Raw genomic sequence first — 54,165 nt, 5'->3', positions numbered from 1 at the left:
AAGACCGGGCACCTGTATCACGCGATCGACGGCGACCCCACGCTGATCGAGGTCCTCGACCTCCCGGCCGGCCACTCGGCCACCCGCGACTATCCCGGCGGCCCTTGGCGGCGCCACTCCCACTGATCAGGAGCGGGGGAGCAGGCCGACCAGCGACGTGATGATGGTGAGCCGGAGGGCCGACCGCAGGTCGATCTGGTGGACCGCGAGCGCCGGCTCCGACTCGTAGACCGCCAGCAGGCTCGGTGGCGGTGAGGTGTACGCGGACAGCGCGCCACCCATCAGCAGGGCGTTCAGGCAGAAGATCTCGGCGTGGTCGCCGAGCTCGGGCAGGTGCTTCCGGACGTGGCCGGCCATGACCGCGAGGTTGGCCAGCGAGGCCCGCTTGTGCCGGCGGACCACCTCGACCGAGACGTTGTGCTCGAGCACCCCGCCCTGTGCGCCGTAGAGATCACACAGAACCGTCCGGGCGGCGAGCGACCGGCTGAGCACGTCGGCCACCTGCTCCGCGCGTTCCTCTCCGGACCGGTCCGGGTCGACGACGGCCAGCTCCTGCTCCAGCTCGGTGAGCCAGGTTGCCGTCCGGTCGTCCATGAGGTCGAGCAGCACCGCCTCGCGGGACTCGAAGTAGCGCAGCATCGCCGTCTTGGCCAGGCCGACCCGGCGGCTCAGCTCGTTCAGGGTCACCGCGGCCACGGGCATCTCGTCGAGCATGGCCGAGGCCGTGTCCAGGATCGCCTGGCGCCGGGCCGCACGCTGCTCCTCGCTGCGTGCGCGCTGGAAGGTCATGGTGCCGATCCTAGCTTAGGTACCGGCGGTCACTTGACAGTGTACCGGCGGTACATTACCGTCGAGATACAACTTACCGGCGGTACATTAGGAGCCCGACATGAAGTGGACCGAGCAGCAGATTCCGCGCCAGGACGGCCGGGTGGCCGTGGTCACCGGGGCCAACACCGGACTGGGCTTCGAGACCGCCCGGCAGCTCGCCGAGCACGGCGCGTCGGTCGTGCTGGCCGTTCGTGACACCGCGAAGGGCCAGCAGGCCGCGGCCCGGATCAACGGCGACGTCTCCGTACGGGAGCTGGATCTGAGCTCGCTGGAGTCGGTGCGCGCCGCAGCGGCCGGTCTGCGGGCCGACCACCCGAAGATCGACCTGCTGATCAACAACGCCGGCGTGATGTACACCCCGAGGCAGACCACCCGTGAGGGCTTCGAGCTGCAGTTCGGCACCAACCACCTGGGCCACTTCGCGTTTACCGGCCTGCTGCTCGACCTGCTGCTGCCCGTGCCCGGCTCCCGGGTGGTCACGGTGAGCAGCACCGGCCACCGCATCCGGGCCGCCATCCACTTCGACGACCTGCAGTGGGAGCGTTCCTACAGCCGCATCGGTGCTTACGGGCAGTCGAAGCTGGCCAACCTGATGTTCACCTACGAGTTGCAGCGCCGGCTCGCCGCGCACGGCACCACCGTCGCAGTGGCGGCGCACCCGGGTATCTCCAATACCGAGCTGGTCCGCAACACTCCGGCGCTCGTTCGCCGGCCGGTCGCCTGGCTCGCCCCGATGCTCACCCAGTCCGCGGCGGCGGGCGCTCTGCCGACTTTGCGGGCCGCCGCCGACCCGTCCGTTCTCGGCGGGCAGTACTACGGCCCCGACGGCCTGAACGAGGCACGCGGCCACCCGAAGCCGGCCACGTCCAGCGCCGACTCCTACGACCTGACCTTGCAGCAACGTCTCTGGGCTGTCTCGGAAGACCTCACCGGCGTGCGGTTCCCGGTGGGCCGGGTGGCCGCCGCAGCGTGATCGGCACAGAGGAAGGCCCGGACCGGTGGTGGATCCGGTCCGGGCCTCCTCGGGTGTGACGGTCAGTCGAGCGACCCCGACAGTGCCGGGAGATACCCGTTCTTGTAGCCGCTGGAGTTCGGGTGGAACGAGTTCTGTGGCGGTACGACGGTCAGGTTGTTGAGCCACGGGCTGGAGGCGCAGATGCCGTGGCCGGCGAACTCGTCCTCGACGTCCGACCAGATGAGCCCGGCGGCCTGCGACCGGGCCGCGAGGAGGTCGTTGAGTTCGGCGTTGCCCGCGTTGATGGCCTTGCGCTTGGGGATGCTCATGCCGCCGACACCGCAGTACGCGTTCTTCTCGTCGAACAGGATCGGGTATCCGAGCACCACGACCTTGGCGTTCGGTGCCTTCCTCTTGATGTCGGCGTAGGTGGCATCAAGTTTGGCCGGCAACTCGTTCTCGAGGATGTCGCGAGCCTCCTCGACCTTGGCGGCGCAGGCGCTGTCGCTGACCAGGGTGCAAGTGATCACCGTGGAGGCGAAGCCGACGTCGTTGCCGCCGATCGTCAGGGTGACGAGGTCGGTGCCGGTGCCGAGAGCCGACAGCTGGCTGGACCGCAGGCTGCTGGTGGTGGCACCGCTGCAGGCGACCGACCGGAACGTCTTCGGGTCGTTGGCCTTGTCCCAGAGTCCCGGGTAGCCGTTGGCACTGCGCAGGCACAGCCCGGTCTGTCCGGAGGTGCCGACACCGCTGGAGTACGAGTCGCCGAGCGCGACGTAGTCCCACTCGGATCGGGGTGCCGCCGCCGCGGCAGGTGTGGCGGCGACGAGGGTGAGAAGGGTCGAGGTGACGAGGCAGGCGAGGACGGTGGTGCGTCTGCTCATCGGGTGGCCTCCGGATCCGCGGGGGACGTGGGGGCCGGAGCGCTCCGGTTACCGAACAGTAAGTCAAGAGGTCGGCGAAAGAAACACAGTGACTTTCCTGTTACCTCGTAGTAACATCCGTCGATGTGACCTGCATCTATGTCAGGCGGTCATGTTGCGTGCGCGCAGAGCTACGGGTTTTCACCGAGGGCTCAGCCGGTCTTCAGCGTGCGCACAGCTCGGCGGATTAGCGTCGCCCGCATGGATGAGCAACGGGCCCGGAGAGTCGTCGAGACGCTGCGCGAACGTAACGTCTTCGCTCACATCAAGCTGCCGCACGCCGGGATCACGCAGTACGGGATCCGGGTCGTGCTGCCCGACGGCCGCGAGGCGATCTGGGACAACGACGGCACCGCCGGCCTCGAGGCGCAGGTGATGCGGAACGGCATCCTGGTCGGCTTCGTCTCGTCGATCCCCGGCTCGGAGAACTTCGGCGACGAGCAGATCATCGACGCGATCGCCGCCGCGGACTACGACCAGCCGATCGGCCGGTCGCGGCCCACAACGCCGACAAGCGCCACCCGCGTCGCGACGGCACCCCGGCCGATGGGCCTCGCCGACCGTCTGCGCCGCACCTTCCGCGACTGAAGGTTCTAAGCCTCCGGCATCGGGATGCGCAGGCTGGAGGCGCCGCGGAGGTCGAGCCAGGCCTCCTCGGGGCCGCGGACCAGGCGCACCACCACGTCGTCGCACGACGGGCAGCGGGCGACCAGGCCCGGCGCCGGACCCCAGATGCGCAGGGTGGCGATCACGCTGGGCTCCTTGCAGCCCGCGCAGGTCGCCACGGCCGAGGTCAGGTCGATCGCGAAGATCTCGCGCAGGTCCCCGGCCATCGCGTTGCCGTCCAGCTGATCGGTCATGACGTCCCTCCGAAGCGTTCCGTACGGATCTTCTTGGGGTCGTGGCCCAGCGCGACGAGGATGTCCGCCGCGGTCTCGACAAAGCTGGTCGGGCCGCAGACGAACACGTCCGGCGCGAAGTCCGGCGGCCAGCCGTGGGTGTTGAGGGTTGCGACGGTGAGGCGTCCCGCGGGCGCCGGCCAGCCGTCCGGGGTCTTGCGGGTGTAGACGTAGTGCACGTCCAGGCCGGGATCGTCACGCACGCGGCGGGCAAGCTCGCCGGCAAAACAGACGTCCTCCGGGGTACGCACGGAGTAGACGAGCCGGAACGGCTGGCGTCCCCGGACGTCACCCCGGGCCCGGATCATCGCCATCAGTGGCACCACACCGGAACCGCCGGCCACGAGCAGCACCGGGGCGGGCTCGTTGCGCCAGACGAACCAGCCGCCGACCGGGCCGCGCAGCTCCAGCTGCTGACCGACCTCGAGGCCGTCGTCCAGGTACGTCGAGACCTCGCCGTCCTCGACACGCTGGACGGTCAGCTCGACGCCGTCGCCGTCACCGGTCCACGACGAGGCGATCGAATAGCTGCGCTGAGCCGAATAGCCGTCGGGTGCGGTCAGCCGGACGTCGACGTGCTGCCCCGGCAGGTGCCCGGGCCAGTCCGGCACGTCCAGCACCAGCGTGCGGGCCGAGGCGGTCTCCCAGCGGGCCTCCCGCACCGTGGCGGCCCGCCAGGTCAGTCGCCTTGATACCGCTGCTCGCGCCATGGGTCCCCGTAGATGTGGTAGCCGGCCTCTTCCCAGAAGCCCGGCTCGTCCTGCTGCAGCATCTCGATGCCGTTGACCCATTTGGCCGATTTCCAGAAGTACAGGTGGGGCACGACCAGCCGGGCCGGGCCACCGTGCTCGGGCGCCAGGTCCTCGCCGTCGAACTTGTACGCCACCCACGCCTTGCCGTCGAGCAGGTCCTCCAGCGGCACGTTGGTGGTGTAGCCGCCGTACCCGTGGACCATCGTGTAGTCGGCGGTCGTCTCGATGTTCTCGAAGAGGGTGTCGAGGGCGACGCCGCGCCAGGTGGTGCCGAGTTTCGACCACTTGGTGACGCAGTGGATGTCGACCGTGACGTCCTCGGCGGGCAGTTCCTGGAACTCCTTCCAGGACCAGCTGTGCTTCTTGCCGACCTCGTCGGTGATGGTGAACTGCCAGCGGTCCAGCGGGATCCGCGGCGTCGGCCCGGCGGACAGCACCGGGAAATCGCGGGTGAGGTACTGCCCGGGCGGCAGGTCGGGCCGCGAGGAGCGGCGCCGCCCGCCGAACCCGGGAGAGATGATGCTCATGTCAGCATTCAACCCGAGGATCATCAAGCGCGACAGGTTTACCCGACGCCGAAGCCCGCGTTTCCGGCCGGAAGCTTCCGGCCGTCCTTGTCGTACGCGGTCGCCTTGCTCAGATCGCTGCCGGACTTGACCTGTTTCAAGGGGAACCAGAACAGCTTGACCGCCGGGTCCTCGCTCCAGGAGGCCTGCCGGGCCGTGATCTCCTTGCCATCCGCCGTCACCGTGATCTTCGCCGCATCACCGACGTAGTAGCCGAACGCCGGTACCGGCCCGCTGCCGATGGACATCGGTGCCTCCAGAGCGTGGAAGCCCGGCGACTGGTCCGAACCGTCGGTCTCGTTGGTCACGATGTCGGTGACGAGCTTGCCGTCGGCTTCCCGCCGCCCGGCCGTCATCCCGATGGTGATGTCCGGCGAGAGCGGCTCGTCGAGCTTGTGGATCCACAGCAGGCGGGGCAGGTCGCCGGACTTGATGCCGGTGTCGACGATGTCGCCGTAGGTGTCGTCCTGGTCCACGGGCTGCTCGTGGACGCCGGTCGGCGGGGCACTGGCCGGCGCGGCCCCGGTCTGTGCCGGCTGCGTACCGTCCGGGCGGGCCAGCTGGGCGCCACCGATGAGCAGGGCCAGCACCGCGACGCCGGACGTCGCTCCGACGGCGAGGCGGCGACGGCGGCGCAACCGGCCACCGGCGGCCATGACCGCACCGAGGTCGAGGGGCTGCGGCTGGAAGTCCGGCGTGGTGTTCATGGCGTCTCTCAGGTCTTCCAAGTTGTTCACGGGCGTACTCCGCTTTCCGCGCGCCGGGGTGACGGGACCGAGACCCGGAGCTTGGCCAGCGCCCGGGAGTTGAGGCTCTTCACCGTGCCGAGGGACAGGTTGAGCTCCCGGGCCACGTCCACCTCGGTCGCGTCGAAGAAGTGCCGCAGCACGACCACTGTCCGCTCACGCGGCGACAGGGTCTTCAGAGCGCCGATCAGCCAGCGGCGCCGGGTGACGTCGTCGGCGAGGTCACGGGGGAGCGGCTGCTCGGGCAGCTGCTCGGTCGCGTACTCGCGCATCGGGCGGCGCCACTGGTCGGTGATCAGATTGGCCAGCACCGTCCGGGCGTACGCGTAAGGATCCTTGCGTCGCACCCGGCCCCAGGCCGCATAGACCTTGACCAGGGCGGCCTGGGCCGCGTCCTCGGCCTGGTGCCGGTTGCCGGTCAGCAGGTACGCGGCACGTTGCAGTCGCGCCGAGTTCGCTCGCGCGAACTCGACGAACTCGTCGTCACCTCTTCTGGTCAGTCCCACGACGGCCATGACGGGTCAGTGGCCAAAAAGGTTGCAGCAACCTTTTTGAGCTCGGGTCCGTCTCGATCATCGTCATGCACCACCCGCTCATCCTGATGGAGTCACGCAATGGGACTGTCCCGCAACCGCTGGATCCTCGCCGCCGGCGTCACCGGCACCGCTGCCGCCGTGGTGGTGGCCGGTGCAGTGGCCGCCAACGCCGCCCAGGAGCAGCCGAAGCCGCGGCCGAGTGCCTCCGCACCCGCGGCGCCGTCCACTGAGGATGCGCCGCCGGTCCACGCAAAGCTGGGCAAAGTTGTAGAGACCGGCTTCGCCGCGAAGAAGGGCACATGGGTGATCTATGCCGTGCCGGTGGACATGAAGGAGGTGCCCGGAACGCACTTCGGTGTGATGGTCGGCCTCAAGAAGGGCACCGCGATCGAAGACGTGATCGTCGCGAACGAGACCGTGGGCTCCGACAAGGCGCCGGGCTTCCACGGCGTTTCGGGCAGCATGGACATCAACGGCGAGAAGAACCCGGCGTTCGGCTACTACGTCGGCGACGCCACGAAGATCACGGCGAAGGCCGGCAAGCGGACCGTCGTGGCGAGCCAGGCCGCGTGGAGTGAGGACGCCGCCGTCAAGTTCTTCTGGTTCGACCCGAAGACCGCGGACGTCAGCGACCTCGAGGCGTACGACAGCGCCGGCCGCAAGCTGCCCGGCGGCAACAACACCGTCAGCGTCGGCTAACCCCAGACCGCGCGCACCCGCTCGATCACCTCGGCTGCCTGGGCTCGCCCCGCTTCCCCCGCGGGAGCCCGGCGTGAGGGATCGAGCGGGTTGCGGCCGATCGCGGTCAGCGCCGCGTCCGTCGGGCTGATCACGGCCGTGCGGACGCCCGCCCCGAGCGCCGCCGCCTGTGCCCCCGGGCGGTCGGCGCGCCGGGCCGCGGCCACCAGCGGGGCGATCACGACGACCCGCTCGTACCCCGCGGCGAGGTCGACGTTGGCGACCGACCGCACCCCGCCGTCGATGTACCGCTTGCCGTTGACGGTCATCGGCGGCCAGACCAGCGGAACCGCGCAGCTCGCGGCCACGGCGTCGATCAATGACGCGCCGCTGTCGCTGTCGAAGACCGTGACGGCTCCGGTCTGCGCCTCGACCGCCGGGACGAGCAGGCGCGCGGCCGGCCAGTCGTCACGCTGCACCCGCGAGGCGATCGCCGTCCGGCGTTCCGATTCGGGCACCGTCCGGGCCTTCAGCGCGGCCCGCCCGAGCCGGGCCCGGCCGCGTTCCCGGCCGCCGGGCCAGAGCGCGGCGAGCACAAAACCCAGCAGCACCTTGGTACCCACGGTGGCGTTGCGGTCCCCGGTCGTGTCGGCGAGCTCGCGGGCGTACAGCTCGGGGATGCTGACACCGCTGGTCAGCTGCGCGGCCACGACCGAACCCGCCGACGTGCCGATGAACAGGTCCGCGGCCGTGAGATCCACACCTCGCTCGGCGAGCCCGTGCAACAGACCGATCTCCCAGGCGACACCCGTGACGCCACCACCACCGAGCACCAGTGCGCGCTTTTCCATGGATGCCTGTCTACCACTCCAGCCGATCCGCGTACCACGACCGGATCTTGGCGGCGGCAGTCCTGCGGGCTTGCTGGTTTTGGCACCTTTTGTCCGTCTGGGTGGGACCATGTGGGTTCGGGGTTTGCGCCCGCGAGAGTGCGGTGCCGACCCAGTCGAGACCCGCAAAGGATTTGAGCATGCGCAACGAAGTGCCCGATGCCGGCGAGAACGTCTACAACTCGGTGGTCGCGCGCCGCAACCGTCGCCGCAAGCAGGTGATCATCGGCGTGGTCGGCCTGGCCGTTCTCGGTGCCGGTTCAGCGCTGGTGACATCCCAGGTAGCCGACAATTCCGGAACCAAGACGCGTGATGCGGCAGCATCGTTGCCTCTGCAGACCACAGATTCGCAGTCCTCGGGTTCAGTTGCGCCTTCTTCGGCCGCCGAACGATCCGATGCTGAATCGGCGGCGCCGTCTCAGCAGCCATCGGAGACGGTTTCCGTTGCGTCGAAGACTCGCCAAGAAGAGATCGACGCGTTGCGCAAACTCGCTGCCAATAAAGACTCCGACGTCACCCGCCCTCTGCCCCCGGCAGCCGGCGGGTATCAGGTACCGGAGGGCGAAGTTAAGTTGCGGACTTACGGATCGGTGCGGACTACTGGAGAAACACTCAAGGTCTATTCGGCTAAGGACGACCTGACCGGGCAAAAAGAGTTGGCTTGGGTTGCAGACGGCGGAGAATCAGTTGGAGATGCTAGATGCACTCAGAAGATTCGGGTGAGTCCGGATGCTCCGGCGAAGGAACGGCCGACATTGCTCCTGTGCTGGCGAACGTCGGAAACGAAAAGTGTCTACACCGTCTCCGTCTCTGTACATGGAGTGCCATCGAAGAAGAAGAGCGTCGCCGCCATCACAAAAGAATGGCGACTCATGGGCTGATCACCTTTGTGTACGAACGAAACGGCCCGGAGCATTCGCTCCGGGCCGTTCGGCTTTGCTCCGTCGGGTCGTGGTGTGCTTCGGTCTAATAGACCGCTTAGTAAGGCGCGACCGTGAAGGTCGAAGTGCTGGTGAGATCTGTCTTGACAAACGGGTTGGTTAGGTCTTCGTTAGCGCCCGAAGGCTGAACGTCGATGTCGCCGTTGTTGACGACGGTGACGGTGTAAGCGCCCAAGGGCACCTCGTCGTTGGGGCCAGTCATGGGAGTGGTCTGGTCTGCCGGATCGAGTTTAGTCGCGAGATTGATGGTGCAGATGATTTCAGTGTCACTGATAACCAGGACGCTGCGACACTCGACGACTGGCCCATTCGCTTTGAGGTTGCTCGCATCGGTCGGGTCGTATTCGCCCCGGACCAGGTAGACATGGGCGGTGTCCGCGTTGGCCAGGGTGGCGCCCGTGTTGTCGAAGTCCATGCCGAGGAAACCGACGCCCATGATGTCGAGATCAACGTTGCGGTCGGTGGGCGAGGTGGTCGGCGTGACGTCGATGCCATTCGAGTACGTGAAGTAGATCGGGTCGTCGGGGTCGCCCGGGGTGGGCGTCAAAGGCGCCAGACCATTATTGTCTGGGTCGGAGCTGACGACTCGGCCGCCGGTTGAGGTAATCGAGACCGTGGTCTGTCCGCCGGCGTGGGCGGGCGCGGTACCCGTGAGACTCCGACCGTCTGAAGCGACGGTTACCCCGGTCATGTTCACGCCGCCGATGGTGACCGTTGCGCTAGTGGCGCCCGTGAGTCCGGTGCCAACCACGGTCACCGGGGTGCCGCCGAGGGCAGGACCGCTGCCGGGGCTGATGGACGTAATCGTGGGCTTACCAGCGATGGTGTAGGCGGCGTTGGCGATGAGCGGGCTACCGCCCACGCCGGGGGTGGTGCCGGAGTACACGCAGATGTTGTACCTGACGCTCGAAGGCGTCGCAGGAGGCGTCGCACTGTTCGCGGTCAGGACAACAGCGGCCGGAACGGTGATGGCGAGCTTTGTCGTAGTCAGCTTCTTCACGTTCGCGCCGGGAACCACGATGACACCCGCGGTCTGTACAGGCGGTGTCGCAGTACTGACCGCAATGGCCGCGGCAGCTGCGTAGGTCGCGCTGCAGCCCGAAGCCGTCGATGTAATGGTCTGGAACTCAACGTAAGGCGTAACGGCAGCGCCGAACGGAGCGGTGGCCGTGGTTGCCGTTGCCGCGGTCGCAGTGATGGTGTTCAGGCCGCCGCTGGGCCCTGCTGCCTGGCTGAGCGTGAGCGGCAGGCTTGCCGCGTAGGCCGATGAAGCAGTCGCAGCGACGACAAGCGCCGTGACAGCACCAGTTGCAACCCCGGCGCGGACGAGCCGCGAGCGGAATTGGGACTTGGTCTTACTCATACGAGGTCCTCCTACGGTCACGAGGGACCGCGTCGGTTGGGTAGGTGGGCCCGCGCGTGAGAACCATCGTCGGGCCGTCTCGTGAGGGAGCGTAACGTGGCGTATGCGGGCAATTGCGCAGAGTGACGAAGTTCAGTGGATTTGCACTCTAAGAGCCGAACAAAGCCCGGTACTGGGCGGCCGACTTGGGGTTCTTGAGGCAGGCGGCGTCCGTGCGGTAGAGGCTCGACTGCACACCGCCCTCGCCGCAGTCGGAGAAGTAGGCCTCGTAGGCCAGCGTCGAGGCGTGGGCGGCGAACCAGTCGTGCATCCACTGGACGAAGTACTGGTTCTCCTGGCCGGCGTCGCCCGTCGGGACCACACCCCACTCGCCCACGGAGAAGAGTTTGTCGTGGTCGCGGGCGAAGTCGTGCAGCCACGTCAGGCCCTCCGGGTCCGTGGCGGCCTTGTCGAAGACGGCTTTCGAGGACGACCAGGGGTAGTGGTCGTAGTTGTCGATGCCGATGATGTCGACGTAGTCGTCACCCGGGTAGCAGTTGGTGCTCACGCCGCCGCAGGTGCCGGCCGGGGTGCCGTGGGCGTTGATCGTCCAGTCGAGGAGGACCTCGGGGTTCGTGGCGCGGATGTTGGTGGCGGCACGGCGGTAGCAGGCGATCCAGACCGCGGGGTCGTCCGCGCGCCACGGGGAGGTCGTCTCGTTGAACTCCCAGCCCAGGCGGACCACCGAGTCACCGCGGCCGTACCGGGTCATCAGGCTGCCGAAGTTCTTCCAGTCCTGGTCGTGGTCGCCGGCCGCGCAGGCCGCCAGGTCGGCGGTCGCGCCGATCGGGACGAGGCCCTGGGAGACGACCAGCATCCCCTCGAAGTCGGAGAACAGGTCGAAGGTCCAGCTGGAGCCCGCGGTCATCGACTGCCACGAGGTGCGGTCGGTGTAGGTCTGCGCGACACGGCACGCGCGACCGCGGGCGGTGCAGAACGCCTTGACGTGCGCCGTGTCGAAGAGGGGGTCGCCGTTGACACCGGACATGCCGTTCGGGCCGGGCCAGGTGCCGTTCGCGCGGGAGAGGCCGATCAGCTTGCGCGCCGACCGCGACTGCACCGAGGACGTGACCACGGGGGAGGCGGCGGCGGACGAAGGGGCCGAGGAGGGCACCGCGACGGGCTTGTCGGGGTCCGTGGTCGCCAGGCCCACTCCGACACCGGCGGCCACCACGACGACGGCGATGCCGGCCACCAGCCAGTGCCGCCGGCCGCTGGGTCGTTCGTCGGCCATGCGGCGGATCCTCCGATGGGACGGTTCGAGCGGTTTGCCCCAGTGTGCCAGTTTCACCGGACCGGCGCGGGCAGTCGCCGATAAATGAGGCATGCCTTACCTAAAGAATGGCGAACCTCATTCTTTTAATTGCCGAAATCGCTGTGCCGGTGGTCGCGCAAAGGCCACGGTAATGGTTTATGGTCGGTGCGGAGAAAGGGAGGCCTCACCATGACCCAGATGATGGCCATGCCGCGCGTGCAGACCTGCACGGTCAGCGGATGCGGATACAACCACGACGGCTGCACGGCCTTCGCGATCACCATCGGACGCGCCAGCTCGGAGTGCGACACGTTTGTCGACACCGCCGACAAGGGGGGGATGGGCCAGGCTGAGGCCCAGGTCGGTGCGTGCAAGCGGTCCGAGTGCGTGCACAACACCGAGCTCGAGTGCCACGCGCCGTCGATCAATGTCGGCGCCGGCGCCGACCGCGCCGATTGCCTGACCTTCGAAGCGCGATAAGCAATTCAACAAAGCCTTACCTAAGAAGGTCGTCGCCCGGATTTCCGGCGGCGGCCTTTTTCCATGACCCGACGACAATGTCGTGCGTGGTTGCCTGGATCCGACCGCCGCTCCCGCCGACACCGGGCGCGGGTGACCAATCGCCTGGCGGCTCATGAACGGCCACCCGCACCCTGCCGGGTCCGTGCTTCCCGAAACCCAGCGGTTGACCTCAGGGTGAGAAGACGCTAGGTTGTTCTCAGATCAAGTTCTACTCACTACGAGAACAACGCGGAGCAACGATGACTGACGAGCGGGAGTTCCTCGAGAGCTACGACCCGGCGGAGTTCGCGCCGGTGTCGGTCACCGTTGACGTTGTCGCTCTGACCATCCGCGACGGGCAGCTGCACGTGCTGCTCGTGGAGCGGGGCGGGCATCCGTTCGCCGGGTGGCGGGCCCTGCCGGGTGGTTTTGTGCAGGACGAGGCGCTGGATGCCGCCGCTCTGCGGGAGCTGGCCGAGGAGACCGGGTTGCGGCCGGGCGAGGGTGACCTCGACCGGGTGCACCTCGAGCAGCTCCGGTCGTACGGTGACCCGGGCCGCGACCCCCGCATGCGGGTCATCTCGGTGGCCTACCTGGCGTTCGCACCCAGCCTGCCCGATCCTCGCGCCGGCGGCGACGCGTCCGGTGCCTTCTGGGTGCCGGTCGACGAGGTCGGTGAGCTGGCGTTCGACCACACGACGATCCTGGCGGACGGGCTCGACCGGGCCCGCTCGAAACTCGAGTACACACCGCTGGCCACCGCGTTTGTCGGCGACGAGTTCACGATCAGCGAGCTGCGGGCCGTTTATGCGGCGGTCTGGGACGAGGAGCTGCACGCCGGCAACTTCCACCGCAAGGTGCTGTCGGTGCCCGGTTTTGTCGAGAGCACCGGCGAGACGTCCACGCGGGGCGGTGAGCGTGGTGGCCCGAAGGCCCGTCTCTACCGGGCCGGTGACGCCCGCCTGCTGCACCCGGCTCTGCTGCGGCCCGCCCGCGAGGACGGCATCCGATGATCTCATTTGCGGAGGCGACCGCTCGGATCGAGCGGGCAGGCAGCTTCGGGGACCTGATCGACTCCGGCCCCGGTGCTGCGGTTGTTGATGCCGGTCACGCGTACCGGATGCTGGTCAAGGTTGTGCACCCGGATGTTGCACCGGCGGGTCTCGGGGTGACCGCGACGGCGGCTTTCGCCAAGCTTTCGGCGCTGTGGGCCGGGCGTGACGGCCGGGTGCTGACGACCAGGCGGGCGACTTACCGGGTCGGTGGTGTGGTTGCGAGCGGTGACATCGCCGAGCTGCACACGATCGACGGTGACGCCGCGCTGCTGAAACTCCCGCGCCGGCCCGGTGACAACGACCTGATGCAGGCCGAGGCCACCGCGTTGAAGAAGCTCGCGTCCGACGGGGATCCGAAGTTCCGGGCCTACGCGCCGCGGCTGATCGAGACGTTCACGCACGAGGACGCCGCGAAGGCCCGCCGGACCGCCGTGATCATGGAACGGCAGCGCGGGTTCGTCTCGCTCGCCGAGGTGCGTGCCGCCTACCCGGACGGGCTCGACCCGCGCGACGTCGCGTGGATGTGGCGGCGGCTGCTGACCGGCCTCGGCTGGGCTCATCGTGCCGGTCTGGTGCACGGCGCTGTCCTGCCTGAGCACGTGCTGATCCATCCCGCGGAGCACGGTGTTGTGCTCGTCGACTGGTGCTATTCCGTGGCGCCCGGCGCGACGATCCCGGCGCTGGTTGCGACGCACCGCGACGCCTATCCACCCGAGGTGACCGGCAAGCAGCCGGCGACGGCCGCCACCGACATCTACATGGCGACCGGGCTGATGCTCGGTCTCATCGGCCGGCCGCCCGAAGCGCTGCGGCGCTTCGCCCGCGGCTGCCTCTACGACGCACCACGCATGCGCCCCCAGGACGCGTGGTCACTGCTCGGGGAGTTCGACGAGCTCCTCGAGAACCTGTACGGCCCCCGCCGTTTTCGCCCCTTCGCGATGCCGGCCTGACTCACCAGGAGGAACACCATGGGAAGCGGACACTGGTCCACCAACGTCTACTCGGCCGCCGCCAACTACCGTGCCGCGACCGGCAAGAGCGCCTTCGCCTACAGCGACAGCGGCGCCCGCAAGGCCCACGCGGCTCTCGACCCGATGAACGTCGGCAAGCGGGAGAGCCGTGACAGCGACGAGCACCCGCAGAGCACGCCGATCGCCGTCCTCTTCGACGTGACGGGTTCGATGGGCTCGGTCCCGCGGGTGCTGCAGACGAAGCTGCCGCAGCTGCTCGGCCTGTTGACCCGCAAGGGGTACGCGACCGACCCGCACATCATGTTCGGCGCGATCGGCGACGCCACCTGCGACAAGGTGCCGCTGCAGATCGGCCAGTTCGAGTCGGACAACCGCATGGACGAGGATCTGGCCCGGATCGTGCTCGAGGGCGGCGGTGGCGGTCAGCGCCGCGAGTCTTACGAGCTCGCGATGTACTTCATGGCCCGGCACGTCAGCCTCGACTCGATGGAGAAGCGCGGGCGCCGGGGCTACCTGTTCATCATCGGCGACGAGATGCCGTACACCCAGGTCAAGCCGAAGGAGGTCAAGACCTTCGTCGGTGACCGGCTGAACGAGCCGATCACCGTCGAGGCGATGATCGCCGAGCTGCGGCGCAGCTTCGAGATCTACTACATCATGCCGACCGCGGCAGGCTGGGGCGGCGACGCCGAGATCCTCGGTTACTGGCGGCAGCTGCTCGGCCAGCACGTCATCGCGCTCGACGACCTCGACGCGGTCTGCGAGACCATCGCGCTGACCGTCGGCCTGGCCGAGGAGTCCATCGACCTCGACGCCGGTCTGGCGGATCTGGCCGAGTTCGGATCGGCGGCCGGTGACACGGTCGGCAAGGCGCTCGCACCGATCGGTGCGGGACGGGGTGCAGTCGTTCGTTCCCCGCTGGACCTGGGTGGCGCGGCAACGCCGGGCGGGAACGAACGGCTGTGAACCACGTCGCGGTGGTGGACCTCGGTTACGGCGACGCCGGCAAAGGCACCGTGGTGGACGCTCTCTGCGCTTCGGAACCGGTCACCGCGGTGATCCGGTTCAACGGGGGAGCGCAGGCCGCCCACAACGTGGTCACGCCGGAGGGCCGGCACCACACCTTCGCGCAGTTCGGGTCGGGCACGTTCCAGGGCGTGCCCACCCACCTGTCGCGGTTCGTGGTCGTCGACCCGCTCGCTCTCGCGGCCGAGGCCGCCGCCCTCGGCAACCCGTTCCACCTGCTCACCGTCGACGGTGACGCGCTGCTCGCCACTCCGTGGCATCGTGCGGCCAATCAGGCCCGCGAGCGGCAGCGCGGCAGCGGCCGGCACGGTTCGTGCGGGATGGGGGTCGGCGAGACCATGGCGTACGCCCTGAGCCACGCCGACGCCCCACGGGTTTCCGACGTGCTCTCACCGGCGCGTCTGCGGGCCCGGCTGGCTGAGGTCGAGTCCTGTTACGGTCGCCTTCCGTCGGCGCCGCTTGATGACGTCGTCGAGGTTTTTGCGGCTTTCGGTCGTCTGGTGTCCGTGGTCGACTCGTCCTATCTGGACGGCCTGCTGCAACGGGGGCGTTGCGTCTTCGAGGGCGCACAGGGTGTGCTGCTCGACGAGTGGCGCGGGTGGCACCCGTACACGACGTGGTCGACGACGACCTTCGACAACGTTGCTGCGCTCTGTGCTTCGTTCGAGCGGCTCGGGGTGGTGCGGACGTACACGACCCGGCACGGCGCCGGCCCGTTCGTCACCGAGGCGCCGCTGGATCTGCCCGAGGCGCACAACGGCGTGGGGGAGTGGCAGGGCAGCTTCCGGGTCGGTCACTTCGACGCGGTCGCCCACCGTTATGCCGTCGAGGTCGCCGGCGGGGTGGACGCCCTCGCCGTAACGCACCTGGACTCACCCGCGCGCTGTCCACAGTTGAGGATCTGCACGTCCTACGACCTCGACGGCGCCCGGTGGGACCGCATCGTCCCGGGGCCCTTCCAGGACCTGGGTCACCAGGCCGGGCTCACGGCTCTGCTGAACCGCGCCCGGCCCGGCGACCTGGAACGCCCCGGCGACTGGGCCGCCCGCATCGGCGACCTGCTCGACGCGCCCGTGGTGCTGGAGTCACACGGTCCCCGGCACACCGACAAGCGTTTTCTCGCCGGTGTCCGGTGACGTCCGGCGGGTGAGCGTGCGGGTGCTGCGCAGAAAGAGCGGCGCCAGACCCGCACCGAACAGGACCACCGCGCACACGACCAGCACCCGGTTGATGCCGAACGCCTCGGACAGCGGCCCGGCGAGCGCGTTGCCGATGGGCATGGCCAGGAACGACGTCAGCAGATCCCACGAGGACACCCGGGCCAGTACGCCGTGGGGAATGTGGTCCTGCAGGGCGGTGTCCCACGCGACGGAGAAGAACGTCAGCCCCGCGTACCCGAGCACGGCGCCGGCCAGCACCGCGGTGAGCAGGCCGGGCCACACGTAGGCCAGCGCCCAGAACGGCATCAGCAGCAGGGTGAACCCGCCGGCGCGTAGGAGGCGTACGGGCCGCCAGCGCATCGCGATCGTCGCCCCGACCACACCACCGAGACCCTCGGCCGCGGCGATGAAGCCGGCCGAGCGGGCGCCGCCCAGCTGCTCGATCGCCACCACCTGCACCAGCACCAGCACCACGCCGTTCGCGACGTGGTAGACCGCCGCCGCGAGCACACCGGTCAGCAGCCAGTCCCGTGCCCGGATCTCCCGCCAGCCCGCGCCGAGCTCGGTCAGCATGCCGCTCCGGATGCCCCGCTCGGCGCGGGCGCGGATCAGAGCGGCGGCCACCAGCGACGCCAGGAAGCTCGCGGCGTTCACCGCAAATCCGGCCGTCGCCCCGAACTGCGCGACCGTCAGACCGCCGATCGCCGGGCCGAGGACGGCCGCGCCGGTCTTCAGCAGGCTCAGCGTCGCGTTGGCGTGCTGCCGCCGGTCGACGCTGACCAGCATCGGCTTGAGGGTGGTCATCGCCGGCTCGAAGAAGGCGCCCGCCCCCGCGGACACGACGGCGAGCGCACACAGCACAGGCAGGTGGTAGGAGCCCGAGCCGAACATGACCGTGATCCCCGCCGTCGCCACGAACCGCACGGCGTCGGAGAGCACCATCACCCGCTGCGGCTGCACCCGGTCGGCCCACACGCCGCCGAAGAGAGTGCAGAGCAGCATCGCCACGATCGACGCGGCCATCACCAGGCCGAGGTCTCCGGCGCCGCCACCCGCGACGAGCACGGCGACGGCCAGCGCCACGGTCTGGAAGCCGTTGCCGAGCCAGGACAGCGACATGCCGGTCGCCAGCAGCCGAAAATCCGTCATGCCGGAGAATGTAATTCACCGTCTAACTATTCACCAGCTAATTATCGGCTGCTCTGAGATCATTGCTGCATGACCAAGCAGGCCAGGGATGACGTAGACCGCCATGTGGCCCGGTGGGCGGAGTTCTGGGAGGACAACACCGACTTCGCGCCCGAGGTCGAGGGTGCCCTCGTCCGCATGAAGAACATCCTGCGCCGCTCCCGCCGGAGTGACGGCGTGGCCTTCCCGGACGCGGACTTCACCTTCGAGGACTATTCGACGCTGCACGCGCTGATGATCCAGCCCTACCCGACCGAGGCCACGCCGGCGCAGCTCGCCGAGGCCACGAACGTCACCCGGGCGGCGATGACCGCCCGCCTGGACCGGCTGGCCAAGGCCGAGCTGATCACCCGCGAGGTGGAGCCGCAGGACCGCCGGCGGGTGATCGTCCGTCCGACCCCGGCCGGACGTGCCGCCTGGGAGCGGCACATCCACGCCGGTATGGCCCGCGATCAGCAACTGCTGTCGGCGCTGACCCCGGACGAGCTGAAGCAGCTCAACACCCTGCTCCGCAAGGTCATCCTGTCGTTTCAGTAGCCGATCGCCACCGCGTGACCGATGGTGGCTGGGTTGGCCGCAGCGTCCAGGGTCGCCGCGGCCAGGTCGGTCCGCGCGATCAGATTCCCCCGGCGCACGGTGTGGTCGACGGCCGTCCGGTACGCCTTGGAGGACCCGTTCGTCAGCCGTGGCGGCCGCATGATCGTCCAGTCCAGCCCCGAGGCGCGGACCAGGGACTCCGTGGCCTCGAAGTCGGTGAACGAGGCCCGCAGGAAGCGTTTCAGGAGCGGCTTTACGACCCGTGCCGTCAGGAAGTCGTCGTGGGAGTCGGTGACGTGGCCGGACGCGGTGATGACGACGAGCCGCCGCACCCCGGTCGCCCGCATGGCCGTGATGATGGACTCCGCCCCCGGTGCGCAGACCGGCTCGTCGTGGCCGGGGCGGTGGCCGAGGGCGGAGATGACGATGTCGCTGCCGGCGACCGCGGGTTCGATGGCGGACGGATCCATGACGTCGGCGCGGACGAGCTCGACGCCCGCGGGAAATCCGGTGAACTCGCTGCGGGCCACGGCCGTGACGGCGTGGCCTCCCTCGATGGCTCGGCGGACGATCTCGGCACCGGTGAGCCCGGTGGATCCGCAAACAGTGATTCTCACAGCCCTGCCCCTCCTCTGGTTAGTAAACACTCACTAACCCTTTCCAGGGTGGTGAGTGTTTACTAACCTGTCAAGGTGACCACCAGGGACAAGCTCCTCGACGCGGCCGCTTCGCTGATGCGCGAACAGGGCCTCGCCAACGTCAAGACCAGGCACATCGCCGCTCTCGCGGGCTACACGGAGGCCACGCTCTACAAACATTTCATCGACAAAGTTGACCTGATGCTGGCCGTCCTCAGTGAACGCTCCACGGCGTTCACCGCGCTGGCGGAGGCGCTCGCCCGCACCAGCGGCGACCTCGAGACCCGGCTCACCGCGATCGCCCGGGCGTTGATCGACTTCTACGGCGACAACTTCCCGATGCTCGCGTCGATCTTCGCGGACCGCAAACTGCTGGAGACCCACAAGGACAAGCTGCGTGATCGCGATGCCGGCCCGTACAAGGTCAATGAGGCGTTGATGCGCACCCTGCGGCGGGAGGTCGAGGCGGGCACGATCCGCGCCGACGCCGATCTCTACGGTGCCGCTGGCCTGCTGGTGGGGTCCTGCATGCAGCACGCCTTCCTGGGCCACATGGGCTGGCCGGGCCGCCTCACCGACGGGAAGGCGGCCACGTCCTTCGTGCGGACCCTGCTGGCCGGAGTAGCCTCGTAAGTAGGTACTTACTTACTCACGAGATCGGCGGTACGCCATGATCAGCCTTGACACCCTCGCGCTGCAGCGGACCGTCCTTCTCGAGACGCGCAAGCGTGACGGCAGCTGGGTCGCCACGCCGGTCAGCATCGTGGCGGACGCGGGCCGGGCCTATTTCCGCAGCTACGACGCGGCCGGCAAGGCCAAGCGGCTGCGCAACTTCCCGCAGGTGCGGGTCGCGCCGTGCACGATGCGCGGGCGTCCCACCGGTCCGGCCGTAGCAGGGAGCGCCCGCCTGCTGAGTGACGAGGAGGCCGCGCCCGTGCGGAGGATGCTTGCCGCCAAGCACCCGGTGCTGCATGGTCGGCTGGTGCCCGCGCTGCACCGGCGCAAGGGCTGGACCACTCTCCACTACGAGCTGACCCTGGAGCCGAGCTGACCAGCACGCGGGATGCGATCGTCGCGGCGGCGATGGGCCTCTTCGGACGCCAGGGCTACCACGCCACCACGATCGCGCAGATCGAGGCCGCGGCCGGGTTGTCGGCCGGTGCCGGAGGCCTCTACCGGCATTTCAAGAGCAAGCGGGCCTTGCTCGAGGAGGGTCTGCGGCGCCAGTTCGAGGCGGGCGCACCCCTGCTCGCGAGCCTGGAGCAGACCGCGGATCTCCCGCGCCGCGAGCGGATCCTCGCGGTCGCCCGGGCCGGGCTCCGCCGGCTCGATCAGGAGCGTGACGTCAACCGCCTGCTCCTGCGCGATCTGGCGACGTTCCCCGACCTTCTCGACCAGGTACGCGACCACGAGCTCGCCCGCGTCCACCGCGCACTCACGAGCTGGGTGGAGAGGGAGTCGCCGGATCACCCCGATCCGGCCGCACTGGCCTCGGTGCTGATGTCGGCGCTCAGCCACTACTGGGTGCTCACTGACGTGTACGCCGGCCGCCATCCCCACGGCGTCGACGAGGACCGCTTCCTGCGTACCCTCGCGGACTTGATCGTCTAGAGGTACATGCCGGTCGTCGGTGAGGTCATGGGCACGGTCACCGGGCGGGCACCCGTCTTCAGGGCGTAGAGCTCGGCCAGGGTTGCCCCGTCCGGCCCCACACCCGCCGGGGTGCCGAGCCAGGACACCGCTTCCGCGTACGGGAGACGCCCGACCTCGATGCTGGCCAGGCACCGCCCCGGCCGGACCACCGCGGGGTGCAGTGACGCCAGGTCCTCGTTGGTGGTGATCGCGATGAGCGCGTTGCGGCCCTGGCCGAGGAGTCCGTCGGTGAGGTTGAGCAGGCGCGAGAGCGACTGTCCCGCCGCCGCCTTGGCCTCGCCGCTGATCAGCTCGTCGCAGTCCTCGAGCATGAGCAGCCGCCAGCGCGGCTCGTCGTCGTCGCCGCTGCCCAGCGCCACGCTCATCAGGTACGCGGGGTCGCCGAAGAGGCGTTCGGGGTCGAGCACGCAGTCGACCTGGCACCACGAGCGCCACTGCTGGGCCAGCGCTCGCAGGGCGGTCGTCTTGCCGGTGCCGGGTTCGCCGTGCAGCAGCAGGAGGCGGCCGTTGACCGCGGTGCCGTCGATCGCCATCAGGCGTTCCAGGGTGCGGGCGACCGGGTCCGAGTAGTTCGTGCGGATCTTGTCCCACGGCGCCGCGTCGATCTCGCGTTGCACGCGGCGGGGGCCGTGGGGGCCGAAGTGCCAGAAGCCGATCGGCACGCTGTCGGCGGCCGGCGCGGGCTCCTCGACGGCGTTGTCGACCGCGACGGCGAGCACGGACTCGGCCAGCTCGGCGCTGATCGCCGTGACCGTCACGCGGGCGCGGCGGCTCTGCTTCCAGCGGGTGACGTGCAGGGTCCAGCCTTCGCCGACGGAGAGCCGTCCGTGGCCGTCCTCCTCGACGGCGTCGCGCACGATGCGAGCGTCGTCGGTGGTCAGGGCGGCGTCGGTGCGGACGTTCTCGAGGTAGGTCGTGCGGCCGTACGGCTCCCGCCCGGTGACGAACGCGTCCAGCGCGAGCAGGTCGACGACGTCCACCAGCCGGTCACCGTCGTCGACGGAGCCGGACAGCGGGAGGGAGGCGGAGAGGGGCGACGCACCCGCCGGATCCCCGGTGCGGCTGGCGAGCCGGTCGACGGACTGATGGGGGGTACGCATTACCCCATGATCGTACCCAGGTGGGGGATGGGCACCCCGTTTTCGCCCAGGTGTAACCGAACGGGACCGGGTGTGCGCACGCGCACGTCCATTTCCCAAGATCTTTCAACCTCGGTAAGGTGAGGGTTGCCTAACTTGCATTGACCAGCACTCATATAACCGATTGGAGGCCCGTCATGGCGACCCACCCGTCCATCTCGCGCCGGAATCTTCTCTTCGGCGCTGCGGGTGTCGCGGCCGCCGGACTTCTCGCCGCCTGCGGTGACAGCGACAGCGACAGTCCCAGCTCGGGCAGCTCCTCCGCGGCGACCGGCGGCACCTTCCCGGCCACCGTGACCCACCAGTTCGGCAGCACGACCGTCGAGGAGGCGCCCAAGACCGTCGTCTCGCTCGGCTGGGGTGACGCCGACGTGCTGCTCGCCCTCGGTGTGGTGCCCGTCGGCATCCTCGACTGGTTCCAGGCCTGGCCGACCGGTGTCGGCCCGTGGGCCCAGCCGAAGCTCAACGGCGCGAAGCCCACGATCCTCAAGGGCCCGGAAATCAACTTCGAGAGTGTGGCCACGCTGCGGCCCGACCTCGTGACCTTCACCAAGAGCGACAACGTGAAGGCCACCTGGGACCAGCTCGAGAAGCTCGCACCCACCCTCTCCGGCCCGGCCGGCACCCAGCCCTACGGCACCACGCTGAAGGACCAGACGGTGCTGATCGCCGAGGCGCTGGGCCGCAGGTCCGAGGGCGAGGCGCTCGTGGCCGCCAACGACAAGCTGCTGGCCGACGCCAAGGCCGCCAACGCCGACTTCACCGGCAAGAGTGTCGTCGTCGCGGCCGCATTCGGCGGTCAGTACGGCGCGTACACCCGTGGCGACGGCCGGGTGCAGTTCATGGAGGCGCTCGGCTTCCAGAACTCCCAGAAGATCGAGGACCTCAAGCCGGCGAACTTCTACGCCGAGGTCTCCAAGGAGCGTGTCGGCCTGCTCGACGCCGACCTGACCGTCATCTTCGCCCTCGGCGCGGGCGCGGAGCTCAAGAAGGACACCGTTCTGCAGAGCCTCCCGTCGGCCAAGGACGGCCGGCTGCTCATCATCGACGACGCCGACCTCGTCAACTCCTTCTCGACGAACTCGGTGCTGAGCACGCCGTACACCCTCGAGAAGTTCGTGCCGATGGTGAAGGCCGCCCTGGCGTGACCACGACCGCGGCCGAGCGGGCCGGGTACACCTCCGCGGATGCGCGAACCCGCGCCCGCGGCGGTCTCACCGCGCGTGGGCTCGGGCTGGTGCTCGCGCTCGCCGGGCTGATCGTGGTCTCCGTGGTCAGCCTCGCGGTCGGCACCAAGTCGATCCCGCTCGGCACGGTCTGGGACGCGCTCTTCTCCCGGGGTTCGACCACCGAGGACGTCCGCATCATCCTCGACCTGCGGGTCCCGCGGACGCTGATCGGTCTGGCGGCCGGTGTTGCGCTCGGCCTGGCGGGCGCGCTGATGCAGGCGCTGACCCGCAACCCCCTCGCCGACCCGGGCATCCTCGGCATCAACGCGGGCGCGGCCACGGCCGTCGTCCTCGCGATCCGGGTGCTCGGTGTCGGCTCGCTGACCGGCTACATCTGGTTCGCCTTCGCCGGTGCCGCCGGTGCGTTCGTGGTCGTCTACCTGCTCGGCACCCGCGGCCGGTCCGGTGCGTCACCCGAGCGGCTGGCGCTGGCCGGTGCGGCCGTCGGCGCTGCCCTGCTGGCGGTCACCAACGCGGTCGCGCTGCTCGACGTCACCACCTTCGACCGCTACCGGCTCTGGACGGTCGGCGCACTCTCCGGCCGTGATCTGGACGTCCTCTGGGGTGTGCTGCCGTTCATCGTGATCGGCACGGTGCTCGCCCTCGGACTCGGGCCGTCGCTCAACGTCATCGCGCTCGGCGAGGACACCGCCCGGGCCCTGGGCGCCAACCTGAACCGCACGCGGGTCCTGTCGGCGATCGCGATCACGCTGCTCTGCGGCGCCGCCACCGCCGCCGTCGGGCCGATCGCGTTTGTCGGGCTCGCCGTTCCCCACATCGCCCGGATGCTCGTCGGACCGGACCAGCGCTGGCTGCTGCCGTACTCCCTGGTCTTCGCGCCGACACTGCTGCTGATCGCGGACATCGCCGGACGGGTCCTCGCGCGCCCCGGTGAAGTGCAGGCCGGACTCGTCACCGCGTTCATCGGTGCCCCGGTCTTCCTCGCCGTGATCCTGCGCCGCCGGATCGTGCCGCTGTGAGCCGCCGGATCACCGTCCGCGGCGCCGGCCTCGCCCTGCGCCTGGACCTGCGCACCATCTGGGTCAGCGGCGCGTTGCTGCTGGCGACCGCCGCCGTCGTCACGCTCACGGTCGTCGCGGCCGGCACCCGCCTGCCGATCGCCGACATCATCGAGATCCTCAACGGTGGCGGGCGCCGGGCCGACCGCTTCATCCTGCTCGACCTGCGTCTGCCCCGTGTCACCCTCGGCCTGCTCGCCGGTGCGGCCCTGGCCCTGTCCGGCGCGGTCTTCCAGAGCCTGTCGCGCAACCCGCTCGGCAGCCCCGACATCGTCGGCTTCACCACCGGCTCGGCCACCGGCGCGGTCCTCGCGATCGTCGTCTTCGGCGCGGGTCCGGCCGGTGCCGCCGGCGCGGCCATCGTGGCCGGCATCCTCACCGCACTGATCGTGTACGGGCTGGCTTCGATCGGCGGGGGTGCCGTCCGCCGCATCGTGCTCGTGGGCATCGGCATCAGCGCGATGCTGGTCGCCGTCAACAGCTACCTCATCAGCCGGGCCCGTCTCGACGCCGCCCAGGCCGCCGCGATCTGGCTGGTGGGCACCCTGAACGGCCGCACCTGGGAGTACGTCCGGCTGCTCGGGCTGGCCCTGCTGATCCTGGCGCCGCTGCTGCTCCTGCTCAGCCGCCGTCTGCAGATGCTGGAGATGGGTGACGAGTCGGCGCAGTCCCTGGGCGTACGCGTGAACAGGTCCCGGTTGTTGCTCGTGATCCTCGCCGTGGCGGTGTGTGCGGTGGCGACCGCCGCGACCGGCCCGGTGGCGTTCGTGGCGCTGGCCGCACCGCAGATCACCCGCCGCCTCACCGGCTCGCCGGCCCTGCAACTGCTGCCGACGGCCATCACCGGAGCACTGCTGATGGTGCTCAGCGACTACGTCGCGCAACGGCTGCTGGCCCCCGCCCAGCTGCCCGTCGGAGTGGTGACCGGTGCGGTCGGCGGGGTCTACCTGGCCTGGCTGCTCAGCCTCCAATGGCGAAAGGGAAGCTGATGACCTCGCGGCTGTCCGGCTCGGACCTGACCCTCGCGTACGACAACCGGGTGATCACCTCGGCTCTCGACGTGACCATCCCCGACGGCTCGTTCACGGTGATCGTCGGGCCGAACGCGTGCGGCAAGTCGACACTGCTGCGGGCCCTGTCCGGTCTGCTGGCACCCAAGGCCGGCTCGGTGGTGCTCGACGGTGCGGCGATCAACTCGTACCGGGCCAAGGAGGTCGCCCGGCGCCTCGGGCTGCTGCCCCAGACCGCGACGGCACCCGAGGGCATCTCGGTCGCCGACCTCGTGGCCCGGGGGCGGTACCCCCACCAGAAACTCCTGCGCCAGTGGACGCCGGAGGACGAGAACCAGGTCGCCGCGGCCATGGAGGCAACCGCCGTGACCGCCCTGGCCGACCGCGCGGTCGACGAACTCTCCGGCGGCCAGCGCCAGCGCGTCTGGATGGCGATGGCACTGGCCCAGCAGACGAACATCCTGCTGCTGGACGAACCCACGACCTACCTGGACATCGCCTACCAGATCGACCTGCTGGACCTCTGCGCCGACCTCAACGAGGAGGGCCGCACGCTGGTTGCGGTGCTCCACGACCTCAACCAGGCCTGCCGCTACGCGACCCACCTGATCGCCATGAAGTCCGGCCGGATCGTCGCGGAGGGCAACCCGAGCGAGATCATCACCGCCGAGCTGGTCGAGGACGTCTACGGCCTGGTCTGCGAGGTCATCCCCGACCCCCAGACGAACACACCCCTGGTCGTCCCGGCCGCCCGCACCGCCCGCGCGGGCCGCCTGGTCCGCTAGTGGTCGTAGACGGTGACCGGGATGCCGCGGTCTGACAGGGCCGACTGCACCAGCGGCTCGATGCGCTCCCACTTGCCGCCGGCGAGGCCGCAGCCGATCCGTGGCATGTGGACACTCGCCTCCAGCCCGGCGGCCTGCTCGCCCAGCGTCGTCAGGCACTTCTCGACGGCGTCGTAACGGATCGGCGGGCCGGAGCTGCCGTGTTTCATGCCGTGCTGGCCGATCATGTTGGCCACCCAGGTGTCCGGGCGGACCTGGATCAGCCGCACGGCGCCGAGGCGAAAATCGTTCTTCGAGCGCTCGCGGTGCCACTGGCGGTAGTCGCGCTCGGGCTCCGGCCAGCGGCGGGACACCGCGAGCACAAAACCCTTGCCCCAGCCGCCGAGGTCGTTGCAGATGTGCGCGATCACCTTGGGGCCCTTGGCCTGCGGGCTCGTCGCGTCACCCCGCCGGAACTGCAACGGTGTCACTCGCGCGGCTCCAGGACGAACACCGGGATCAGGCGGTCGGTCTTCTTCGCGTAACCCGCGTAGGTGGGGAACGCCTCGACCGAGCGTTCCCACCACACCGCCCGCTCGTCGCCGGACACCTCACGTGCCACGTAGTCACGCTTGCGGTCGCCGTCCTGCAGCTCGACCTCGGGGTTCCGGCGCAGGTTGTAGACCCAGACCGGGTTCTTCGGGCCGCCGCCCAGCGAGCCGACCACGGCGTAATCGCCGTTGTGCTCGACACGCATCAGCGCCGTCTTGCGCAACAGGCCCGTGCGGGCGCCGATCGAGGTCAGGACGACAACCGGGCGGCCCTGGATGTCACCGGCCCGCTCACCGTTCGTCGCCTCGTACGTCTCGGCCTGCTTGCGGGCCCAGCCCGACGTGCTCGGGGCGTACTCGCCGGACAGCGGCATGGAAGAACTCCTCAGGCGTCGGTCGCGGTCAGGACGAAGATCGGGATGACGCGTTCGGTCTTGGTCTGGTAGTCCTCGTACGGCGGCCAGGCCTCGACGGCGCGCGCCCACCACTGCTCGCGCTCCTCACCCTGCACCTCGCGGGCGACGTAGTCACGCTTCACGTCGCCGTCCTGCAGCTCGACGTGCGGGTTCTTGACCAGGTTCCAGTACCAGACGGGGTGCTTCGGCGCGCCGCCCAGCGAGGCCACCACGGCGTACTCGCCGTTGTGCTCGACCCGCATCAGCGGCGTCTTGCGGAGCTTGCCGCTCTTCGCGCCGATCGAGGTCAGCACGATGATCGGCTTGCCGCGCAGCTCGTTGGCCTCGGAGCCGGAGGTGGCCTCGAACTGCTCCGCCTGCTCACGGGCCCAGTCCGACGTGCTCGGCGCGTATTCACCGGTCAGTGGCATGTTTATCCCTACCTTTCTCCAGTGCGACGAGGCCGGCGGCGGTCGGTGCAAAACCGCAGGCCTCCTGATAGAACGCGGTCAGGTGAGGCTCGTAGTCGACGTGCAGCCAGCCGCACCCCGCGGCGCGGGCGCCGTCGGCCGCGGCCTGCACCAGCCGGGTGCCGACACCCTGCCCGCGGACGTCCGGCGCGACGACCGTGTCGAGCAGGAAGGCGTGGGTGCCACCGTCCCAGGCGACGTTGACAAAACCGACCAGCGTGTCGCGGCGGTGGGCGCAGACCCAGCCGAGGCTGTGCTTCTCGACGCGTGACAGCCAGTCGATTCCCCCGGGGGCATGACCGAAACCCACCGCGTGCAGGGCGTCGAGGGCACCGCTGTCGAAGCCGGCCCGCCAGGCGTAGACGATCGTCACGCCGAAAGCCTAGCCAGGGTCGCGGCCAGCTCGGCATTACGCTGGGCGAACCCGGCCCAGGCCTCCGGCAGCGCCGGGCGGGGCTGCGCGCTGCGGCGCTGGCTCCACGACCGGACCCGGCCGTCGCGCACGGCGAACGACACCAGCCATCCGTCGGACCACCCCTGCACGGCGTAGTCGCCCGGCTCCAGCGTCGTGACCTGCTGCGGAGCCGTGATCCAGGCCAGGGCGGCCAGCTCCTCCTGGACCCGGCCGGCGAGTTCGAAGGCGAGGGATCCGGCTGCTCTGTCGCGTACCGTCTCGAGCTTGTGCCGGGCGGCCGCGACCGCGACCGGATCACGCTGAAGGACCGCCACGAGCGCCGCCACGAGTTCTTCCCGGTCGGCCGCGGTCACTCCGCGTTGTGCGGCCAGGTCACGCTCCGCACCCGTCAGGGCGGTCGTGGCGTAGGCCAGCGGGTGCAGCCGGTGCAGTGCGCCGACCGCGAGCCGCGCCCGCGCCCCACCGAGATAGGGCCCGAAAACCCGAACCCCCGCGACCGCCTGCCCCGCATCGTGAGTGAGGCGCAGCCCGGGTGTCGCCGGTCGCCCATCCAGCCGCAGGTACGCGGGGACCTCCTGCCCGCCGCGCGTCCTGTTCCACCGGGGGAGCGACTCCTCGAGCAGGTTGCGTTCCAGCCACGCCGCCTCGTGAACGGACGCGCAGGTCACCGCCTCGATCCGGACCACCGCCGCGACCATGCGCCGCAGATGCCGCCGGCCGTGCAGCTCACCCCAGTAGGAACCGACACGGCTGCGCAGCTCGGTGGCCCGCCCGACGTAGAGGACACGCCCCCGCTCGTCGCGGAAACGGTAGACGCCGGGCTCACGCGGCAAGCCGGTGACCATCGCTCGGATCTCCGGTCGCATCGGGACAGTATGGCCTTTCCGGCGGTCGGCTAGCCTCACGATCATGCCTGCGATCGGTGTCGGTGACATCACCCTGCACTACGAGGAGTCCGGGCGGGGCGCGCCTGTCCTCCTGATCCCCGGAACGGCGGCGCGCGGCCGCACCTGGTGGCTGCACCAGGTGCCGGCGCTGGTCGCCGCCGGATACCGCGCGATCACCCTGGACAACCGGGGCGTGGGCAAGAGCGGGCCGGCCGTGCCCGGCCTGTCGATCGCGGACCTCGTCGGTGACACCGTCGCGGTGATCGAGCAGGTCGTGGGTGGTCCCTGCCGGCTCATCGGTACGTCGATGGGCGCCTACGTGGTGCAGGAGCTGCTGGTCACGCGCCCCGACCTGGTGTACCGGGCCGTGCTGATGGCGGGCCGGGCGCGCCCCGACGCGGTGTCCGCGACACTCGCCGCCGCCGAACGTGCCCTGGTCGCCGCCGGTGTTGTGCTGCCACCGGAGTACGACGCGGTCACTCGTGCGCTGCAGAACCTCTCCCCGCGTACGCTCGAGGACCCGGTGACCGCGCAGGACTGGCTCGACATCCTGGAGATGTCGCCGACGGACTGGACCGACGCCGGCCATCGGGCGCAGCTCGGCGTCACCGTGGACACCGACCGCCGCGCGGCGTACCGGACCATCACCGTCCCCACCCTGGTGATGTCGTTCGCCGACGACCTGATCGCCCCGGCCGTCCGCGGCCGCGAACTGGCGGCGGCGATCCCCGGCGCGCGGTACGCGGAGATCGCGGACGCCGGCCACTACGGCTATCTGGAGCAGCCGGACGCGGTGAACAGCGCCCTGCTGGCCTTTCTCCATGATTGACCGCATCCTTCCGGCGGCGGTGAAAGTGGTGTCCTCGAGGACCGACCCGCCGGAAGCCGTGCTGTTCGCCGAGGAGGCCGCGCTCGTCACGACCGCCGTCCCGAAACGCCGGCAGGAGTTCACCACGGTGCGGCACTGCGCCCGCCTCGCCCTGGCCTCGCTGGACGTGCCGCCCGCACCGATCCTGCCGGGTGTCCGCGGCGCGCCGGTGTGGCCGTCCGGCATCGTCGGGAGCATGACGCACTGCGCGGGATACCGGGCGGCGGCGGTGGCCCGCACGACCGCATGCTCAGGCGTGGGCATCGACGCGGAGGTCGACGGCCCGCTCCCCGAGGGTGTCCTCGATCTGGTGTCGTCCGAGGAGGAACGCGCGCACCTCGCCTCGCTCGCCGAGTCCGACCCTGGCGTGCAGTGGGAACGGTTGCTCTTCAGCGCCAAGGAGTCGGTGTACAAGGTGTGGTCGCCGCGGACCGGCAGGTGGCTCGGTTTTGAGGAAGCGGCTCTGACGTTCGACCCGGCCGCGTCGACGTTCACGGCGAGGATCCTGGTGGACGGGCCGTTCGAGACGCTGACGGGACGTTTCCTGATCGAGGACGGGATCGTGCTGACGGCGATAGCGTGTGCCGCATGAGCGTGTCCCTGCCCCCTCCGGTCCAAGCTGTCTTCGACGCCACCAACGCCGGCGACACGGCTGCATTCCTGTCGGCGTTCGCCGAGAACGGTGTTGTCGACGACTGGGGCCGCGAGTTCCACGGCCGCGAGGCGATCAAGCAGTGGAGCGACGCCGAGAACATCGGCGCGCATTCCACGTTCGAGGTCACCGAGGTCTCGCACGCCGCCGACGCGTACGTCGTCACGGCGACGGTCGGCGGTGACGGCTTCAACGGCCCCAGCCACTTCACCTTCCAGGTCGACGGCGACCACGTGACCCGCATGACGATCCGCGCCTAGGGCAGGCCCGAGTGCGGGTTCCGCCCGCGGCGGGCGCGCGGGATGATGCGGACATGATCGTCGCGGCTGCGCAGTTCGCCCCGGTCGCCGGGGACGTCGAAGGCAACGTCCGAACCGTGTCCGGCCTGATCCGCCGGGCCGGTGCCGCGGATGCACGAGTGGTGGTCTTCCCCGAGCTGGCCCTCACTGGCTACGAACCGTCCGTCATCGACGCGACCCCGGCCGTTTGCCTCACCGAGGGAGATGCTCGGCTCGATCCGGTCCGGGAGGCGTGCCGCGCGGCAGGATCGGCGGCCGTCGTCAACGGGCCGGTGCTCACGGCCGGGGCGAAGGGCGGTCCGGCTATCACCTCGCTGGTCATCGGCCCCGACGGTGCGCTGCTCACCCGTTACGACAAGAGGCATCTGTACGGCTTTGAGGCCGAGGTCTTCACCCCGGGCACCGCCGACGGGCGCTTCACCCTCGACGGCGTCCGTTTCTCGCTGGCCACCTGCTACGACAACCGCTTTCCCGACATCGCCGAGCGGGCCGCCTCGGACGGCTGCGCGGTTTATCTTGCCAGCTCGGCGCTGGACACCGGCAACGACTCGTTCGACAAGGTGTATCCGGTACGGGCCAAGGACTTCGGGCTGTACGTGGTTCTGGCCAACCTCATCGGCCCGAGCGAGGCGGGCCCGTGCGTGGGCCGCAGCGGTGTGTGGGGCCCGGACGGCGAGCGGATCGCCGACGCGGGCCCCGACCAGGAGGGGTTCGCCCTCGCCGAGGTCGGCTGACCTCGGCCCACGCTACGTCACTTGTCTCCCTTGTCGGCCAGGCGTTCCGCGAACGCCATCAGGTCGCGGCGTTCGATCGCCGCCGCCATCAGGTCGGGGAAAGCGTCGGGTGTGCACGCGAACGCCGGTACGCCCATCGCCGCCAGAGCCGCCGCGTTCTCGTGGTCGTAGGCCGGCGCCCCCTCGTCCGACAGCGCCAGCAGAACCACCACTTGCACTCCCGCTGCCGTCATCTCCGCCACGCGGCGCAGCATCTGCGCACGGACGCCACCCTCGTACAGGTCGCTGATCAGCACGAAGATGCTGTCCCGGGGCCGGGTGATGAGCTGCTGGCTGTAGCCGATGGCCCGGTTGATGTCGGTGCCGCCACCGAGCTGGGTGCCGAACAGCACCTCCACCGGGTCGCTGAGCTGGTCGGTCAGGTCGACCACCGCCGTGTCGAAGACGACCAGCGACGTCCGCAGCGACCGCATCGACGCCAGCACCGCCGCGAAGACCCCGGAGAACACCACCGACGCCGCCATCGACCCCGACTGGTCGACGCACAGCACCACGTCACGCTGGATGGCGGTGGCCCGCCGCCCGTACCCGACCAGGCGTTCCGGGATGACCGTGTGGTGTTCGGCCTGGTAGTGCTTGAGGTTCGCGCGGATCGTCTTGTCCCAGTCGATGTCCGCGTGCCGGGGCCGGTTGATCCGCGCCGCCCGGTTCAGCGCACCGTTGACCGCCGTCCGGGTCTGCTGCGAGATCCGCTGCTCCAGCTCGGAGACGACCTTGCGGACCACCTGCCGCGCCGCGTCCTTCGTCTTCTCCGGCATCACACGGTTGAGCGACAGCAGCGTGCCGACGAGGTGCACGTCGGGTTCGACGGCCTCCAGCATTTCCGGTTCGAGGAGCAGCCGGGTCAGGTCGAGACGTTCGATCGCGTCGGCCTGCATCACCTGCACGACGGTGCTGGGGAAGTATTCGCGGATGTCACCCAGCCACCGGGCGACCTTCGGCGCGGACCCGCCCAGCCCGGCCGACCGTGAGGTACGTGACCCGTCGTTGTCGCCGTTGCCGTCGTAGAGCGCGGCCAGCGCCGCGTCCATCGCACCGTCGCGGCCGTCCGCCGACCCCAGCGCTTCCTCGGCCGGGCCGCCCAGCACGAGCCGCCACCGGCGCAGACGTTCCCGCCGCGCCGGGTCCTCGTTGTCCGTCATGAGACCTCCCGGCCCAGCAGCGCACTCAGGGTGGGCAGCACCAGCGCCGCCCGGTCGTGGTCCAGCACCAGTTCCTCGGCCACGGCCCGCCCGGCCGCTCCCGGCCCGGCGACCCGCTCACCGATCGCCCGCCGCTCCCCGGAGGCAAACCCCCGAAGGTACGGCGCAACAACGGCAACACGTCGTCGAACGCCTCCGGTGCGATGTCGGCGAGCCACCCGTCGAGCAGCTCCAGCAACGCGTCGTCGTGCACCAGCAGCAGCCCGCCCCCGGACAGGAACCCCTCCACCCAGGCAGCACCACGTGCCGGCGGCGTACCGATGGTGAGCGGCAGCCGCAGCCGTCGCTGCACCTCGGCGAGCCCGAGCCGCCCGGCGTCGAGCAGCAGCCGGGTGAGCCGCCCGGCCAGCAGCCCGTGCAGATCGGCGCGCTGCGAAACGGAGGCGAGAGTGGTCAGCCACCGCTCCCGCAACTCCTCGTCGTCGAGCAGGCTCACGGCCGAGTGCACCCCGTCGATGCGTCCGCGCATCTCCTTGGCCGCCTCGTCGGAGAGCGAACCCACGGCCGCCGGCAGCCCGGCGCAGACCCGCGTCAGCAGACTCGCGGTCACTGTGGACAGTCCGGCGACGTCGGTGCGACGGACATCGCCGTACCGGAGGGTCCGCGCCAGCGCGGGAATCGCCGCCATGAGGTGGTTGATGTCCGCGTCGACCGCCGCCCGGCTGTCGAGGGCGTCCAGCACCTGGGGGTAGGCGTCGGTCAGGTCCGCCAGCAGGCACACCTCGACCAGCTCGGTCACATCCCCGAGCGTGGCGGCTTTCCGCGCTGCGTCGATCACCTTCGTGGTCGCCGCGGCCGCCACGGTGGTTCCCCACATGCTGCCCTCGACCAGCTGCACCGCGAACTCCGGATGCCACCGCAATTTCCACGTCTCCCGGAACGTGCCGGTGCCCCTCCGCGCCGTCTCGGCCTCACCCCACGGCACACCGATCGCCCGCAGCCGGTGCAGCAACCGGCTCCGCGACAGGTCGATGTCCCGGCGCAGGTCCAGCTCGAGGGTGCGCTCGAGCGCCTCCGGCTTCAGCCGCACCCTCTTCTGCTGCGCAGCAAGGTCCTTGGCGAGCGGTACGGCCGGCATGTCCTCGGGCACCCCACCGAGCCGCTCGCCGACCACCAGCCGCCGGTCGATCAACGCCACCCGCAACGGCTCCCCGTCACACATGACGGCCTCGGCCGCTTCGGTGACCTCGGCCAGCCCGGCCAGCGGCCGACCCCGAACCGTGGCCAGCGCTTCGGCCAGCCGTGTCGCCTCGATGACATGCGCCGACGACGTCGGAACTCCTTCGGCCCGCAACACCCCGGCCGCATCCACCAGCCACCGCGGAACAACCTCGTCGGTGGCGGTGAACAGATGGTGGTACCACCCCGGCGACCGAACCCCGGCACCGTAACCGGACCACGAAGCCAGCCGCCCATAGGTCCACGGCACCCAGGTGAACGAAACCTTCGCCTTCTTCCGCCCCTTGAGCAACGCGGCATCCTCCCGCGCCGTCACCTTCCCCGTCAGCGCCGGAACATGCCACGCTCCACAAACGACAGCGATGTTCTCGTGCGTCTTCCGAACCTCCCGCAGCACGGTCCGCATGTAAGCCTCACGAACCAGATCCTCAGGATCCTCGGCGGACGTCTCCCGAATGGCCGCCATCGCCTCCCCGACAGCCTCGAACGCCGGCATCCCCCGATGCTCGACCACGTCCTCCCACCACCGCTCGGGATCGTCATACCCGGCCGCAGCGGCCAACTCCCCGATCGGATCGACAGGCCGAACCCGCCGCCCGGCCTCAACCTCCCCGCCAGGCGCAGCCCCGAGGTCGGAGGTCTCCAGCAGGTCAGGTGCGCCGCTCTCACCGTGACCCGGCGCGTCACCCTCACCAGCCGGAGCGTCCACGCCGTGTGGGGAGTCATCTCCTCCGGGGACGGGCTCGCGGCCGGGCGCGGACTCACTACTGGGCACAGCCGCCCTACCAGGCGCAGAGTCACTTCCGGACGCAGCGCCGGGGCTGGGCGTGGGGCTGAGGTCCGGCGAGGTATCGGAGCCGGGTGCTGCGCCCAGCCGGGACGTGACGTCGAGACTGGGCGGCTGGTTGCTGTTCGACGGAGCATCCACGCTCGGCGTGGGGTCGTGACTGAGCGAAAGGTCATCACCGGCTGCGGCGCCGGGGCCGGAAGGCAAGTCACGGCCGGGTGTGGCGCCTGAGCTGGGCGTGGCGCTGCGGCCGGGGGGAGAGCCGCTGCTAGGTGCAGTGCTCAAGCCAGGCGCGGGGTCTGGGCCGGCCGCGGGGAGTTCTTCCAGAGCCAGGTCGATCTCGGTCTCGGCGGGTAATGCGGCCAGTTCGTCGGTGTTCGGTGCGAGGCGCTCGTCCGGCGAGGTGGGGACCGGCCGCGAAGAGTTCGGCCCAGCGGCCGGAACCGGACCACCGTCAGCCGGTGCCGCGGAGCCTTCAGCGTCCTGTTTGGACGGTGGTGCGAGCGCTGGCGGCGGCCCCGCGGCCGGTGGGGCGTCGGGCGTCTTGGCGTCGGTCAGGCGGAAGGCGTAGGGCAAATCGAAGAAACGGACCGGCACTCCGTGCTCCACCGCCCATTTGATCGCCTGCCATTCCGGGGAGAAGACCGCGAAGGGCCAGAACGCCGCGCGGCTCGGGTCGTCGGTGGCGTAGCCGAGGAGGGCGACCGGGGGTTCGAGGCCCGTGTCGGCGGCCCAGCGGATCAGGGAGTCGGCTTCCGGTGGGCCTTCGATCAGGACGAGGTCGGGGCGTTGGCGATCGAGCTCCTGGACCACCGCACGGGCTGAGCCCGGGCCGTGGTGGCGGATGCCGTAGTGCTTTTCAGGCATCGCGGGCGGCTCGGTAGAAGTCTCGCCAGTCGGGGCGGTCGCGGACCACTGTTTCGAGGTATTCGCGCCAGACGACGCTGTCGGAGACGGGGTCCTTGATGACGGCGCCGACGATGCCGGAGGCGACGTCGGAGGGGTGGAGGCGGCCGTCGCCGAAGTGGGCGGCCAGAGCCATGCCGCTGGTGATGACGGAGATGGCTTCGGCGGTGGAGAGGGTGCCGGTCGGGGATTTGAGTTTGGTGCGGCCGTCCTCGGTGAGGCCGCTGCGCAGCTCGCGGAAGACGGTGACGACCCGGCGGATCTCCTCGAGGGCGGTGGGGACCTCGGGCAGGGCGAGCGACCGGCCCAGCTGGGCCACGCGGCGCGCGACGATCTCGACCTCGTCGTCGGCGGAGGCGGGCATGGGGAGGACCACGGTGTTGAAGCGGCGGCGCAGGGCGCTGGACAGCTCGTTGACGCCGCGGTCGCGGTCGTTGGCCGTGGCGATCAGGTTGAAGCCGCGCTGGGCCTGGACCTCGGTGTTGAGCTCCGGCACCGGGAGAGTCTTCTCGGAGAGGACGGTGATCAGGGCGTCCTGCACGTCGGAGGGGACACGGGTCAGCTCCTCCATGCGGGCGATCGTGCCGGTCTGCATGGCGCGCATGATCGGGCTGGGCACGATGGCTGCCTCGGACGGGCCGTCGGCGAGCAGGCGGGCGTAATTCCACCCGTAGCGGATGGCCTCCTCGGCGGTGCCGGCCGTGCCCTGCACGAGCAGGGTCGAGTCGCCGGAGATGGCCGCCGCGAGGTGCTCGGAGACCCAGGTCTTGGCCGTGCCGGGAACGCCGAGCAGCAGCAGCGCACGATCGGTGACCAGCGTGGAGACGGCGACCTCCATGAGCCGCCGCGGACCCACGTACTTCGGGGTGATCTTCGCGCCGTCACCGAGGAGGTACGTCACCACCGCCTGCGGGGAGAGTCGCCAGCCCGGCGGGCGCGGCCGGTCGTCCGTCCCGGCGAGCAGCGCCAGCTCCTCGGCATACTGATCCTCGGCGTGCGGTCGCAGTGCGGTCACTCGAGCTCCCTGTCCTCTCGCACGACCGGGCCGATCACCCGGCGGTGCTGCTGAAAAGCACGTTACTCAGCACCTCTGACAAGAATTCCGTCACTCGGAGGCGAGCTCGTCGAGCATCTCCGCGCGGAAGATCAGGGTGCGTGCCAGCTCGGCGACCGGCCGTACGCGCGACGGGTCGGCCGGCTGCTGATCGAGCTGTTCGGCCAGCCCGGCGACGTGCATCGCGTACTTCGGGGGCATCGCCATCGCCGCGGCCCGGCACAGCTCGGCGAGCTGCCAGCTGTGTTTGTCGGTCCGGGCCCGGTGGGCGATCGTCTCCACCACCGCGACGGCCAGCTCGTCCGGCCACGCGCCCGGGTGCACGGCCAGCAGGCGGTGTGCGAGGTGGTCCTCGCGCCGGAGGAAGTCGGCGGCGATCCGGGCCAGGTCGGCCGGGGGCAGCAGCAGGTGCAGGTCCCAGCGGACGGCCTCGCGCAGCCCGGCGGCGCTCTCCCGGGTGTCGTTCCTGACCAGCGCGGCGGCCCAGGTGGGGTCGGCCTGCACGATCGCGGCCTTGGCCCAGCCGTGCAGCAGCGGCGTCTCCCAGTCGTTGTTGCGGGCCAGGTCGACCACCGCAGCCGGGGAGCGGTCGAAGGCCTCGGTCCAGGTGGTCAGGGGAGTGCCGGCGATGATCTCCTCGAGGAGCCAGGCCTGCACCCCCGTACCCCGGGACGGCTGCGCCGCAACCCCGTCGCGCCGCAGGTCGGGGGTCAGCTCGGTGGGTGGGTCGGCGAGCAGCCGGTCACGCCCGAAGGTACGGCGTTCGAGCCGCACCGCCGCCGTGGCCCGGGCCGCCATGCGTTGCCCCAGCGACGATCCGGGCAACCGTTGCAGCAGGTCGAGGGCGGTCTCGCGGACCTCTTTGCGCCGGTCGTCGAGTGCCCGGTCGAGGAACGTGTCGTCGGCGGGGGAGAGGCCGATGTCTAGGGCGCCGAGGAAACGGGCGCGGTCCTCGGGCGCCTCGGTTTTCCACGTGCTCTCCAGCAGGGCGAGCGCGGCGCCGGGGTCGGTGCCGCGGAGCTTGGTGAGGTAGGCCAGGCGTTCGCCCCCGGTGCCGGTCTCCCAGATCTCCGGGTCGTCGGAGGTGGCCGTGCCGGGCGCCTCGTCACTGAGCCATTTCCAGTCGGGGCGCATCCGGGCGAGCCAGGTGCCGCGCTGACCGGCGATCCGCCCGATCGCGGGCCGGACGGCACTGTTGCGGCGTCCGGCGTCGAGCAGTGCGGGCAGCGACTCGGGCGGGACAAATCCGCCGCGCTGGGCCGCGGCGAAGAGCCACTGGGACAGCAGCTCCTGCGCCTGCTGGGCGCCACCGGGCGCACCACCGTCGGTCAGCAGCCGCAGCAACCGGGCCCCGGCCGCCTCCGGCAACGGCCGGTCGATCTCCACGGGGGCCGCCTCGACCGGAGCGTGCCCGGCCGAGGGCGTGATCCCGGCCCGCCGGTAGACCAGGGCGGCGCCGGCGGCCTCGAGCAGCTCGCCGCCCTTGGACATGGTCAGGACACGGTCGCCGACGTGTATGTCGGGTGAGCTCCAGGGCCGCCGGGCCGTTCCCACCAGCGCCGCCGCCAGCAGGTCGGCCGGAAGCTCGGGACCGCGCACGCTCGGCCCGTCCGGCACCGGGGCGGCCGCCGGAAGGAACTGTCCCCGCACCCAGGCGGCCAGTGGTCGCAGGCCCGAGGGCGACCATTCACCCGCCACCGTCGCGGGACGTCCTCCGGCTGCGGCCAGCAGCCACCACGGCTCCCGGTGGCCGGGCGCGAGCGGCAGCGACTCCCCGGCGGCGTCGACGAGGAACCCGTCCGGGCCGGGCACCACGCCGGCCAGCAACACCGGCGCGTCGTACCGCCAGGGCTCGGCGGCGACCGTCGTGGACCATCCGGCGAGCGCGTCGCGCAGGCCCCGGGCACCGGACGGTGTGGTCAGCGGCCGGGGCGTACCAAATTTTTCTTTGACGAGGGCCCGCAGGGGAGCGGCTCCCGGATAGAAGCAGAGAGCGCCGTCGAAGGTCGTCCCCGGCAGAAGGTCGGCGGTCAGTGACTGCCCCGGCGCCGCGAACGACAGCACCAGCGCGAACCGTCCACCGGAGACACCCAGCAGCCAGGTCCGGCGTGTCGTGATGGCGCCGTCCTCGCTGTCGACCTGTCCCAGCACCTGCCACTCGTCGCGGACCGGTGTGGTGGCGAGGACGTCCTCGGTCGCGACCGGGAAACCGATCCGGGCCCGGACCGTCGCGGCCAGCGCGTCGGGCAAGGTGTCGAGGCGTTCGTGACCCGCGACCAGCAGGCGCAGCAGTGCAAGATCGCCGAGCAGCCGGTCGGCCCAGTGCGGCCCGATGCCCGCGACCCCGCCGAGCCGCCGCACGGCCGAGGCAGCCGTCGGTGCCTGCGCGTCGACGAGGCGGGCGGCCATCGTCTCGTACGGCCGGTGCCCGGCCTGCTCCGCCCCGGCCAGGCCCTGGTGCACCTGGTCGTCGAGCCAGCGCCGCAGCTCGGTCATGCCCGCCGCGACCCGGTCCGCGCGCTGGAGCGCTCTTTTCTGCGCCGCGGCGGGGTCGGCCGTCCCGGTGGTTTTCGGCGCGGCAACCTTGGCCGCGCGACTCGCCTGCCACTCGCTGACAAACGCGGGCGCCGGCGCGGTGAAACCACCACCCTCGGCCCAGTGGAGCAGCAGCCCGAGCGCGTGCTTGCACGGGAACTTCCGGCTCGGGCACGAGCACTTGTACACAGGCCCGGCCAGGTCGACACACACCTGATAGGGGTTCTTGCCGCTGCCCCGGCACAGCCCCCACAGCACCTCGTCGAGCAGCCCGGCCTCCTGCCACTTCGACGCACTGCTGACACCACGGGCACCCTTCAGCGAACTCGCGTCGGGGGCCAGGGCGGTGATCTGGGCGGTGGACCAGCGTTCAACGGGCACCGCAGCACTCTAGAAGCCCGGTACGACGTTTTACGCCGGCAGAGTGACACCCCAGCTCACGCCGGTGAGCGCTACCGATGCGTCCCACAGCCGGGCGGCCACCGCGGTGTCCTTCGCGCGCTGCGAGCGGCGCGCGGCCCCGGCGTGTCCGCGCAGCCCGAACGGCTTCCCGTCGGGCCCGTAGTACCCGTCCGGTTGCGCGTCCGGGCTGGTCGCCGCGTAGAGAGTGGGCAACGCGCCGGTGTCGACGTTCTGCCACATGCCGGGAATGTGCAGCTGCAGCCGGCCGAGGAGGCCCAGCGAGGACTTGCCGGTGCCCATCAGCGGGCCGGTCGTCTGGAGGTTCGACCGGGTGGCTCCCGGGTGCGCCGCGTTGCTCAGCAGACCCCACCCACCGGCGTCGCTGCGCCGCTGGAGCTCACCAGCGAACATCAGCATCGCGAGCTTCGACTGCGCGTACGCGCGACCGCCCGCGTACGCGTGAAGGCTTTGAAGGTCGTCGAGATTGATGCGCCCGAACCAGTGCGTGCCGCTGCTGAGCGAGGTCACGCGGGGTGCGGGGGCGGCGGCCAGCAGCGGCAGCAGGCGGGCGGTCAGCGCGAAGTGGCCGAGGTAGTTGGTTCCGAGCTGCAGCTCGAAGCCGTCGGTGGTGGTCCGGCGCTCCGGCACGGCCATCACCCCGGCGTTGTTGATCAGAAGGTCGATCGGCCGGCCGGCGTGCAGCAGGCCCGCGGCGAAGTCGGAGACCGAGGTCAGCGAGGCCAGGTCCAGTGTCACGGCGCGGAACGTGCCGGGAAACGTCCTGGTCGCGGCGAGCGCCTTGGCCGGGCTGCGGACCGCCAGCACCACCTCGGCGCCGGCCGCCGCGAGCCGCCGGGCGGTCTCGAGACCGACGCCGCTGTTGGCGCCGGTGACCACCGCGATCTTGCCCGCTTGTGAGGGGATGTCCATGACCGAGCTCCTAACTGACTAGTTGGTTACCTCATCGAGTGAAGCACCGGGAGTGCTCAGTCGTCAACTAACCAGTTAGTCAGATACGATGCCGGGGTGGCACGGGATGCGGAAGACACGAAGCGGCGCCTGCTGGAGGCCGCGGCGAACGAGTTCGCCGAACGCGGCATCGCCGGCGCGCGCGTCGACCGGATCGCGGCGGCCGCGGCGGCGAACAAAGCCCTCATCTACAGCTACTTCGGTAACAAGGAAGACCTGTTCGACGCCGTTTTCAACGCCCTGGTCGTGGACACCGTCGAGGACGTCCCGATCGACGCCGACGACCTCCCCGGGTATGCGGGCAGGCTGTTTGATCACGGCCAGGAGCAGCCGCAGGTGCTCCGCCTGGCTCTCTGGCACTCGCTGGAGCGCGGTGGCGCCGCTATGCCCGAGGCGGTCGTCGCCGCCAACCTCGGCAAGGTCGAGGCGATCGCGGCCGCCCAGCGCGACGGGCGCATCACCGACCGGTTCCCCGCCGGCGAGCTGATGGTCCTGATCACCGGGCTCTCCATCCTGGGCGCCCCGGACCTCGCCCTGACGCACTTCGACGGGCCGGAGGGCCTGGCCGAACGCCGCCGGACGGTCGTCGAGAGCGTCCGCATCCTCATCACGAAGGACGAGAAATGAAGATCATCATTTTCGGCGCGACCGGCATGGTCGGTCAGGGTGCGCTGCGCGAGAGCCTGCTCGCCGCGGACGTCGAGAAGGTGCTCGCGGTGGTGCGCAAGCCCACCGGGGTCCGGCATCCGAAGCTCGAAGAGATCACCATCGAGGACTTCGCCGACCTCACGCCGATCAAGGATCAGCTGCGGGGCTACGACGCCTGTTTCTACTGCCTGGGCGTCTCGTCGGTCGGCCTGAGCGAGGAGGCGTACACCCGGATCTCCTACGACTTCCCGGTCGCAGCCGCGCACCTGCTCGCCGAGCTCAACCCCGAGATGACCTTCCTCTACGTCTCAGGGGCAGGGACCAATCCGGACAGCCGCACCATGTGGTCGCGGGTCAAGGGCCGGACCGAGGTCGAGATCATCAAGACCTTCCCGAACGGGTACGGCTTCCGTCCGGGTTACATCCAGCCGACCTTCGGTGCCACCTCGAAGACGGGCCTCTACCGGGCCGGTTACGCGTTGACCGCCCCGCTGATGCCGCTGCTCATGCGTTTTGTGCCCAAGTACGTCACCAGCACCGACCGGCTCGGCCGGGCCATGCTGCGCGCCGCGCGCACCGGCTTCCCGACTCACATCGTGGAGAACGCGGACCTGCGCTGACGCCCCGAAGAGCACCGCGCCGAAGGCGAGCGCCATTCCGAGCACTTGCACCGGCGTGAGGCTCTGACCCAGCGCCGCCCAGCCGACCGCCGTCGCCACCAGCGGCGACAGCAACCCGAGCAGAGAGACCCGGGCGGCCGGCAACCGCTCCAGACCCCAGAACCAGACCGTGTACGCCAAAGCCGTACCCACCACGGTCAGGTAGGCGTAGCCGGCCACGTTCGCGCCCGTGAGCGTGGCCGGCAGCCCTTCGACGCCGAGCGCCAGCGGGGCGAGCAGCAGTCCGCCGGCCGTCAGCTGCCAGCCCGTCGTGGTGAGCAGCGAGACCTCGGGACGTCCCCAGCGTTTGGTCAGCACCAGCCCGAGCGCCATCGACGCCGTGCCACCCAGCCCGGCGAGCAGTCCGACCGGGTCCAGGCGGGCGCTCGCCGTCAGCACCGCGAGCGCCACACCGGCGGCGCCGGCGACCGCGGCGAGAACGGTCCGCAGGGCGACCCGCTCGGTCAGCAGCAGCACGGTGAGCCCGGCGACGACCAGCGGCTGAGCGGCGCCGAGCACGGCCGCCATGCCGCCGGGCAGCCTGTATGCGCTGACGAACAGCAGCGCGAAGAACACCCCGATGTTGAGGGCGCCGAGCACGGCCGACCGCCACCACCAGTCGCCGCGGGGCAGCCGGCGGGTCACCGCGAGGAGCAGCAGGCCCGCCGGAAGCGCGCGCAGGGTGCCGGCCAGCAGTGGGCGGTCCGGCGGCAGGAATTCGGTCGTAGCGGCATATGTGGTGCCCCAGACGATCGGGGTGAGCGCGGTGACGAGCAGGACCGGCGGGCGCATCGCGACTCCCTCGACGTAAAGTATCTCGACATCAAGAGACTTCTCTGAGAGTCTCTCCTTGTCAAGAAGCTCGACATCGAAACAGTGGGATCGAGACAATGGAGAGGTGGCACACCCTGATGGCGTCGACCGGATCATCGACCAGTGGCGCACCGAACGCTCCGACCTGGTGGACACGACCGCCATGGCCATCTTCGGCCGGACCCACCGCCTGTCGCGCCTGGCGGGCGACACTACCGAGCGCATCTATGCGGAGTTCGGCATCGGGCGGCCGGAGTTCGACGTCCTGGCGACTCTGCGCCGGTCCGGCGAGCCTTTCGAGCTCTCGCCGGGCGCACTCGCGGCGTCGATGATGCTCAGCACCGGCGGCACGACGGCCCGGCTCGACCGGCTCGAAAAGGCCGGCCTGGCCGATCGTTTCCCGTCACCGACCGACCGCCGCGGTGTGCTCGTGCGCCTGACACCCAAAGGCCGGGAAGTTGTCGATGCCGCACTCGGCGCGGGCCTCGCCGAACAGCAGCGTCTGCTCGCCCATCTTTCACCGGCCAAACAACGTCAGCTCGCCGATCTGCTCCGGGAGGCGCTCGCTGCCGACTAGGGCTTGCGGGCCACGCCGCCGTACATCGCGACGTGGGCGGGGTTCGGGCGCGGTTCGGTCTCGCCTTCCGAACGCCATTCGCTGACCGGTGTGACACCGGGCTCGACCAATTCCAGGCCGTCGAAGAGGGCGGTGAACTCGGCCCTGTCCCGAGGCCAGATGTTGGTGATGCCCGCCGCCAGTGCCGCGTCGTAATCGGCTGCCATCTTCGGCGGCAGCGGATCCTTCGTGGAATTGGTGGCCACCAGGAAACTGCCGCTGGGGAGGGCGTCCATCAGGGTGCGCACGATGGGCGCGCCGGCACCGTATCCCTCGATGAAGTGCAGGACGGCCACCAGCATCAGGGCGACCGGCCGGCCGAGATCGAGGGTCTCGCGCAACTCCGGGTCCGCGAGAATGGTCTCGGGCGAGCGCAGGTCGGCCTCGAGATAAGTGGTCCGGCCCGCCGGCGTGCTGGTCAGCAGGGCCCGCGCGTGCACCATCACCATCGGGTCGTTGTCGACGTAAACGACGCGGCTCTCCGGCGCGATGCCCTGCGCGACCTCGTGCGTGTTGTCCGCGGTCGGCAGCCCTGTCCCGATGTCGAGGAACTGCCGGATGCCGGCCTCGGCCGCGAGAAAGCGGGTGGCCCGCTGCAGGAAACGCCGATTTTCCAGCGCCGCGATCCGGGCCGTCGGAAACGTCTTGAGGATCTCGTCCCCGGAGGCCCGGTCGACGGCGAAGTTGTCCTTGCCGCCGAGCCAGTAGTTGTAACGCCGGGCCGGCTGAGCGGTCGAGCTGTCGATCTGGTCGCTCACGGGGGCCTCCAGGGTGGACGTCCCGATCATCGTAGGCCACCCTGTCCCGCTCAGATCGCCCCGTGCCCCGCCGGAACGGTCTCCTCCGGCCGCGGCGGCGGAGGCGGCGTCCCGTCACCGAACGGCCGCCCGCCGAGCGACTCCCGGCCGTGCTCGGTCAGCCAGTTCGACAGGTCCGGTCCGGCGGGAACGATCCCGGTCGGATTGATGTCGCGGTGGACCTCGTAATAGTGCTGCTTGATGTGCACGAAGTCGGTGGTGTCGCCGAACCCCGGCGTCTGGAAAAGGTCCCGCGCATAGGCCCACAGCACCGGCATCTCGCTGAGCTTCTGCCGGTTGCACTTGAAATGCCCGTGGTAGACCGGATCGAAGCGGGCCAGCGTGGTGAACAACCGCACGTCCGCCTCGGTGATGGTGTCGCCGACCAGATAACGCTGACCGGAGAGCAGTTCCGACAGCTGATCGAGCCGCGCGAAGAGCCGGTCGTAGGCTTTCTGATAGGCCTCCTGGGTGCCGGCAAAACCCGCCCGGTAGACGCCGTTGTTCACATCGGCGAAGACGAGCCGGTTCACCTTGTCGATCTGCTCGCGGAGCGCCTCGGGATAGAGGTCGGGCGCACCCTCGCGATGGAACTGCTTCCATTCCAGACTCAGATCGATGGTGATCTGCGCGAAGTCGTTGGTGACCACCTGGCCTGTCGGAACGTCCACGATGGCCGGCACGGTGATGCCCTTGTCGTAATCCGGGAACCGAGCGAGGAACGCCTCCTGCAATCGCTCGATCCCGAGCACCGGGTCCTTGCCTCCCGGATCCAGATCGAAGGTCCAGCTCCGTTCGTCGTGTGTCGGCCCGGCAATTCCCATGGACAGCGCATCCTCGAGCCCGAGCAGCCGCCGCACGATGATGGAACGGTTGGCCCACGGACAGGCCCGGCTCACCACCAGCCGATAACGCCCCGCCTCGACCGGATAACCGTCCCGCCCGTCGGCGGTGATCCGGGTGGTGATGTATCGCTGATCCCGGCTGAACTCACCGGCAGGATTGACATAGGCCATGGACGTAGTCTGCCCGCTTCCGACCGCCCCAAAAGCAACTTCACCATCAATGTCGTAGGTGGGTGCCCGGCACCGACCGTCGCTCCCGCCGATTGTCAGGTCCGTGCTCCCTGAGCGCCGGCGAGCGCCTCCAGCAGGGGAAGCGGATTCAGGTAGTCACGGCAGGACAGGACCTGGCCGTCCCGCACCCGGAACACGGCGATGACCGTCTGCTCGAACGGCGCCCCGGTCCGTACCACCCGGCCGTGAGCGTCGTACTCCACGATGACCACCTCCGGGTCGAGGGACTCGTGGATCACGACGTTGCGGTGGTCGTCGATCGTGATGAACGCTTCGGCAGCCTCGGTGAGGTGCCGGCGGATCGCCGTGCGGCCCTCCACGCGCGCGGGCACGCCCGGCGGCCGGTACGGCCATTCGAGGTAGCCCTCAGGCGCCATCAGCCCGACAAACGTGTCGATGTCGACCTCGCGACCGGCCCGGAGCAGCCGCTCGACGATCTCCCGTGCTGTCCCACTCATTCAACGACCGTAGAACGAGCTGGGCCTCCGGTCAACGTTCGTAGAATGACCGGGTGACCAAGCCGACCCGGGCGGACCAGCGCCGCCGGACCGAGGCACGCATCCTGGCGACGGCCCGCCGCCTCTTCGCCGAGCTGGGCTACGACCGCACCACGATCCGTGGTGTGGCCGGGGAAGCCGGCGTGGATGCCGGACTGGTGATGCACTACTTCGGCTCCAAGGACAAACTCTTCGCACGCGCCGCCGAGCCACCCGTGGCCGCCGCGAGTGACGCTGAGGCCGGTGACGTGACCGAAGCACTGCTCACTTCGCTGGCCGACCGTCTCGACAGCGAGCCGGAGGCCTCCCTGGCCGTGCTGCGGTCGATGCTCACCAACGCCGACGCCGCCGATCGTTACCGGGCCGCCGCCGGGCCCGAGCTCAGCCGCATCACCGAGGGCATACCGGCCGCCGACGCCGAGCTGCGCGCCGGTCTGCTCAGCGCGATCGTCCACGGCGTGATCATCGAGCGCTATCTGCTGCGGCTCGGCCCCCTGGCCGACGCCTCACCCGAACACATCGTCGAGCTGCTGCGCCCCTGCTTCCGGACGCTGGCCGCGGCGCCCGTCGGCGGTGCTCCGCGCGTACCGTGAGGGCATGAAGATCGTCGTTCTGGACGACTACCAGGGGGTGGCCCGCGAGCTGGGGCCGTTCGACACGCTGACCGGTGACCAGGTCGAGGTGCTGCGTGAGCACGTCGACGACCAGGACGAGCTGGTCGAGGCGTTGCGGGGCGCGGAGGTCGTCGTCGCGATGCGGGAGCGGACGGCGTTCCCGGCCGGGCTGTTCGACCGGCTGCCGGATCTGCGCCTGCTGGTGACCACGGGGATGCTCAACGCGGCCATCGACCTGGCGGCCGCGGCCGAGCACGGCGTCACGGTCTCCGGCACGGTGATGTCCGGTTCGGCGAAGAGTTCGAACACCGCCGAGCTGACCTGGGCGCTGATTTTGGCCTGCCGGCGTCACGTGGTCGCCGAGGACCGGGCGCTGCGGAACGGCCGCTGGCAGACCACTCTCGGCACCGACCTGGCCGGCAGCACCCTGGCTGTGCTCGGGCTGGGCCGGCTCGGCACCCAGGTCGCGCGGATCGGTCAGGCTTTCGACACGCGGGTGATCGCCTGGAGCCACAACCTGACACCCGAACGGGCCGCCGAAGCCGGTGCGACCTGGGTGCCACGGGAGCAGCTGTTCGCCGACGCCGACGTCCTCACCGTCCACCTCAAGCTCAGCGAGCGGTCCACCGGTCTGATCGGCGCGCCCGAGCTGGCCGCCATGAAGACCACCGCGATCCTGGTGAACACCTCCCGCGGCCCGATCGTCGACGAGACCGCGCTGGTCGCCGCCCTGACCACCGGGTCGATCGCCGGCGCCGGCCTGGACGTCTACGACACCGAGCCACTGCCCGCCGGCAACCCACTGCGGGGCGCGCCCAACACCGTGCTGCTACCGCATCTCGGGTACGTCACCGAAGCGGGTTACCGCACGATGTTCCAGCAGGTCGTCGAGGACATCGCGGCGTGGCGGTCCGGGTCGCCGGTCCGGGTGCTGACGGCCTGAGAGTGCGGGACAACCAGGGGACACGCCTGCGGGTGAGGCTGCTCGGCGCCGTCGAGGTGCGCCGCGGGGACACCCCGGTGGCCGTTCCCGGTGCCCGCCTCCGCGGGCTGATCGTGCGGCTCGCGCTGGCGGGCGGCCGGTCGGTGGAAGCAGCAGTTCTGGTCGGCTCGCTGTGGCAGCAGGAGCTTCCCGCGGATCCGGCGAACGCGTTGCAGTCGTTGGTGTCGCGGCTGCGCAAACTGCTCGGTGACGCTGCCTCGGTCATGCAGTCCGAGGGCGGCTACCGCCTCGCGGTCACGGACGACGACGTCGACGCGCTGAGGTTCGAGCGGCTCGCCGCCTCCGGCCGGGAGCGGCTCAGAGCCGGTGATGCCCGGGCGGCGGCCGCCCTGCTGGGTGAGGCGGTCGCGCTGAGCAGCGGGGAGCCGTCGGAGCTCGCCGCAATCGCCCCGATGGTCGCCACACGGCTGGCGCGCGGTGCCATCGAGGCGTCCGCGGATCTGGCCGAGGCGGAGCTGGCCCTGGGCCGCACGGACGCGGCCGCCGCCCGGCTGGGCGCCCTGCTCGCCGACCATCCGGCGGACGAGCGGCTGGCCGCCCTGCAGATGGACACGCTGGCCGCGCAGGGCCGCCAGGCCGACGCCCTCACCCTGTACGAACAGGTGCGCGAGACTCTCGCCGAGCGACTCGGCGCCGACCCCGGCGCGGCCCTGCGCGAGCGTCACCTGCGGCTGCTGCAGTCGCCGGCGTCCGTTCGCCCGGCCCGGCCTGCGGGAAATCTCCCTCACGCCGTGACCAGTTTTGTCGGGCGCGACGACGACCTCGCCCGGATCGGTACGCTGCTGGCCCGCGGCCGTCTGGTCACAGTGGTCGGTCCGGGCGGTGCCGGCAAGACGCGGCTCGCGGTCGAGGCGGGCCGTCGCCACCGGCACGAATACCGCGACGGCACCTGGCTCGTCGACCTGGCCGCGGTCACCGAGCCGGACAAAGCGGGTGCTGCGGTGCTGGCCGCGATCGGTGTCCGCGGCGCCGGACTGTTCGAGCCCTCCGGCCGGATGCCCGCCGGGGGAGACGAGCTGGATGTGCTCACCGGCCGGGAGCTCCTGCTCGTGGTGGACAACTGCGAGCACCTGATCGAGGCCGTTGCGCACCTGGTCGCAGCGCTGCTGTCACGCTGCGCCGGTCTGCGGGTCGTGGCGACCAGCCGCGAGCCGCTGGCCATCGACGGTGAGGCGCTGGTCCCGCTCGGCCCGCTGGAGCTGCCGGACCCCGACGGTGACCTCGAGGACATCCGCCGCAGCGCGTCGGTACGCCTGTTCACCGAACGGGCCGCGGCGGTACGACCCGGTTTTGACATCGACGAGCGGACGTGCGCGGACGTCGTACGGCTGGTGTGCGGGCTGGACGGCCTGCCGCTGGCGTTGGAGCTGGCCGCGGCCCGGCTGCGGACCCTGTCGCTGGCCGAGCTGGCCGCCGGGCTGTCCGACCGCTTCGGGCTGCTGACCACGGGCAGCCGGGCTGCGTCCCCGCGGCACCGCACGCTGCGTGCGGTCATCGCCTGGAGCTGGGACCTGCTCGGCGACTCCGAGCGTACGGTGGCCGACCGGGTCTCGGTCCTGCCCGGCGGTGTGACCGTGGAGTCGGCCGCGGCGGTGTCGGGCGTGCCCGTGGCGGAGATGCCCGAGGTGCTCGCGGCCCTGGTCGACAAGTCGCTGCTGCAGCTGGGCGGTGAGGCGGGCCGCTACCGGATGCTGGAAACCCTGCGGGAGTACGGGATCGAGCGGCTCGCGACCACCGGTGCGCTCGACGCCGTGCGGGAACGCGCCGCCCGCCACCTGGCCGCGCTGGTCGCCCGCGAGGAGCCACGGCTGCGCGGCCCCGACCAGCTCGCTGCGCTGCGGGTGCTCCGCGCCGAGTACGACAACGCCCTCGCCGCGCTGCGCCGCCTGTGCGACACCGGCGATGCCACCGCCGCCGTCCGGCTGACCATGGATCTCTCCTGGTACTGGCAGATTCTCGGCCGCCAGACCGACTCCCTGTACTGGCAGGCGGAGGCGCTGGGGCTCCCCGCCGCCGGGCACACGGTGGATCGGGACACCGCCGAGACGATGCTGGTGCTGAACCGCATCAACGCCCGTTCGCCACTGTCCGTCGATGCCTTGCGGGAGAACGAGGCGGCGCTGCGGGTGCTCGCTGATCGCCTGCTCGCGTACCCGTCGCTGCCCGGGTTTGCCGGGGTTCTCACCGCGATCACGCTGCACTTCCTGCAGGAGCACGAGGCGTCGATCGTCCTCGTCCAGCGGCTGGCCGGTGGGCCCGACGTGTGGTTGTCCGGGCTGGCCCACCTGTTCCGGGCCTCGTTCGCCGAGAACGAGGGCGACCTCGACCAGGTACGCACCGATGTCGCCGCCGCGCTCGACGCCTTCACCCGGGCCGGCGACCGCTGGGGCCTGGCCGGTGTGCTGCCCATGCGGGCCCAGCTACGGCAGTACGACGGGGATCTCGACGGCGCGCTGGCGGATCTGCGTGAGGCCCGCGCGTACGCCCGGGAGTTCGGTGCGCTCAGTGCGGCCGACGAGGTTTTTCTCGACCTGCGCTGGATCGACCTCCACCTGCGGCGGGGCGAGGACACCCGGGCGCGGGCGCTGCTCGACGGGGTCCGCGAGCGGGCGGAGCGGTCGGGAACACCGAACCTGAGCGTCATCGTCGCCGCGCAGGAGGCCGGCACGTGGTTGCGGCTCGGCGACCCGGACCGCGCCGAGGCCCGCATCGAGGCCGCCGAGGCGGAGCTGTCCGGCGGCGGCCACGGCCAGGCCGTCGTCAGCTCGGTCCGGGCCACGTTGTGCCTGCACCGCGGCGACACCGACGGCGCCCGGGTGGCGCTGGCCCAGGCGTACGCGGCGGCCCTCGACAGCCGGGACCGGCCGATCCTGGCGCTGGTCGCGGTGCCCGCCGCCGAACTGGCCGGGCTGCAGGGACGGCACCGGGACGTGGCCCGGCTGCTCGGCGCGGCGGCCCGGCTGCGTGGCACCCACGACCACAGCGATCAGCGGATCCGGGCGCTGACCGACCGAGGCCGTACGGCGCTGGGCGAGGCCGCCTTCGCCGCGGCGTACCAGGAGGGCTGGCAGCTGGACGGGAAGACGGCCTCGCGCCGGATCGATCCGCGTTCCTAGGGGGTGTCTGGTGGACCTCGCCGCAGACTCGCCGTGATCCACCAGACACCCCCTAGTAGTGCTTTGTCATGGTCCTCTTCCCGCGCGGGTTTTTCGTTGCGGAAAGCGGGTTTGGCAGGTCGGGCAGGTGCCGATGAGGCGGGCCAGCAGGTGTTGCAGGCGTCGGAGTACGGCGTAGAGAGTCATTCCGGCGCACGGGTTTTTGGGTCCAGGCGTTGCAGGGTGAGAAACGCGTGAGCGGCGGAGACCAGGGTGGTGTGGTGGTGCCAGCCTTGCCAGGTGCGGCCTTCGTAGTGGTCCAGGCCGAGCCCGGTTTTGACCTCGCGGTAGTCGTGTTCGATGCGCCAGCGCAGCTTGGCCTGCCTGACGAGGTGCCGATATGGGGTCGTGGCGGGCAGGTTCGACAGCCAGTAGCGGGTCGGTTCCGGCTCGCCGGGTGGCCATTCGGCGATCAGCCACCGCACGGGCAGGTCTTCGTCGAAGCCGACGGCCCGGCGATGCACCAGGCTGGCGGGACGCAGCCGCAGGAACACGAAACTGCCGCCCATCTTCCGGGCTTTGCCGGCCCGGCGGCGTGAACCCTCGCGCCAGGTGACCCTGCGAGTCGCGTCGCGGCCGGCGGCCAAGACGTGGGTTTTGAGGCCGGGTGCGGCTTGCCGGTAGATCAGCGGCGGCCGCCGGCCAGCACCCTTATACGGGGGTGAGGTGCGCTGGGCGTCGATGGTGAAAGCGGTATGCGCGCAGTTCACGCCGACGACGTAGCTCAGGTTCCGGTCCTCGAGACCTTGGCGGAACTCAGCGGCGTCGCCGTAACCGGCATCAGCGACGATCAACGGCGGCGTCAGCCCCCACCCGCGGGCTTCATCGATCATGTCCATGCCCAGACGCCACTTCTCGCGATGCACGACGTCGTCCGGCATTCCGGTTTTGCGGCGGCGCTCGGGGGTCTCGGAGGTGGCCTTGTCGCTGGCCGGGTCCCAGGACTCGGGAACGAACAGCCGCCAGTCGACCGGGCACGACGCGGTGTCGGTGACCAGGTTCAGGCTGACTCCGATCTGGCAGTTGGTCACTTTCCCGGCCGTGCCGGTGTATTGCCGGGTCACACCCACCGACGCGGTACCGTATTTGAGCCAGCCGGTGTCGTCCAACGCCCACGCAGCCGGGACGATCGCCTCGTCCATCCGCACCGCCAGCCGTCGGCGCACCAACGCGGCATCCCACGGACTGTTGGTGACGAAATGGTTCAACGCCTGTTCGTGCGGCCCGGCAAGCCGGGCCGCCATCGGCTGGATCGACTTGCGACGACCGTCCAACATCAGACCGCGCAGGTAATGCTCGGCGCGCTCCTGCCACCGCGACCTGGTCAATGAAGCGAACACATCCGCCACGAACGCGTCCAGATCATCGGCCAGTTGCTGAACCTCAGCAGTGTCCATCCCTCCAGGACACCAAGATCAGCATTGATATGTCACCGTCACCCACCCAAAAGATGACAAAGCACTACTAGCCGCGGAAGATCTCGAGGTCGAAGGCCTCGGCGATCACCCGCTGCCCGGCATCGTTCGGATGCACGTTGTCACCGGACAGCAGCTCGGGGCGGACGCACGCCGGCGCCGCCGGATCGTGGGTCGCCGCCTCCAGGTCGGCCACCGCGTCGAACTCGCCGCTGCCCCGGATCCAGCTGTTCACCTCCTGGCGTACCTGTTCGGTCTCCGGTGTGAAGAACGGCGTGCTGCCGATGGGCAGGAGTGTGCAGCCGACGATCCGCAGGCGGTGCAGGTGCGCGCGGGCGATCAGCAGCCGGTAGCCGGCGATGAGGTCCTCGGCCGTTGCCCGCTCGCTCTCCGGCACACCCGGGAAAGAGCCGAAGAAGATGTCGTTGAGTCCTTCCGACACCACGACCCAGCGCACACCGGGCCGGGCCAGCACGTCGCGGTCGAAACGGGCCGGTGCGGCGGCGCCCATCCCGTCGGTCTCCCGCAGGACGCGGTTACCGGCGATACCCATGTTGAGCACCGCGCGGGGCGGCAGGTCCGGCCGCGCGGCGAGCCGGCGCGCCAGCACAGACGGCCACGGCGCGTCCGCGTCCGGTGTGGTCTCCATGCCGTCGACGACGGAATCGCCGAGGACGACGATGGCGGCCGCCGCGGGCTCGGCGACCACGTCGATGCCGGCGAGCCACAGATAGGACCGGAACTCGGTGGCGTCCCGCAGGTCACGCTCGGCGGTCTGATCACCCGGCGCGACCCAGCCCGTACGCAGCCCGACCTCGTGCGTCGTGGGCGTCACGTTCTCGCCGGGCACGTACAACGAGACGACCAGATCGGTCTGCGCGCGTACGTGGTGGTCGAGGGGATCGCTGGAGATCTGCGCACCCGTCGGCAGCACCACGGACGTGCGCCCGCCGAATGTCAGCCGGTGACCGTCGATCCGCGCAGCCCCGATGTGCACCGGCGCGTTGCCGAAGGAGTTCGCCAGGGCGACGCGGACGGCTGAACCGCCGACGGTGGCCCGCGCCACCATGCGTACGGTCTGGGCGCTGACCTTCTCCGGCGGTCCGGCGGGCGGCTCGTCGTCCGGGAAGTCCGGCATCTGCGGGCCGCCACCGGGTTCGGCGGGCGGGGCGAGCTGCTGGGCGGTACCCCAGGTGGCGATCCAGGTGCGGAGCTCGATCATGGACTCAGCCTTTCCGGGGGAACCAGCGCGCGAGCGCCTCGTCGAGTGACGTGGACGAGGTCTCGGTCCACGCGATGCAGCCGTCGGGGCGTACGAGCAGCGACGGGCCTTCCTTGGTCTGTGCCTGCTGGACGCCGGGCGGCAGCAGCCGTTCCGACGGCGAGACGAGCAGGCCGCCACCGTTCTCCATCAGCGCGTAGAGCCGTCCCTCAGTGCCGTCGGCCAGCGTCAGGAGCTGGTCCTTGGCCAGGGTGCCGACGAGCGGGTCGTCGTCGCCGAGGTCGTACCGGATGCCGGTGCCCGAGAGCATCCCGCCGATGAGGCGGTTGCCGTCGGGCAGCCTGATCAGCTCGCTCACGATGGATCGCAGGGCGGTCGTGAGCGGGTCGGGGCGTACGAGCGCGACCTGCGCACGGGTGTTCTCCAGCACACGTGCACCGACCGGGTGCCGTTCAGCGGTGTAGGAGTCGAGGAGCCGGTCGTCACCCCGTACGGCCGCGGCGAGTTTCCAGCCGAGGTTGGCCGCGTCGACCAGACCGAGGTTCAGACCCTGGCCGCCGAAAGGCGAGTGGACGTGCGCGGCGTCACCGGCGAGCAGGACCCGGCCGAGGCGATAGGTCGTCGCCTGCCGCGCGTGGTCGGTCCAGCGGGACGCCTTGGTCATCGACAGCACCCGGACGTCGGTGCCGCTCACCCGCTGGATCGACGCCTCGACCTCGGCCCGGGTGACGGGCGCGTCCCGGTCCGGTGGCGGCCCGTCGAACTCCGCTGTGAACACACGTCCCGGGATCGACGTGATGAGCCCACGCGGTGTCCGCTGCCAGCCCTGGGTGAGCTTGCCGGGTGCGTCGAACTCGACGAGCGCCTGATAGCCGGTGATCGTCGGGTCCGTGCCGGGGAACGCGAATCCGGCCAGCTTGCGGACACGGCTCCGGCCACCGTCACAGCCGACCAGATATCTTGTCCTCAGTGGTCCCGCGCTCGTCTGCACGCTCACACCGCCGGGGTCCTGCTCGAAGCTTTCCACCGTGACGCCGCGCCGGATCTCGATCCCGCGTTCACCGGCGCGTACGGTCAGGATCCTCTCGAGGGCGTCCTGCGGGACCACGCGACTGTGGCGTCCGGGGTCGTCCTGCAGCTCCTGATCGACCACGAACAGCGCGGAGAAGTGACCGCCGCCCGGCTTTTTCATCAGCATCGTGACCTGCTCGCCGTCGAGCGCCGGCAGGAACCCGCGCCGTTCCAGCGCCTCGGCCCCCACCGCACCGACCGCGGCCGCCTTGATCCCCCGGTCGGGCTCCGCCAGCCGTTCAAGCACCAGCGGCTTCACACCCGCGGTCTCGAGCTCGATGGCGAGGAGCAGTCCGACCGGGCCGGCACCGACAACAACAACGTCGTGCACAGGTTCGCCCATGTCTCCGTCCTTTCCGTCGCGGACGGGACCGTGCGGGCCCCGTCCTCGACACGCAGACTGGCGCGACCCGCTGGCACCACCCGCACACGGCGCTGGCACGGCCTGACATCAGGCGGCAACCAGGACTTTCTGGCAGGGTGAATCCCATGACCGCCAAGATCGCCGCTGTGCTGGCTCGCTGGACGGCCTGGATCCCGATCCTCGCCGTGGCGGTCCTCGTTGTGACCTTCGGCCGGGACCTCCCCCCACCCCTCGTGATCATCAGCGGCCTCCTGCTCGCCGGCGCGGTCCTGGCAGCGGTCCACCACGCGGAGGTCGTCGCCCACAAGGTCGGCGAACCCTTCGGCTCCCTCGTCCTCGCCGTAGCGGTCACCATCATCGAGGTGGCCCTCATCGTCACCCTGATGATCAGCGGCGGCGAAAAAACCCAGGCCCTGGCCCGCGACACCGTCTTCGCCGCAGTGATGATCACCTGCAACGGCATCCTCGGCATCTCCCTGCTCGTCGGCGCCGTCCGCCGCCGCATCGCCGTCTTCAACCCCGAAGGCACCGGCGGCGCCCTCGCCGCCGTAGCCACGATCGCCACCCTCAGCCTGGTCCTGCCCAG

The 54,165-nt window shown here is 70.4% G+C and carries 58 protein-coding genes and 2 pseudogenes (2 of these 60 running past the window's edge); 29 read left to right on the top strand and 31 right to left on the bottom strand.

The window, feature by feature from the left end; genetic code table 11:
* Positions 1-126, top strand: the end of a protein-coding gene (locus tag AFR_RS32570; protein ID WP_041841315.1) for a hypothetical protein. It extends 525 nt beyond the left edge of the window; the window shows 126 of its 651 coding nt (coding positions 526-651); its start codon lies beyond the left edge, outside the window; its stop codon occupies positions 124-126.
* On the opposite strand, the gene AFR_RS32565 is transcribed toward AFR_RS32570, so the two are convergent.
* A complete protein-coding gene (locus AFR_RS32565; protein WP_023561076.1) occupies positions 127-789 on the bottom strand; it encodes a TetR/AcrR family transcriptional regulator in 663 nt (220 codons plus the stop codon). It lies immediately after the preceding gene.
* A 100-nt stretch (positions 790-889) separates the two neighbouring features.
* Here AFR_RS32565 and AFR_RS32560 point away from each other — a divergent pair, with 100 nt between their 5' ends.
* Entirely contained in the window at positions 890-1,804 is a 915-nt protein-coding gene (locus AFR_RS32560; protein ID WP_023561075.1) for an SDR family NAD(P)-dependent oxidoreductase, read from the top strand.
* Between the two features lie 62 nt (positions 1,805-1,866).
* Here AFR_RS32560 and AFR_RS32555 read toward each other — a convergent pair whose 3' ends face one another.
* Positions 1,867-2,670 carry an SGNH/GDSL hydrolase family protein gene (locus AFR_RS32555; protein ID WP_023561073.1) on the bottom strand — a complete coding sequence of 268 codons (804 nt, stop codon included), beginning with the start codon at positions 2,668-2,670 and terminating at the stop codon, positions 1,867-1,869.
* Positions 2,671-2,910: 240 nt separating this feature from the next.
* On the opposite strand from AFR_RS32555, the gene AFR_RS32550 reads away from it, so the two are divergent.
* Positions 2,911-3,297 (top strand): hypothetical protein, encoded by a 387-nt coding sequence (locus AFR_RS32550; protein WP_023561072.1) that lies wholly within the window; start codon positions 2,911-2,913, stop codon positions 3,295-3,297.
* Between the two features lie 5 nt (positions 3,298-3,302).
* Here the strand turns inward: AFR_RS32550 and AFR_RS32545 are convergent, their stop codons facing one another.
* Genes AFR_RS32545 through AFR_RS32525 form a run of 5 tightly spaced genes read right to left on the bottom strand, consistent with a single transcriptional unit; the run spans position 3,303 to position 6,187 of the window.
* Positions 3,303-3,569 (bottom strand): DUF6510 family protein, encoded by a 267-nt coding sequence (locus AFR_RS32545; protein ID WP_023561070.1) that lies wholly within the window; start codon positions 3,567-3,569, stop codon positions 3,303-3,305.
* Positions 3,566-4,318, bottom strand: coding sequence for a ferredoxin reductase (locus AFR_RS32540; protein WP_041841314.1), 753 nt, complete (start codon positions 4,316-4,318; stop codon positions 3,566-3,568). Before AFR_RS32540 ends, AFR_RS32545 begins: the two co-directional genes overlap by 4 nt.
* Entirely contained in the window at positions 4,288-4,887 is a 600-nt protein-coding gene (locus AFR_RS32535; RefSeq protein WP_023561067.1) for a sulfite oxidase-like oxidoreductase, read from the bottom strand. Before AFR_RS32535 ends, AFR_RS32540 begins: the two co-directional genes overlap by 31 nt.
* Before the next feature lie 38 nt (positions 4,888-4,925).
* Positions 4,926-5,633, bottom strand: coding sequence for a hypothetical protein (locus AFR_RS32530; RefSeq protein ID WP_041841313.1), 708 nt, complete (start codon positions 5,631-5,633; stop codon positions 4,926-4,928).
* A gap of 26 nt (positions 5,634-5,659) precedes the next feature.
* Positions 5,660-6,187: a SigE family RNA polymerase sigma factor gene (locus tag AFR_RS32525; protein ID WP_023561065.1), complete on the bottom strand. Its 528-nt coding sequence runs from the start codon at positions 6,185-6,187 to the stop codon at positions 5,660-5,662.
* A 99-nt stretch (positions 6,188-6,286) separates the two neighbouring features.
* Between AFR_RS32525 and AFR_RS32520 the strand changes: the two genes are divergently transcribed.
* Positions 6,287-6,907: a hypothetical protein gene (locus AFR_RS32520; RefSeq protein WP_023561064.1), complete on the top strand. Its 621-nt coding sequence runs from the start codon at positions 6,287-6,289 to the stop codon at positions 6,905-6,907.
* Here the strand turns inward: AFR_RS32520 and AFR_RS32515 are convergent.
* Positions 6,904-7,737, bottom strand: a complete 834-nt coding sequence (locus AFR_RS32515) for a patatin-like phospholipase family protein (RefSeq protein WP_023561063.1) — start codon at positions 7,735-7,737, stop codon at positions 6,904-6,906. The genes AFR_RS32520 and AFR_RS32515 overlap by 4 nt on opposite strands.
* 179 nt (positions 7,738-7,916) lie before the next feature.
* Between AFR_RS32515 and AFR_RS46385 the strand changes: the two genes are divergently transcribed.
* Positions 7,917-8,657 (top strand): hypothetical protein, encoded by a 741-nt coding sequence (locus AFR_RS46385; RefSeq protein WP_148308129.1) that lies wholly within the window; start codon positions 7,917-7,919, stop codon positions 8,655-8,657.
* 97 nt (positions 8,658-8,754) lie between these two features.
* Here the strand turns inward: AFR_RS46385 and AFR_RS45490 are convergent, their stop codons facing one another.
* Both AFR_RS45490 and AFR_RS32500 read right to left on the bottom strand, forming a co-directional pair.
* Positions 8,755-10,080, bottom strand: coding sequence for an IPT/TIG domain-containing protein (locus AFR_RS45490; protein ID WP_084298210.1), 1,326 nt, complete (start codon positions 10,078-10,080; stop codon positions 8,755-8,757).
* A gap of 148 nt (positions 10,081-10,228) precedes the next feature.
* Positions 10,229-11,353, bottom strand: coding sequence for a glycoside hydrolase family 26 protein (locus AFR_RS32500; RefSeq protein WP_023561061.1), 1,125 nt, complete (start codon positions 11,351-11,353; stop codon positions 10,229-10,231).
* A gap of 210 nt (positions 11,354-11,563) precedes the next feature.
* Between AFR_RS32500 and AFR_RS32495 the strand changes: the two genes are divergently transcribed.
* From AFR_RS32495 to AFR_RS32475, 5 genes are all read left to right on the top strand, one after another.
* Positions 11,564-11,854, top strand: coding sequence for a DUF1540 domain-containing protein (locus AFR_RS32495; protein WP_023561060.1), 291 nt, complete (start codon positions 11,564-11,566; stop codon positions 11,852-11,854).
* A gap of 281 nt (positions 11,855-12,135) precedes the next feature.
* Positions 12,136-12,888: an NUDIX hydrolase gene (locus AFR_RS32490; RefSeq protein WP_023561059.1), complete on the top strand. Its 753-nt coding sequence runs from the start codon at positions 12,136-12,138 to the stop codon at positions 12,886-12,888.
* Positions 12,885-13,880 (top strand): protein kinase family protein, encoded by a 996-nt coding sequence (locus tag AFR_RS32485; protein ID WP_023561058.1) that lies wholly within the window; start codon positions 12,885-12,887, stop codon positions 13,878-13,880. The genes AFR_RS32490 and AFR_RS32485 overlap by 4 nt, the downstream gene beginning before the upstream one ends.
* A gap of 18 nt (positions 13,881-13,898) precedes the next feature.
* Positions 13,899-14,867 (top strand): hypothetical protein, encoded by a 969-nt coding sequence (locus AFR_RS32480; RefSeq protein ID WP_023561057.1) that lies wholly within the window; start codon positions 13,899-13,901, stop codon positions 14,865-14,867.
* Complete coding sequence (locus AFR_RS32475) at positions 14,864-16,063, top strand: adenylosuccinate synthetase (RefSeq protein ID WP_023561056.1); 1,200 nt, start codon at positions 14,864-14,866, stop codon at positions 16,061-16,063. The genes AFR_RS32480 and AFR_RS32475 overlap by 4 nt, the downstream gene beginning before the upstream one ends.
* Here the strand turns inward: AFR_RS32475 and AFR_RS32470 are convergent.
* Positions 16,013-17,236, bottom strand: coding sequence for an MFS transporter (locus AFR_RS32470; protein ID WP_023561055.1), 1,224 nt, complete (start codon positions 17,234-17,236; stop codon positions 16,013-16,015). The two genes, AFR_RS32475 and AFR_RS32470, sit on opposite strands and share 51 nt — an antisense overlap.
* 69 nt (positions 17,237-17,305) lie before the next feature.
* Here AFR_RS32470 and AFR_RS32465 point away from each other — a divergent pair, with 69 nt between their 5' ends.
* A complete protein-coding gene (locus AFR_RS32465; RefSeq protein ID WP_041841311.1) occupies positions 17,306-17,812 on the top strand; it encodes a MarR family winged helix-turn-helix transcriptional regulator in 507 nt (168 codons plus the stop codon).
* Here the strand turns inward: AFR_RS32465 and AFR_RS32460 are convergent.
* On the bottom strand, positions 17,806-18,429 hold the full coding sequence (locus AFR_RS32460; protein ID WP_023561053.1) for an NAD(P)-dependent oxidoreductase: 624 nt from the start codon (positions 18,427-18,429) through the stop codon (positions 17,806-17,808). The genes AFR_RS32465 and AFR_RS32460 overlap by 7 nt on opposite strands.
* A 75-nt stretch (positions 18,430-18,504) precedes the next feature.
* Here AFR_RS32460 and AFR_RS32455 point away from each other — a divergent pair, with 75 nt between their 5' ends.
* From AFR_RS32455 to AFR_RS32445, 3 genes are read left to right on the top strand one after another with little or no spacing between them, the layout of a single operon-like run.
* A complete protein-coding gene (locus AFR_RS32455) occupies positions 18,505-19,083 on the top strand; it encodes a TetR/AcrR family transcriptional regulator (protein WP_023561052.1) in 579 nt (192 codons plus the stop codon).
* A 37-nt stretch (positions 19,084-19,120) separates the two neighbouring features.
* Positions 19,121-19,501 carry a PPOX class F420-dependent oxidoreductase gene (locus AFR_RS32450; RefSeq protein WP_023561051.1) on the top strand — a complete coding sequence of 127 codons (381 nt, stop codon included), beginning with the start codon at positions 19,121-19,123 and terminating at the stop codon, positions 19,499-19,501.
* A gap of 32 nt (positions 19,502-19,533) precedes the next feature.
* On the top strand, positions 19,534-20,061 hold the full coding sequence (locus AFR_RS32445; RefSeq protein ID WP_023561050.1) for a TetR/AcrR family transcriptional regulator: 528 nt from the start codon (positions 19,534-19,536) through the stop codon (positions 20,059-20,061).
* Here AFR_RS32445 and AFR_RS32440 read toward each other — a convergent pair.
* Entirely contained in the window at positions 20,058-21,203 is a 1,146-nt protein-coding gene (locus tag AFR_RS32440) for a DUF5925 domain-containing protein (protein ID WP_023561049.1), read from the bottom strand. The two genes, AFR_RS32445 and AFR_RS32440, sit on opposite strands and share 4 nt — an antisense overlap.
* A 176-nt stretch (positions 21,204-21,379) precedes the next feature.
* Here AFR_RS32440 and AFR_RS32435 point away from each other — a divergent pair, with 176 nt between their 5' ends.
* Genes AFR_RS32435 through AFR_RS32420 form a run of 4 tightly spaced genes read left to right on the top strand, consistent with a single transcriptional unit; the run spans position 21,380 to position 25,285 of the window.
* The gene (locus AFR_RS32435) at positions 21,380-22,390 is read left to right on the top strand and encodes an ABC transporter substrate-binding protein (protein ID WP_023561048.1); all 1,011 of its coding nucleotides are present in this window, start codon (positions 21,380-21,382) and stop codon (positions 22,388-22,390) included.
* Complete coding sequence (locus tag AFR_RS32430) at positions 22,387-23,451, top strand: FecCD family ABC transporter permease (protein ID WP_023561047.1); 1,065 nt, start codon at positions 22,387-22,389, stop codon at positions 23,449-23,451. Before AFR_RS32435 ends, AFR_RS32430 begins: the two co-directional genes overlap by 4 nt.
* Positions 23,448-24,479, top strand: a complete 1,032-nt coding sequence (locus AFR_RS32425) for a FecCD family ABC transporter permease (protein ID WP_023561046.1) — start codon at positions 23,448-23,450, stop codon at positions 24,477-24,479. The genes AFR_RS32430 and AFR_RS32425 overlap by 4 nt, the downstream gene beginning before the upstream one ends.
* Positions 24,479-25,285 (top strand): ABC transporter ATP-binding protein, encoded by an 807-nt coding sequence (locus AFR_RS32420; protein ID WP_023561045.1) that lies wholly within the window; start codon positions 24,479-24,481, stop codon positions 25,283-25,285. Before AFR_RS32425 ends, AFR_RS32420 begins: the two co-directional genes overlap by 1 nt.
* On the opposite strand, the gene AFR_RS32415 is transcribed toward AFR_RS32420, so the two are convergent.
* Genes AFR_RS32415 through AFR_RS32395 form a run of 5 tightly spaced genes read right to left on the bottom strand, consistent with a single transcriptional unit; the run spans position 25,282 to position 27,961 of the window.
* Positions 25,282-25,755: a macro domain-containing protein gene (locus tag AFR_RS32415; RefSeq protein ID WP_023561044.1), complete on the bottom strand. Its 474-nt coding sequence runs from the start codon at positions 25,753-25,755 to the stop codon at positions 25,282-25,284. The genes AFR_RS32420 and AFR_RS32415 overlap by 4 nt on opposite strands.
* The gene (locus AFR_RS32410) at positions 25,752-26,189 is read right to left on the bottom strand and encodes a nitroreductase family deazaflavin-dependent oxidoreductase (protein ID WP_023561043.1); all 438 of its coding nucleotides are present in this window, start codon (positions 26,187-26,189) and stop codon (positions 25,752-25,754) included. The genes AFR_RS32415 and AFR_RS32410 overlap by 4 nt, the downstream gene beginning before the upstream one ends.
* Before the next feature lie 11 nt (positions 26,190-26,200).
* On the bottom strand, positions 26,201-26,641 hold the full coding sequence (locus AFR_RS32405; protein ID WP_023561042.1) for a nitroreductase family deazaflavin-dependent oxidoreductase: 441 nt from the start codon (positions 26,639-26,641) through the stop codon (positions 26,201-26,203).
* Positions 26,625-27,053 carry a GNAT family N-acetyltransferase gene (locus AFR_RS32400; RefSeq protein ID WP_023561041.1) on the bottom strand — a complete coding sequence of 143 codons (429 nt, stop codon included), beginning with the start codon at positions 27,051-27,053 and terminating at the stop codon, positions 26,625-26,627. The genes AFR_RS32405 and AFR_RS32400 overlap by 17 nt, the downstream gene beginning before the upstream one ends.
* Complete coding sequence (locus AFR_RS32395; RefSeq protein ID WP_041841309.1) at positions 27,050-27,961, bottom strand: GIY-YIG nuclease family protein; 912 nt, start codon at positions 27,959-27,961, stop codon at positions 27,050-27,052. Before AFR_RS32395 ends, AFR_RS32400 begins: the two co-directional genes overlap by 4 nt.
* Positions 27,962-28,004: 43 nt before the next feature.
* On the opposite strand from AFR_RS32395, the gene AFR_RS32390 reads away from it, so the two are divergent.
* The 4 genes from AFR_RS32390 to AFR_RS32375 are packed head-to-tail and all read left to right on the top strand — an operon-like array spanning position 28,005 to position 30,535.
* On the top strand, positions 28,005-28,811 hold the full coding sequence (locus AFR_RS32390) for an alpha/beta fold hydrolase (RefSeq protein WP_023561039.1): 807 nt from the start codon (positions 28,005-28,007) through the stop codon (positions 28,809-28,811).
* On the top strand, positions 28,804-29,442 hold the full coding sequence (locus AFR_RS32385; protein ID WP_041841308.1) for a 4'-phosphopantetheinyl transferase family protein: 639 nt from the start codon (positions 28,804-28,806) through the stop codon (positions 29,440-29,442). Before AFR_RS32390 ends, AFR_RS32385 begins: the two co-directional genes overlap by 8 nt.
* Complete coding sequence (locus AFR_RS32380; protein WP_041841307.1) at positions 29,439-29,762, top strand: nuclear transport factor 2 family protein; 324 nt, start codon at positions 29,439-29,441, stop codon at positions 29,760-29,762. Before AFR_RS32385 ends, AFR_RS32380 begins: the two co-directional genes overlap by 4 nt.
* Positions 29,763-29,815: 53 nt before the next feature.
* Complete coding sequence (locus tag AFR_RS32375; RefSeq protein ID WP_023561036.1) at positions 29,816-30,535, top strand: carbon-nitrogen hydrolase family protein; 720 nt, start codon at positions 29,816-29,818, stop codon at positions 30,533-30,535.
* A gap of 17 nt (positions 30,536-30,552) precedes the next feature.
* Here the strand turns inward: AFR_RS32375 and AFR_RS32370 are convergent, their stop codons facing one another.
* The 6 genes and pseudogenes from AFR_RS32370 to AFR_RS32345 all read right to left on the bottom strand — a co-directional run bounded on the left by AFR_RS32370 (position 30,553) and on the right by AFR_RS32345 (position 39,590).
* The gene (locus tag AFR_RS32370) at positions 30,553-31,737 is read right to left on the bottom strand and encodes a VWA domain-containing protein (RefSeq protein WP_023561035.1); all 1,185 of its coding nucleotides are present in this window, start codon (positions 31,735-31,737) and stop codon (positions 30,553-30,555) included.
* A 25-nt stretch (positions 31,738-31,762) separates the two neighbouring features.
* A complete protein-coding gene (locus tag AFR_RS44175) occupies positions 31,763-33,685 on the bottom strand; it encodes a DUF5682 family protein (protein WP_023561034.1) in 1,923 nt (640 codons plus the stop codon).
* Positions 33,686-34,327: 642 nt separating this feature from the next.
* Positions 34,328-34,630: pseudogene (locus AFR_RS46380) on the bottom strand (DUF5682 family protein); the annotation flags it as partial.
* Entirely contained in the window at positions 34,623-35,684 is a 1,062-nt protein-coding gene (locus AFR_RS32355; RefSeq protein WP_023561032.1) for an ATP-binding protein, read from the bottom strand. The gene AFR_RS32355 and the pseudogene AFR_RS46380, both read right to left, overlap by 8 nt.
* Positions 35,685-35,774: 90 nt before the next feature.
* On the bottom strand, positions 35,775-38,639 hold the full coding sequence (locus AFR_RS32350; RefSeq protein ID WP_023561031.1) for an SWIM zinc finger family protein: 2,865 nt from the start codon (positions 38,637-38,639) through the stop codon (positions 35,775-35,777).
* Between the two features lie 30 nt (positions 38,640-38,669).
* Positions 38,670-39,590 carry an SDR family oxidoreductase gene (locus AFR_RS32345; RefSeq protein WP_023561030.1) on the bottom strand — a complete coding sequence of 307 codons (921 nt, stop codon included), beginning with the start codon at positions 39,588-39,590 and terminating at the stop codon, positions 38,670-38,672.
* A 96-nt stretch (positions 39,591-39,686) separates the two neighbouring features.
* Between AFR_RS32345 and AFR_RS32340 the strand changes: the two genes are divergently transcribed.
* Complete coding sequence (locus AFR_RS32340) at positions 39,687-40,256, top strand: TetR/AcrR family transcriptional regulator (RefSeq protein ID WP_023561029.1); 570 nt, start codon at positions 39,687-39,689, stop codon at positions 40,254-40,256.
* Positions 40,253-40,897 (top strand): NAD-dependent epimerase/dehydratase family protein, encoded by a 645-nt coding sequence (locus AFR_RS48125; RefSeq protein ID WP_023561028.1) that lies wholly within the window; start codon positions 40,253-40,255, stop codon positions 40,895-40,897. Before AFR_RS32340 ends, AFR_RS48125 begins: the two co-directional genes overlap by 4 nt.
* A gap of 66 nt (positions 40,898-40,963) precedes the next feature.
* Here AFR_RS48125 and AFR_RS45485 read toward each other — a convergent pair.
* Positions 40,964-41,728 (bottom strand): annotated as a pseudogene (locus AFR_RS45485) (EamA family transporter); the annotation flags it as partial.
* 106 nt (positions 41,729-41,834) lie between these two features.
* On the opposite strand from AFR_RS45485, the gene AFR_RS32320 reads away from it, so the two are divergent.
* On the top strand, positions 41,835-42,326 hold the full coding sequence (locus tag AFR_RS32320) for a MarR family winged helix-turn-helix transcriptional regulator (protein ID WP_023561026.1): 492 nt from the start codon (positions 41,835-41,837) through the stop codon (positions 42,324-42,326).
* Here AFR_RS32320 and AFR_RS32315 read toward each other — a convergent pair.
* The 3 genes from AFR_RS32315 to AFR_RS32305 all read right to left on the bottom strand — a co-directional run bounded on the left by AFR_RS32315 (position 42,323) and on the right by AFR_RS32305 (position 44,696).
* The gene (locus AFR_RS32315) at positions 42,323-43,153 is read right to left on the bottom strand and encodes an SAM-dependent methyltransferase (protein ID WP_023561025.1); all 831 of its coding nucleotides are present in this window, start codon (positions 43,151-43,153) and stop codon (positions 42,323-42,325) included. The genes AFR_RS32320 and AFR_RS32315 overlap by 4 nt on opposite strands.
* A gap of 20 nt (positions 43,154-43,173) precedes the next feature.
* Positions 43,174-44,178, bottom strand: a complete 1,005-nt coding sequence (locus tag AFR_RS32310; RefSeq protein WP_023561024.1) for a glutathione S-transferase family protein — start codon at positions 44,176-44,178, stop codon at positions 43,174-43,176.
* Positions 44,179-44,273: 95 nt separating this feature from the next.
* Positions 44,274-44,696 (bottom strand): nuclear transport factor 2 family protein, encoded by a 423-nt coding sequence (locus AFR_RS32305; protein WP_023561023.1) that lies wholly within the window; start codon positions 44,694-44,696, stop codon positions 44,274-44,276.
* A gap of 53 nt (positions 44,697-44,749) precedes the next feature.
* On the opposite strand from AFR_RS32305, the gene AFR_RS32300 reads away from it, so the two are divergent.
* Genes AFR_RS32300 through AFR_RS32290 form a run of 3 tightly spaced genes read left to right on the top strand, consistent with a single transcriptional unit; the run spans position 44,750 to position 49,468 of the window.
* Positions 44,750-45,328 carry a TetR/AcrR family transcriptional regulator gene (locus AFR_RS32300; protein WP_023561022.1) on the top strand — a complete coding sequence of 193 codons (579 nt, stop codon included), beginning with the start codon at positions 44,750-44,752 and terminating at the stop codon, positions 45,326-45,328.
* Positions 45,329-45,332: 4 nt separating this feature from the next.
* The gene (locus tag AFR_RS32295; RefSeq protein WP_041843010.1) at positions 45,333-46,292 is read left to right on the top strand and encodes a D-2-hydroxyacid dehydrogenase family protein; all 960 of its coding nucleotides are present in this window, start codon (positions 45,333-45,335) and stop codon (positions 46,290-46,292) included.
* Positions 46,253-49,468: an ATP-binding protein gene (locus AFR_RS32290; protein ID WP_023561020.1), complete on the top strand. Its 3,216-nt coding sequence runs from the start codon at positions 46,253-46,255 to the stop codon at positions 49,466-49,468. The genes AFR_RS32295 and AFR_RS32290 overlap by 40 nt, the downstream gene beginning before the upstream one ends.
* Positions 49,469-49,650: 182 nt before the next feature.
* Here the strand turns inward: AFR_RS32290 and AFR_RS32285 are convergent, their stop codons facing one another.
* The 3 genes from AFR_RS32285 to AFR_RS32275 all read right to left on the bottom strand — a co-directional run bounded on the left by AFR_RS32285 (position 49,651) and on the right by AFR_RS32275 (position 53,558).
* Complete coding sequence (locus AFR_RS32285) at positions 49,651-50,904, bottom strand: IS701 family transposase (RefSeq protein ID WP_023358104.1); 1,254 nt, start codon at positions 50,902-50,904, stop codon at positions 49,651-49,653.
* 67 nt (positions 50,905-50,971) lie between these two features.
* Positions 50,972-52,144 carry an SGNH/GDSL hydrolase family protein gene (locus tag AFR_RS32280; protein ID WP_023561019.1) on the bottom strand — a complete coding sequence of 391 codons (1,173 nt, stop codon included), beginning with the start codon at positions 52,142-52,144 and terminating at the stop codon, positions 50,972-50,974.
* 4 nt (positions 52,145-52,148) lie between these two features.
* On the bottom strand, positions 52,149-53,558 hold the full coding sequence (locus tag AFR_RS32275; protein ID WP_023561018.1) for an FAD-dependent monooxygenase: 1,410 nt from the start codon (positions 53,556-53,558) through the stop codon (positions 52,149-52,151).
* A gap of 146 nt (positions 53,559-53,704) precedes the next feature.
* Between AFR_RS32275 and AFR_RS32270 the strand changes: the two genes are divergently transcribed.
* Positions 53,705-54,165, top strand: partial view of a calcium:cation antiporter gene (locus tag AFR_RS32270; RefSeq protein WP_023561017.1) — the 5' portion only. 640 nt of this gene lie beyond the right edge of the window; the window shows 461 of its 1,101 coding nt (coding positions 1-461); the start codon lies at positions 53,705-53,707; its stop codon lies off the right edge, out of view.

It is taken from the genome of Amorphoplanes friuliensis DSM 7358 (genome assembly GCF_000494755.1).
Classification (GTDB): Bacteria; Actinomycetota; Actinomycetes; order Mycobacteriales; family Micromonosporaceae; genus Actinoplanes; species Actinoplanes friuliensis.
The sequence above is the reverse complement of the archived record's forward strand: the minus strand, read 5'-3'. Positions and strand labels throughout refer to the sequence as shown.

Excerpts from the sequence above, each read along its gene's own strand:
- AFR_RS32565 (WP_023561076.1), bottom strand. The coding sequence starts at position 789 with ATGACCTTCCAGCGCGCACGCAGCGAGGAGCAGCGTGCGGCCCGGCGC.
- AFR_RS32560 (WP_023561075.1), top strand. The coding sequence starts at position 890 with ATGAAGTGGACCGAGCAGCAGATTCCGCGCCAGGACGGCCGGGTGGCC.
- AFR_RS32555 (WP_023561073.1), bottom strand. The coding sequence starts at position 2,670 with ATGAGCAGACGCACCACCGTCCTCGCCTGCCTCGTCACCTCGACCCTT.
- AFR_RS32550 (WP_023561072.1), top strand. The coding sequence starts at position 2,911 with ATGGATGAGCAACGGGCCCGGAGAGTCGTCGAGACGCTGCGCGAACGT.
- AFR_RS32545 (WP_023561070.1), bottom strand. The coding sequence starts at position 3,569 with ATGACCGATCAGCTGGACGGCAACGCGATGGCCGGGGACCTGCGCGAG.
- AFR_RS32540 (WP_041841314.1), bottom strand. The coding sequence starts at position 4,318 with ATGGCGCGAGCAGCGGTATCAAGGCGACTGACCTGGCGGGCCGCCACG.
- AFR_RS32535 (WP_023561067.1), bottom strand. The coding sequence starts at position 4,887 with ATGAGCATCATCTCTCCCGGGTTCGGCGGGCGGCGCCGCTCCTCGCGG.
- AFR_RS32530 (WP_041841313.1), bottom strand. The coding sequence starts at position 5,633 with ATGAACACCACGCCGGACTTCCAGCCGCAGCCCCTCGACCTCGGTGCG.
- AFR_RS32525 (WP_023561065.1), bottom strand. The coding sequence starts at position 6,187 with ATGGCCGTCGTGGGACTGACCAGAAGAGGTGACGACGAGTTCGTCGAG.
- AFR_RS32520 (WP_023561064.1), top strand. The coding sequence starts at position 6,287 with ATGGGACTGTCCCGCAACCGCTGGATCCTCGCCGCCGGCGTCACCGGC.
- AFR_RS32515 (WP_023561063.1), bottom strand. The coding sequence starts at position 7,737 with ATGGAAAAGCGCGCACTGGTGCTCGGTGGTGGTGGCGTCACGGGTGTC.
- AFR_RS46385 (WP_148308129.1), top strand. The coding sequence starts at position 7,917 with ATGCGCAACGAAGTGCCCGATGCCGGCGAGAACGTCTACAACTCGGTG.
- AFR_RS45490 (WP_084298210.1), bottom strand. The coding sequence starts at position 10,080 with ATGAGTAAGACCAAGTCCCAATTCCGCTCGCGGCTCGTCCGCGCCGGG.
- AFR_RS32500 (WP_023561061.1), bottom strand. The coding sequence starts at position 11,353 with ATGGCCGACGAACGACCCAGCGGCCGGCGGCACTGGCTGGTGGCCGGC.
- AFR_RS32495 (WP_023561060.1), top strand. The coding sequence starts at position 11,564 with ATGACCCAGATGATGGCCATGCCGCGCGTGCAGACCTGCACGGTCAGC.
- AFR_RS32490 (WP_023561059.1), top strand. The coding sequence starts at position 12,136 with ATGACTGACGAGCGGGAGTTCCTCGAGAGCTACGACCCGGCGGAGTTC.
- AFR_RS32485 (WP_023561058.1), top strand. The coding sequence starts at position 12,885 with ATGATCTCATTTGCGGAGGCGACCGCTCGGATCGAGCGGGCAGGCAGC.
- AFR_RS32480 (WP_023561057.1), top strand. The coding sequence starts at position 13,899 with ATGGGAAGCGGACACTGGTCCACCAACGTCTACTCGGCCGCCGCCAAC.
- AFR_RS32470 (WP_023561055.1), bottom strand. The coding sequence starts at position 17,236 with ATGACGGATTTTCGGCTGCTGGCGACCGGCATGTCGCTGTCCTGGCTC.
- AFR_RS32465 (WP_041841311.1), top strand. The coding sequence starts at position 17,306 with ATGACCAAGCAGGCCAGGGATGACGTAGACCGCCATGTGGCCCGGTGG.
- AFR_RS32450 (WP_023561051.1), top strand. The coding sequence starts at position 19,121 with ATGATCAGCCTTGACACCCTCGCGCTGCAGCGGACCGTCCTTCTCGAG.
- AFR_RS32445 (WP_023561050.1), top strand. The coding sequence starts at position 19,534 with ATGGGCCTCTTCGGACGCCAGGGCTACCACGCCACCACGATCGCGCAG.
- AFR_RS32440 (WP_023561049.1), bottom strand. The coding sequence starts at position 21,203 with ATGCGTACCCCCCATCAGTCCGTCGACCGGCTCGCCAGCCGCACCGGG.
- AFR_RS32435 (WP_023561048.1), top strand. The coding sequence starts at position 21,380 with ATGGCGACCCACCCGTCCATCTCGCGCCGGAATCTTCTCTTCGGCGCT.
- AFR_RS32420 (WP_023561045.1), top strand. The coding sequence starts at position 24,479 with ATGACCTCGCGGCTGTCCGGCTCGGACCTGACCCTCGCGTACGACAAC.
- AFR_RS32410 (WP_023561043.1), bottom strand. The coding sequence starts at position 26,189 with ATGCCGCTGTCCGGCGAGTACGCCCCGAGCACGTCGGGCTGGGCCCGC.
- AFR_RS32405 (WP_023561042.1), bottom strand. The coding sequence starts at position 26,641 with ATGCCACTGACCGGTGAATACGCGCCGAGCACGTCGGACTGGGCCCGT.
- AFR_RS32395 (WP_041841309.1), bottom strand. The coding sequence starts at position 27,961 with ATGCGACCGGAGATCCGAGCGATGGTCACCGGCTTGCCGCGTGAGCCC.
- AFR_RS32390 (WP_023561039.1), top strand. The coding sequence starts at position 28,005 with ATGCCTGCGATCGGTGTCGGTGACATCACCCTGCACTACGAGGAGTCC.
- AFR_RS32385 (WP_041841308.1), top strand. The coding sequence starts at position 28,804 with ATGATTGACCGCATCCTTCCGGCGGCGGTGAAAGTGGTGTCCTCGAGG.
- AFR_RS32380 (WP_041841307.1), top strand. The coding sequence starts at position 29,439 with ATGAGCGTGTCCCTGCCCCCTCCGGTCCAAGCTGTCTTCGACGCCACC.
- AFR_RS32375 (WP_023561036.1), top strand. The coding sequence starts at position 29,816 with ATGATCGTCGCGGCTGCGCAGTTCGCCCCGGTCGCCGGGGACGTCGAA.
- AFR_RS32370 (WP_023561035.1), bottom strand. The coding sequence starts at position 31,737 with ATGACGGACAACGAGGACCCGGCGCGGCGGGAACGTCTGCGCCGGTGG.
- AFR_RS32345 (WP_023561030.1), bottom strand. The coding sequence starts at position 39,590 with ATGGACATCCCCTCACAAGCGGGCAAGATCGCGGTGGTCACCGGCGCC.
- AFR_RS48125 (WP_023561028.1), top strand. The coding sequence starts at position 40,253 with ATGAAGATCATCATTTTCGGCGCGACCGGCATGGTCGGTCAGGGTGCG.
- AFR_RS32315 (WP_023561025.1), bottom strand. The coding sequence starts at position 43,153 with ATGATCGGGACGTCCACCCTGGAGGCCCCCGTGAGCGACCAGATCGAC.
- AFR_RS32310 (WP_023561024.1), bottom strand. The coding sequence starts at position 44,178 with ATGGCCTATGTCAATCCTGCCGGTGAGTTCAGCCGGGATCAGCGATAC.
- AFR_RS32305 (WP_023561023.1), bottom strand. The coding sequence starts at position 44,696 with ATGAGTGGGACAGCACGGGAGATCGTCGAGCGGCTGCTCCGGGCCGGT.
- AFR_RS32295 (WP_041843010.1), top strand. The coding sequence starts at position 45,333 with ATGAAGATCGTCGTTCTGGACGACTACCAGGGGGTGGCCCGCGAGCTG.
- AFR_RS32285 (WP_023358104.1), bottom strand. The coding sequence starts at position 50,904 with ATGGACACTGCTGAGGTTCAGCAACTGGCCGATGATCTGGACGCGTTC.
- AFR_RS32280 (WP_023561019.1), bottom strand. The coding sequence starts at position 52,144 with ATGATCGAGCTCCGCACCTGGATCGCCACCTGGGGTACCGCCCAGCAG.
- AFR_RS32275 (WP_023561018.1), bottom strand. The coding sequence starts at position 53,558 with ATGGGCGAACCTGTGCACGACGTTGTTGTTGTCGGTGCCGGCCCGGTC.